The sequence below is a fragment of the Pseudomonas sp. OA65 genome (genome assembly GCF_017498305.1).
In the GTDB taxonomy this organism is placed as follows: domain Bacteria; phylum Pseudomonadota; class Gammaproteobacteria; order Pseudomonadales; family Pseudomonadaceae; genus Aquipseudomonas; species Aquipseudomonas zanjanensis.
The window spans coordinates 1-54,502 of record NZ_JAGDEZ010000039.1 but is presented as its reverse complement, the minus strand read 5'-3'; the positions used below and the strand labels follow the sequence as shown (position 1 = coordinate 54,502).

The 54,502-nt window shown below is 64.9% G+C and carries 19 protein-coding genes; 2 read left to right on the top strand and 17 right to left on the bottom strand.

Annotation, left to right across the window (positions count from 1 at the left end; translation table 11 throughout):
• Positions 1-810 precede the first annotated feature (810 nt).
• From J3361_RS24175 to J3361_RS24140, 8 genes are all read right to left on the bottom strand, one after another.
• Positions 811-2,457, bottom strand: a complete 1,647-nt coding sequence (locus tag J3361_RS24175; protein ID WP_207966648.1) for a cyclic peptide export ABC transporter — start codon at positions 2,455-2,457, stop codon at positions 811-813.
• Position 2,458: 1 nt separating this feature from the next.
• On the bottom strand, positions 2,459-6,292 hold the full coding sequence (locus J3361_RS24170; RefSeq protein WP_207966647.1) for a non-ribosomal peptide synthetase: 3,834 nt from the start codon (positions 6,290-6,292) through the stop codon (positions 2,459-2,461).
• Positions 6,289-16,476 carry a non-ribosomal peptide synthetase gene (locus tag J3361_RS24165; protein WP_207966646.1) on the bottom strand — a complete coding sequence of 3,396 codons (10,188 nt, stop codon included), beginning with the start codon at positions 16,474-16,476 and terminating at the stop codon, positions 6,289-6,291. The genes J3361_RS24170 and J3361_RS24165 overlap by 4 nt, the downstream gene beginning before the upstream one ends.
• Positions 16,477-16,569: 93 nt before the next feature.
• Positions 16,570-30,516 carry a non-ribosomal peptide synthase/polyketide synthase gene (locus tag J3361_RS24160; RefSeq protein WP_207966645.1) on the bottom strand — a complete coding sequence of 4,649 codons (13,947 nt, stop codon included), beginning with the start codon at positions 30,514-30,516 and terminating at the stop codon, positions 16,570-16,572.
• 58 nt (positions 30,517-30,574) lie between these two features.
• Complete coding sequence (locus J3361_RS24155) at positions 30,575-33,637, bottom strand: amino acid adenylation domain-containing protein (protein WP_207966644.1); 3,063 nt, start codon at positions 33,635-33,637, stop codon at positions 30,575-30,577.
• A 111-nt stretch (positions 33,638-33,748) separates the two neighbouring features.
• Positions 33,749-34,795: a TauD/TfdA family dioxygenase gene (locus J3361_RS24150; protein WP_207966643.1), complete on the bottom strand. Its 1,047-nt coding sequence runs from the start codon at positions 34,793-34,795 to the stop codon at positions 33,749-33,751.
• Between the two features lie 17 nt (positions 34,796-34,812).
• The gene (locus J3361_RS24145) at positions 34,813-38,241 is read right to left on the bottom strand and encodes a condensation domain-containing protein (RefSeq protein WP_207966642.1); all 3,429 of its coding nucleotides are present in this window, start codon (positions 38,239-38,241) and stop codon (positions 34,813-34,815) included.
• A gap of 7 nt (positions 38,242-38,248) precedes the next feature.
• Entirely contained in the window at positions 38,249-39,226 is a 978-nt protein-coding gene (locus J3361_RS24140) for a TauD/TfdA family dioxygenase (protein ID WP_207966641.1), read from the bottom strand.
• A 248-nt stretch (positions 39,227-39,474) separates the two neighbouring features.
• Here J3361_RS24140 and J3361_RS24135 point away from each other — a divergent pair, with 248 nt between their 5' ends.
• Complete coding sequence (locus tag J3361_RS24135) at positions 39,475-41,538, top strand: TonB-dependent receptor (RefSeq protein WP_207966640.1); 2,064 nt, start codon at positions 39,475-39,477, stop codon at positions 41,536-41,538.
• A gap of 120 nt (positions 41,539-41,658) precedes the next feature.
• Complete coding sequence (locus J3361_RS24130; protein ID WP_207966639.1) at positions 41,659-43,080, top strand: diaminobutyrate--2-oxoglutarate transaminase; 1,422 nt, start codon at positions 41,659-41,661, stop codon at positions 43,078-43,080.
• Positions 43,081-43,134: 54 nt separating this feature from the next.
• Here J3361_RS24130 and J3361_RS24125 read toward each other — a convergent pair whose 3' ends face one another.
• The 9 genes from J3361_RS24125 to J3361_RS24085 form a co-directional block, all read right to left on the bottom strand.
• Complete coding sequence (locus tag J3361_RS24125) at positions 43,135-44,031, bottom strand: MBL fold metallo-hydrolase (protein ID WP_243459004.1); 897 nt, start codon at positions 44,029-44,031, stop codon at positions 43,135-43,137.
• Positions 44,032-44,618: 587 nt separating this feature from the next.
• The gene (locus J3361_RS24120) at positions 44,619-45,155 is read right to left on the bottom strand and encodes a toxin-antitoxin system YwqK family antitoxin (RefSeq protein ID WP_207966637.1); all 537 of its coding nucleotides are present in this window, start codon (positions 45,153-45,155) and stop codon (positions 44,619-44,621) included.
• Positions 45,156-45,168: 13 nt separating this feature from the next.
• Positions 45,169-47,178, bottom strand: a complete 2,010-nt coding sequence (gene tssI / locus J3361_RS24115) for a type VI secretion system tip protein TssI/VgrG (protein ID WP_207966636.1) — start codon at positions 47,176-47,178, stop codon at positions 45,169-45,171.
• A gap of 43 nt (positions 47,179-47,221) precedes the next feature.
• Positions 47,222-47,890: an endonuclease/exonuclease/phosphatase family protein gene (locus J3361_RS24110; RefSeq protein ID WP_186704834.1), complete on the bottom strand. Its 669-nt coding sequence runs from the start codon at positions 47,888-47,890 to the stop codon at positions 47,222-47,224.
• An 11-nt stretch (positions 47,891-47,901) separates the two neighbouring features.
• On the bottom strand, positions 47,902-50,445 hold the full coding sequence (tssH, locus tag J3361_RS24105; protein WP_207966635.1) for a type VI secretion system ATPase TssH: 2,544 nt from the start codon (positions 50,443-50,445) through the stop codon (positions 47,902-47,904).
• Between the two features lies 1 nt (position 50,446).
• A complete protein-coding gene (tssG, locus tag J3361_RS24100) occupies positions 50,447-51,472 on the bottom strand; it encodes a type VI secretion system baseplate subunit TssG (protein ID WP_207966634.1) in 1,026 nt (341 codons plus the stop codon).
• Entirely contained in the window at positions 51,436-53,226 is a 1,791-nt protein-coding gene (gene tssF / locus J3361_RS24095) for a type VI secretion system baseplate subunit TssF (protein ID WP_207966633.1), read from the bottom strand. The genes tssG and tssF overlap by 37 nt, the downstream gene beginning before the upstream one ends.
• Positions 53,210-53,653 (bottom strand): type VI secretion system baseplate subunit TssE, encoded by a 444-nt coding sequence (gene tssE, locus J3361_RS24090; RefSeq protein WP_207966632.1) that lies wholly within the window; start codon positions 53,651-53,653, stop codon positions 53,210-53,212. Before tssE ends, tssF begins: the two co-directional genes overlap by 17 nt.
• A 13-nt stretch (positions 53,654-53,666) precedes the next feature.
• Complete coding sequence (locus tag J3361_RS24085) at positions 53,667-54,164, bottom strand: Hcp family type VI secretion system effector (RefSeq protein ID WP_046063980.1); 498 nt, start codon at positions 54,162-54,164, stop codon at positions 53,667-53,669.
• Between the last annotated feature and the right edge of the window lie 338 nt (positions 54,165-54,502).

The window sequence follows — 54,502 nt, the reverse complement described above, 5'->3', positions numbered from 1 at the left end:
CTCACTCCGGCATTGCTCCGTGGGCCGCCGCGAAGGGCCATCCATGGCCCAGCGCGGCTATCCCGGCATCCATGCCGGGATGCCCACTGCGCAATGCCTGCGTTCGGCCATCGTGGTTAACGGGGCGTCGAGATCAAGATCTAAAGCAAGAGCAAGAGCAAGAGCAAGAGCAAGAGCAAGAGCGGGGTACAAGCCGACATTTTATGTGGCTGAGCCGCCGCTATCGCGAGCAAGCTCGCTCCCACATGGATTATCGGCAACCACAAAAATGCACATACGCCGCAGAACCCTGTGGGAGCGAGCCTGCTCGCGATGAGGCCGGCACATCCAACATCACCGCAAACTGACACATCGTCTTCGCGAGCAGGCTCGCTCCTACAGGGGAAACGCGGTCTCACCAAGAACCAGGTCGGCTGTTAGGCCGCCTCGTGGTGGACGTTGATCTCGGACGCCCCGTTAACCACGATGGCTGAACGGAGGCGTTGTGCAGTGGGCAACCCGGCATGGATGCCGGGTTAGCCGCGCTGGGCCATGGATGGCCCTTCGCGGCGGCCCACGGAGCAATGCCTTCGTTCAGGCATGCCGAGCCTAGGCGAGGCACCGAGTGGTGGGGCAGAGCGTTTTTGGTTACTTTTGGCTGGTCCGGCTCCCGGCTCTTCCAAAAGTGACCCGCTGTAAAAGCGGAACCATAAGTGGCCCTTACCGCAGCAACGGATATGCACACTACCCCAAAAACAACAGCGCTTTTCATTTCTGAAACAAGCGCCGTTTTTCCTAAGTCAACAGCACTACCCAGTGTTCAGGATTTCCTCAAGACAGCATTTCGACCACACGCATCGCATCAGCCTGTGGGGCGACTTCGCTGAGCTTACCCTGTTCGATGCGGATCAACCGGTCGGCCAGGCCGAAGTAGGCGTCGTCATGGGAGATGACGATCAGCAGTTTGCCGCGCTCGCGCAGGTCCGGCAGGATCCGGGTGTAGAAAAAGTGCTTGAACACCGGGTCCTGGTCAGCGGCCCATTCGTCGAACAAATAGCAGGGGCGATCATCCAGATAGGCACTGAGCAGCGCCAGGCGCTTGCGTTGCCCAGTGGACAGCGCCAGCGTGGTCAGCTTGCCTTCCTCGATTTGCACCTTATGGTCCAGTTGCAGGTGGACCAGGTAGTCCTGTGCCTGTTTCACCAAGTGCGGATCATCGCCATCGAACAGGTTCTCGAACAGGCAGAAGTCGGTGAAGATCGCCGAGAAGTGCTGCCGGTAATGGTGGTTGTCATTGCTCGAGGACACTTGCTCGTCGAGCATGATCTCGCCGCTTTCCGGCCGGTACAGCCCGGTCAGCAACAAGGCCAGGGTGGTCTTGCCGCTGCCGTTGCCGCCGGTGATGAACACCACTTCGCCGGCATTGAGGGTGAGGTCGATGGGCCCCAGGGTGAAATGCCCGTCCTCGCGCTCGCGGTAGTAGGTGTGGGTGACCTGGCGGCACACCAGGCTGCGCACCTGGGTCGGCGAGATGGTGTCGTGGGTCTCGTCGGCGGTCTGCATCTCGCCTTCCAGGGCGCGGATCTTGTTCAGGGCCACGCTGGCCCGGCCGAGGGTCGGCAAGGCATGCATCAGCTCGGACAAGGGCGTGATCATGTAGAGGATCGCCAGGATATAGCCGGTGACCAGACTCGCGCTCAGGTCGATGAAATGCGGCGCGGCGAACAGCACCACGCCGATCAGCAGGTAGAACACGGCATTGCCCCAGTTCAGGACCAGGGCGTAGATGCTCATGCCCCGAACAAAATCGCGGCGGTATTGCTGGCTCACCGGTATCAGCAGGCGGGTGAAGAAGTGCTGCCGGCGCGGATGGTTGAGTTGCAGTTCCTTGCTGCCATCGGTGAGCAGGCGGTATTGATTGAACAACTGGTCCTTGAGCTCGCGAGCACGAGAGATCGAGGTCAGGGCCCGGCGTTGCGGCCAGTGAAAGCTCAGGCTGCCCAGGGCGATCAGCAGCAGTGTCAGGCCGAGCAATGGCATGCTGAGCCAACCCAGGTAAGCGAGGCACGCGGCGATGATCCCGACGTTGACCAACAGGATCGGCACCAACTCCACGGCCTGGCTGATGGTTTGCGTATCGTCGGTGAGCATCGCCAGCAGGCGATGCTTGCCCAGGCGCTGCAATTGCGCGTAGGGCGTGTCGATCAGCTTGGCGCTCAGGTGCAGGCGCATGTCGTTGACCGCGGCCTGGCCCAGGCGCAGCAGGCTGATGTCGGAGATGATCCGCGACACCGCGACCAACACCACCAGGCCGGCGAAGAGCAGGCCATCCACCGGGCGCAGTTTTTCGAACACCTCCAGGCTGTGGTTGATGTTGGCGATCAGGCCGGCTGCTGCGAGGCCGCAGGTCAGACCCGTGAGGGTCGCCACCAGCAGTGCGCGCCAAGAGCGTTTAGCCATGAGTAACAACAGATCCATTTCAAACCGCTCCGTGTGTAGCAATGGCCGTGAGACGCGCCGCCAATTGTTCGTGCAGGGCGCGTTGCTCAAGGATGGTCAGGTGTTGCGCTGCGATGACCTCGCGGGTCAACGGCCCACTGCTGAGGTCTTCCCAATGCGGGTCGGCGAACTCATCAGCCTGGGCCAGGGTATCGCTGGCCCACCAGACATGCACCGGGCAGCTCAACCGTACGGGCTTGAACGTGGCCAGCAGGTGCTGCGTATGCTGCTGGTAGCGCAGCCGTGTTTGCAAATGTTCCCAACTGTCACCATCGAGCTGCAGGCCCTGTTGCCGTGCCCACTGGACCAGTTCCGGCAGGCGTGCCGCCGGGGGCAGGGCGTCCAGTTGCGCCAGCAACGCGTTCATGATCGGCGTTGACAACTGGCGCAACACGGCTTGGCTGTCCAGCGTCAGCGCTTGGGAGGCTGACTCCAGCAGCGCTTCGACACTGTCTTCCGGCGCTTGATGCTGGTATTGCGAGTCGATGATACCGAGAAACGCCACTTCTTCGCCCTGGCTTTCCAGGTGCGCGGCCGCGGCAATCGCGAGCAGCCCGCCGAGGGAGAACCCCAGCAGGTGATAAGGTCCCTGGGGTTGCTGTTGGCGCAGGTGCTCGACGTAGCACGCGGCAAGGCTCTCAATATCGCCGCCCAGCGTGGTGCTGTCGTCGGTCAGGTACGCTGCCTGCAAGCCCCACAGGTGCCAGGACGCAAGCGGCGCCAGCAGCGTGCGGTAATCCTGCACGTGGCCGGTGGAGGGGTGGAAGCAGAACAGATTGGCGGCTTCAACGGCGTTGGGCGCCGACAACCGCACCAGTGGCGAAAGCTTGAGCTCGGCCTGCACCAACGCCGCAAACGCCGAGACGCTCGGGGCATTGAACACCGCATTGACCGTCACCGGTGCCGACAGTGCGGTCTGCAAGCGACTGGCGAGCGTCACCGCCGCCAGGGAGTGGCCGCCCAGCTCGAAGAAGTCGTCGTCAATGCCCACCCGTTCCAGGCCCAGCACCTGTGCCCAGACCTCGGCGAGCAGGGCTTCCAGCGGTGTGCGCGGCAAGGCGCTGCCGACCGTGTCGAGGACTTTGTCGGCCCATTGCTGCAAGGTCTTGCGGTCGAGCTTGCCGTTGCCCATCAGTGGCAACGCCTCGACGATCCGCAGGGTCGGCAGCATGTAGTCCGGCAAGCAATCCTGCGCCTGGCCATGCAGCCGCGAGACCGTGGTCGAATGCCCGGGCGTCAACGTCATAAAGGCGAACAGTTGCTGGCCGAGCTCGCCCCGGGGGATGCACTCCACCGCAGCCTGAGCCACGCCGGGAAGGCCGGTCAGCTGTGCCTGGATCTCGTCGAGCTCCACGCGGAAACCGCGGATTTTCACTTGGCGGTCGGCGCGCCCGGTGATTTCCAGGCTGCCGTCATGGCGATAGCGGGCCATGTCACCGGTGCGATAGAGGCGTTCACCTGGCCGGTGGGCCAGTTCGATGAAACGTCCGGCATTGTGTTGTGCGTCCAAGTAACCGCGAGCCAGTTGCGGGCCGGCGATATACAGCTCGGCGCTCTGCCCGGGAGCGGCCAGCGCTTGCTGCTCGTCGAGCAGGTACAGGCGCATGCCGTCGAGGCGGTCGCCCAGGGGCAGGCGGCGATAGTCCATGGCCGGTTCGGTTTTGTGCATCACCACGCCCACGGTGGTTTCGGTCGGGCCGTAATGGTTGAAGACTGTCAACGCCGGCGCGAGGTTGCGAATGCTTTGCAGCAGGCGCCGCGAGCAGCTTTCGCCACCGAGGATCAATTGCTTGCGCGGCAACACCGCAGCGCTCTGAGCGTGAATCAGCCAGGCGTCGAGCAACGATGGCACGACCTTCAGGTGGTCGATCGGGTACTGCGCCTGCCAGGCTGCCCAGGCTTGGGCGTCCATGGCCGCTTCCTTGTCCAGCAGGTGCAATTCGCCGCCGCTGAGCAGCGCCGGGAACAGCAACGTGTAGCCCAGGTCCGCGGCGAGTGAAGTGACCACCGCACTGCGTTCGCCGGCCGCCAGTTCCAGGCGTCGGGACACGCTGGCGACATAGCTGGCGAGCTGCCGATGCTCGACGATCACGCCTTTGGGCGTGCCGGTGCTGCCGGAAGTGAACAGCACATAGGCCGCGTCCTGGCCTTGGACTTCGGCGTCGATTGCCGTGGCAGGTGCTTGCTGCCAAGTCGCTTCTTCACGCAGGTCGAGGCTGCCGATGCCGGGCAACGCGGGGGCACTGCCGGCCGAACCGCTGAGGACGAAGACCGGCTGGGCCTGTTGCAGGATCGCCAGGGAGCGTTGCGCCGGCTGATGCACATCCAGGGGAACGAATGCCGCGCCGCTCTTGAGCACGGCGAGCATGGCCAGGACCATCTGCGCCGAGCGGTCCAGGTACAACGCCACGCGATCTTCGCGACCCACGCCCTGGGCGCGCAGGTAGTTCGCCAATTGGTCGCTGCGGGCCTGCAATTGGGCGTAGCTCAGTGGCCCGTTGTGGTCGCGCAGGGCCAAGTGGTCCGGGAACTGCGCGGCACAGGCATCGAAATCGGCCGGCACGCTGGTAAACGGCAGCACGGCGACATCGTCTTGCAGGGTGGCCAGCGTCGCGGTGAAGCTCGGCGCCTGCATCGACAGCTCGGCCAGGGGCTTGTCGGGGTGGGCGAGGGCGTCGAGCAGCAGCGATTGCAGCTGCTCCAGCAGGACCTGTGCGGCTTGTTCGCTGTAGCGGCCCGGCAGGTGGCAGAGGTTCAGGCGATAGCCGCCAGCGCTGGTCTCGGCCACCAGCAACAGCTCCATGCCCGCGGGGATGGCTTGTGCGTCCAGCACCGTGAGGGTCGATGCCAGGCTGCCCAAGGTGTCGAGTCGATCGGGCAACTGACCACCCCACTGAAAGCCGTACTGCGAAGCCTCGACCGGCAGTGCAGCGCTGACGCCGCAGTATTCCTGCCATTCCGTGGCTTGTTCGCAAAGCGCTTGCAGGTCTGCCAGCGCCTGGGAAAAAGCGCTGCCCGCCGGGGGTTGCCAGCGTAGCGGCAGGGGCTTGGCGAACAAGCCCCAGCAGTCGGCGAGTTCCTCATAGTCGTCGCGGCAATCGTGGACCCAGTTCAAGATCAGTGCCGGGTTGTCAGCGGTGCTCAGGCGTTGCAACAGTACGCCCCAGGCCGTCATCAGGACCTGCTCGGGCGAGGCGTCGTGACGTTGGCAAAAGCCGTCGAGGGCGACGCTCAACTGTGGATTGGCGCTCAGGCGAGTGGTCACCGGGGCGCCGGGGCGGTCGCTGCGTACCTGGCGGTAGAGCAACTCGCCGGCGGCCGGCTCGTCCAAGGCCTGGCTGGCCCAGAAACGCCGGCCAGGCTCGGCGTCTTCATCGGCCTGCAATTCGTAGAGCCAGGCGCTGTACTGGGTATAGGTCATGGCCTCGTCATCCACCGTCGGCGCATCCGTCGAGGCCAATGCCTGCACCAGGCGCAGCAGGGTCCCGCGATCCGCGCTCAGCGCCGGCAGTTGCAGCGTCACCCGGTGGCGATCGTCGCCGACCGCGTGCGCCTCGACGCTGATGGCGTCCGCGGCCATGACGGTGGATTCCACCACTTGCAACGGCATCAGCAAGCCCGGTTCAGGCCGCACCCGCAGGCGCAGGGCTTCATGGCATGCGTTCAGGGCGACGAGCCGTTGACGCAGGCGCTCCAGGGCCAACGGGCCCGTTATCTCCAGTTCCAGGCGCACCGCGGGCAACCCCGCCAACCATTGGCTGCGTTGTTGCGGCGACAGGGCGAAGGCTTCTTCACGTTTCTCGAAGGCGCTCATGCTTGCACCTCCGCAGCCGGCGCAAGCTGTGCTTCGGTCAGTTGTTCACGGCGCATCATCTGGCCCATGGCGACGCAGATCTTGCGCTCACCCTCGAAGGGATCCCGAGCGTGGGCCACCAGCATATTGTCCAGCATCACCATGTCACCCTTTTGCCAACTGAAACGTACCGCGCAGTCTTCATAGGCCTCGCCGATTACCTGCATCACGGCGTCTTCGATCACGCTGCCGTCGCCGTAGTAGACGTTGCGGGGCAGGTGCCCGGGGCCGAACAGGCTGATCAGGTTGCTGCGCACTTCCGGCTCCAGGCAGGCGGTGTGGTGCAGTTGCACCTGATTGAAGAACGACAATTCCCCTGTGTCGGGATGCGCGACGATGGCCGGGCAGTGCTGGGCGATCCGCAGGTTGTCGGCCCCCAGCCACTCCCAGCGCATGCCCGATGCCAGGCATTGGCGCTCGACCTCCTCGCGCTGTTCGGTCTTGAAGAAGTCTTGCCAGCGCACATCCAGCTTGTCGGTGAAGTGCCGCACGTAAAGCAGGCCCAGGGCCTTGAAGCGAGCGACGATGTCTTCGGGCAGGCGCGCCAGCACCTGCCGGCAATCGACGATGGGCGTGCAGCCGCCACGTGGCGCCGGGGTTTCGCAGTAGAACCATTGCTTGCGTGGCCACTGCGGCAGATGGGAGCTCTCGTTGTGGAAGAGAATCATGTGCTGTTCCGGGTACGGCGTGGAGTGGTAGATGTTCTTGCCGGAAGTGTTTTTTGGCAGGTCGCCGTAGGTCCCGTAGAGGTCCGGCTCGATAGCCTGGGCGAACTGCTCGAAAGCGGCGGCATCCGGCAGATTGAAGCCGCGGAACAGCAGGCCGCCGTGGGTCAGCAGTTGGGCGTTGATCCATTCCCGGGCTTGCAGCGCCCAGTGCACCGGGTCCAGGTCGCCGAGCAACGGCTCGATCACCAACGGCAAGGCTTGCCCGGCGTCGAAGGTGCGGGTACGGACCTGCTCGTGAGCCACCTGGCTCACGGCGGTTGCGCGGGTCTGCTTGAGCTTGCTCAGTTTCGACTGTTTGCGCGCGCTGCGGGCCGAAGCGTCGTCGAGCGGTGAATCAGGCGTGGCGCCAGCGTTGCTGCCTTCAAGGCGCCACGACCACTGCTCCAGCGCTTGCGCCGGGGTCGCGACGAGCTGTTCCAGAAGATGCTCGAAGCCTTGTTCGAGGCGCTGGATGGTCTGCGCTTGCAACACGCTGGTGCGATACACCCAGCGCACGTTCAAGCCTTGTTCTTCGTCTTCTTCGACAAACACGGCGAGGTCGAACTTGCTGCTCTCCTGGGGCGATACCAGATGTTCCACCTCAAGGTCCGGCAGGCTGGCATTGCCACTTGGCGTGTTCTGCATGACGAACAGCACCTGGACCAATGGATTGACCCCTGGCGTACGGGGCGGTTGTAACTCTTCCACCAGTTTGTCGAACGGCACTTGCTGGTGCTGGAACGCCGACAGGCAATCCTCGCGCAAGCGTTGCAGGCGCGCGTCAAAGGTTTCGCCTTCGCTCAGGCGGGCACGGATCGGCAGCACGTTGACGAAGAACCCGATGAGGTGTTCCAGGGCCGGATGTTCGCGGTTGGCCAGGTCGGTGCCGACGATGAAGTCATTGGCCCCGGTGGCCCGCTGCAACAGGCTGTTGAAGGCATTGAGCAGGACCATGAACAGCGTCGCCCGTTGTTCCTGCGCATAGGCCTTGAGCACCTGTGTCTGGGCCCCGGTGAAACGTTGCTCCAGGGCCGCGCCCTGGTAGTCGGGGCGCGCCGGGCGTGGCTGGTCAAGCGGCAGCGGGATCAGGGTAGGCGCGCCGTCGAGCTGGCGACGCCAGTAGTCGATGGCCCGGCCCAGCAGGCGCTGTTGCGCTTCGCTGCGTTGCCAGTAGGCATAGTCGGCGAACTGGATCGGCAACACTGGCAGCACCGGCGTCGAGCCGCTGGTGCGGGCCTGGTAGCCGACGATCAACTCCTGCATCAGGATGCCCATGGACCAGGCGTCCGTGGCGATGTGATGCAGCACCAGTTGCAGCACGTGATCGTCGCTTCCCAGGCGCAGCAGGTTGGCGCGCAGCATCGGCGCCTGTTGCAGATCGAACGGGCGCCCGGCCTGTTCATCGATCAGGCGTTGCAGGGTTTGCGCCTGTTCCGCGCTGGCGAGGTGACTCAGCTCGGTCGGTGTCAAGTCGACCATCGGCGCCGGGCTGATGACTTGGCAAGGTTGGTCGCCGTGGAGGTGGAACGCGGTACGCAAGGACTCATGGCGTTCGAACACCGCTTGCAAGGCCCCTTGCAGGGCCGCGACGTCCAGCGCGCCACGCAGCCTGACGGTGGTGGTCATATTGTAGGCGGCGCTAGGGCCTTCGAAGCGATCCAGGAACCACAACCGTTGCTGGCTGTAGGACAGCGGCAACGGTTGATTGCGCGGCGCCAGGGCGATTTCGCTGTCGCCATCGGCCTCGGTCTGGGCGTCGCGCTGCTGATCCACCGCGTCTGCCAGCTGTTCGAGGGTGCCACGCTCGAACAGCGTGCGCAGCGGCAGGTTCACGTTCAAGCGACGGCGAATCCGCGACAACACCTGGGTGGCCAGCAATGAGTGACCGCCGATGGCGAAGAAGTCGTCGTGCACACCCACGCTGTCGAGGCCGAGAATCTCTTGCCAGAGTTCGGCCAGGACCTGTTCGGTCGGCGTGCGCGGTGCCATGGATTGTGCCTGCGCCGTCTCGTCCTGGGGTATGCCCAGGGCGGCGAGGGCACGACGGTCGACCTTGCCATTGGCGTTCAGTGGCAATTGCTCAAGGGCCAGCCAACGAGCCGGGACCATGTAGCTTGCCAGTTGCTGGCCCAGGTAAGCGCTCAAGGCCTGTTGCGTGGACTCGCCGCCCAGGTCGGCCGCTTCGTCGAGCACATACCAGGCCACCAGTTGCAACGCGCCACGGGCATCGGGCAACGCGAGCACCGCCGCGCTGTCCACGGCCGGGTGCTGCATCAGGCGGTTTTCGATCTCGCCCAGTTCGATGCGGTGGCCACGGATCTTCACTTGCTGGTCGCGACGGCCGAGGTATTCGATCACGCCATCGGCGCGCATCCGGCCGATATCACCGCTGCGATACAGGCGCGCATCGGCCTGGAACGGGTGCGGGACAAAGGCTTCGCGGGTGCGTTGCGGATCGCGCAGGTAGCCGCGACCGACGCCGACACCGCCGATGCACAGCTCACCCGGCACGCCGATGGGAACCATGCGCAGGTCTGAATCGAGGACGAACACCTGGTTATTGGCGGTCGGCTTGCCGATGGGCATGTGCAGGCAGTCGTCGGCCGGCGCTTCGGTGATGGGGTAGAAGGCGACGTCGTCCGAGCACTCGGCGGGACCGTAGGCGTTCATCAACGCAATCGCCGGGAAGCGAGCGAACCAGTCTCGCGCCAGGGCCGGTGGCAATGCCTCTCCGGTGGGCAGGAGCCAGCGCAGGCTCGCCAGGGCGTGGTGCGCCTGGCTTTCCTGGAGCATGCCGCGAATCAGCGCCGGTACGGTTTCCAGCAGGGTCAGTTGATGTTCTTCAACGGCGTCGAGCAGGGCCACGGGGTCGTGGGCCTGGGTATCGGGAAGAATGTGCACGGTGGCGCCGAACAGCGGCGCGGCGAGGAACTGCCACACGCTGATATCGAACGCCGGCGAAGCGGTCTGGGCAATCCGGTCGTGCTCACCCAGGCCCAGGCTCGGGACCTTGCCGAACATGTTGTTGAGCATGCCTCGCTGTTCGACCATCACGCCTTTTGGCGTACCGGTGGAGCCCGAAGTGAAAATCACGTAGGCCAGTTGCTCAGGGGTGTGGGCGTAGGTGACGGGTGGTTGCTCGCTGCCTTGCCAGAGCGCCTGGGCGATCAGACAGGTGGGTTGCTTGTGCATCTGCGGCAGGACGTTGTCCAGTGCCGCGGTTGCGTCTTCGCACACCAGCACCAGCGGTGCTTCGCCCAGGTCCAGCAGTTCCGCCAGGCGAGCGTGGGGCTGTTGGATATCCAGCGCTTGGAACGCCGCGCCGACCTTGAGCGTGGCGATCATCATCGTCAGCAGGGCCAGGCCGCGCTCAGCGAACAGCGCCACCAGGGTTTCCGGGCCCGCACCGGCGGCTTGCAGCGCATGGGCGATGGCATTGGCGCGACGGTCGAGTTCGGCGTAGGTCAGCGATTGCCCCTGGCAGATGGCGGCCAGGTGTTGCGGGCGACTGCGCACTTGCTCGGCGAACAGCGCCGCATAACCGCGCTCCAGGGGGAAGTCGATGTCGCTGCGGTTGCAGTCGATCTGCAACTGCTGGCGTTCGGTCTCGGACAGCATGTGCAAGCTGCCCAGGGGCGCCTGCGGTGTCTCGAGCATGCCCGAGAGCAACTGCACCAAGTGCCCGAGCATGCGTTGCACGGTGTCCGTGGTGAAACGCTGGCTGTCGTAGGACAGGCGGATGCCCAGACGGTCGCCGGGGTACAGCACCACCGTCATCGGGAAGTTGGTATGCACGCGGTCTTCATAGATGTCGATGCTGAAGGCATCCAGTTGCACGCTGCTGATGTCCAGCGGCGCGTTTTCGAACACCACCAGGCTGTCGAACAACTGTTGGCCGCGCGGCACTTGGCTGCAACGCTGGATGTCCACCAACGAAGCGCTTTCGTGTTCGCGCAATTGCGCGTTGTGTGACAGCAGCGCTTGCAGCCAGTCGGCCACTGGCGCCTGCGGGTCGACATCGATGCGCAGTGGCAGGCTGTTGATGAACAGCCCGACCATTTCTTCTACACCGGCAAGGTCGGTCGGGCGACCGGCGACGGTCACGCCGAACAGCACGTCGCGGTTGCCGCTGTAGCGCGACAGCAACAGCGCCCAAGCGCCCTGGATCCAAGTGTTGGGTGTCAGTTGGTATTGCTGGCACAGCTGCTGCAGGCGCTGGGTCTGGGCGATGCTCAGGGTCTGGTCGAAGTCGCCGACCTGTTCCGGTGCCTGCTCCGGACGGGCCACCGGGCCGTCCACATGCAGCGGCGTTGGCTCGCTGAAACCGGCCATTTCGGCTTGCCAGAACGCGTGGGCGGCAGCCATGTCATGGCGTTCCAACCAGCTCATGTAGCCGCGGAACGAGCGCAGGCGTGGGCGGGCCACCGGCTCCTGGCGCACGATGGCCTGGTAGATCGCCAGCAGGTCTTCCATCAGCAGGCCGAAGCACCAGGCGTCGGTCAGGATGTGGTGGAAGCTGCGCACCACGGCGAAGCGTCGCTCATCGAGTTGGAACACCCGCAGGTGGGTCAACGGCGCACAGGCCATGTCGAAACCTTGCAGGCGTTGTGCTTCGAGGGCCTGGTCCATCGCCAGGCGCTGTTGTTCTTCGTCGAGGTGGCGCAAGTCCTGCCAGTCGAACGCCCGGTGGGTTTGGCGATACACACACTGCAGCGGCTCATGGTCGTCCTGCCACCAGAAGGCGGTGCGCATCATCGGGTGGCGCTCGAGGAACAGCTGCCACGCGGCTTCCATCGCCGGGCGCTGCAAGGCCCCGTCCCAGCTGTAGCGTTGCTGCATCAGGTAGATGCCGCTGTGGGGTTGCAGCAGGGTGTGCAGGAGCATGCCTTGTTGCATCGACGACAGCGGGTAGACGTCTTCGATGTTCAGCCAGTCCAGCGGTTCGGCCGCCAGGGTCGCCGCTTGCTTGTGGCACAGCGGGAAGGCCTGGCTGGCCGGGCGCAGGTCGGCTGCGCTGGCCAGTTCGGCGAGTTCGCCCAGGCGTTGTGCAAGGCGTGGTGCCCAGTCGGCGGCGAGGGTGCCTTGGCTGCGTACGTGCAGGCAGTCATCCTGCCACCAGGCGTCCAGGGTCAGCGGGCAAGTCGGCGTCGTCAATGGGCTTGCGGCTTCGACCTGGGCCAGGATGCCGCGTTCTTCGCGGTGGCTGTCGAGGTTGCCCAGCCAGCGGATGGCGACCGATGCCGCGGGCAGGTCGCGCAGCGGTTCTTGCAGGTAGGTGTTGTCCGACAGGTAGCGCAACGCGCCATAGTCGACGCCGTGTTGCGGGTAGGCGCGGATCTGCGTGGCCAGTGCCTGCAAGCGTTGCAGGAGGCTGTCGCCTTCGGTCTGGAGAAAGTACGGCACGGCCAGGGCCAACGGGCCCATGATGCGTGCCGGATCGAGGTCGGCCAGGGCAATCGGCGCATCGACCGGCAGGCGCTCGGCACCCGGCCGCGCATCGTGCACGCTCAGGGCGACCAGGCCATCGCCGCACGACTCGCGGCACTGTTCGGCCACGGCAGCAGCCAACAGGCTGTTCCAGTCCAGTTGCAGCACTTCGCCCAGGCGCTTGAGTTCGCCTGAGGTGACGGCTGGCAGGGTTTGTTCGTTCACGCTGGCCGGCTGCTGGCTGTCCGGCAGTTGCAGCGGTTCCACGCCGGCGTATTGCAACCAGTGTTCCCAGGCCTCGTCCAGGGCATCGCCCTGGGCATGGGCCAGTTGGTGCCGCGTCCACTGGGTGAAGTCGCCACCGGCGTAGGACAGGCGAACTGGCCGCTGATAACGCAGTTGCGCCAAGGCCAGGTTGAGGTCAGCCAGCAGCAGCGACCAGGACGCTTCGTCCAGGCACAGCGGATGTGCGGCCAGCAGCAAGGACTGCTTGCCGTCCACCTCCAGCAGGTTGGCATACAGGCTTTGGCCGGCGTCCAGTGCGAGCGCGTCGACACCGGCCTGGGCCAGGGTTTGCAGGTGTGCCGGGGCGCAGGTCGCCAGTTTCTCGGTGGCGATCACCGGGGCCTTGGCCGCGACCAGGACCCGTTGCTGCCACTCGCCCTCCGGCAGGGCCTTGAGCGCCAGGCGCAGGGCCTGGTGATGTTGCTGCAAGGCGTTGATGGCCTGGCTCAGCAGGTCGCTGTCGATGGCCTGGGTCAGCGCCACGCAACGCCAAGTGGCATGCAATGGCCCTTGTTGCAGGCGCGCCAGTTGCCCGGCGGCCAACGGCAGTTCATAGCCATCGGCACTCTCGTGCGCCACGCCCTGGCTGGCATCGGCGCCCAGTACGCGGGCGATGTCGGCGATGGTGCGGTTCTCGAAGAGCTGGCGGGGCGTGAGTTTCAGCCCTTGCTGGTTGGCACGGGCGATGATCTGCAAGTTGATGATCGAGTCGCCGCCCAGGGCGAAGAAGTTGTCGTGCACGCCGACACGTTCCAGCTTCAGGACGTCTTGCCAGATGGCGGCCAGTTGCGCTTCGACTTCATTGCGCGGGGCAACGTGGGTGGCGCTGTCGTCCGTGGGTTTGTGCGGGAGCGGCAAGCGCTGCACATCGACCTTGCCGTTACGGGTGAGGGGCAGTTCGTCGAGGGTGATGAAGTGCGCCGGCACCATGTAGTCCGGCACCCGCGCACCCAGGTCGTTGCGCAGTTTCGTCGCGGACAGCGACTGGCTGGCGACGAGGTAAGCCACCAGGCGCAGGCTGCCGTCCAGTTCCACGGCGCGGACCAGGGCCTGTTCGATCAGCGGCGACAGGCGCTTGATCTGCGCTTCGACTTCGCCCAGCTCCAGGCGATTGCCACGGATCTTGACCTGGCTGTCGACCCGGCCGAGGAACGCCAGTTGGCCGTCCACTTGCCAGCGCACGCGGTCGCCGGTGCGGTACCAGCGTTGCTGGTCCGCGTCGAGGTGGAAGCGTTCGGCGGTCAGGTCCGGGCGGTGCAGGTAACCCCGCGCCAAGGCGCCGTTGATCAGCAGCTCACCGGACACCCCGGTGGGCACCAGGCGACCGTTGGCGTCCACCACTTGCAGTTGACGATTTGGCAGTGGCCGGCCGAGGGCGATGCTGCGCAGGCCCGCCGGCAGTTCGGTGGCAATCGCCCCGACCGTGGCTTCGCTCGGCCCATAGTGGTTGAACACCCGCAGCCCTGGCGCCAGGCGGTTGACCTGCTCCAGCAGCGCCGGGCTGAGGGCGTCGCCACCGAAGACCAGCAGGGCGCGCGGCAACAGGCGGGCATCGGGCAGCGCCTGCAACAGGCCGGCCAGGTGGCTCGGGGTAATCTTCAGCACATCCACCGGGTGTTGGTCGAAGAGTTCGGCCAGTGCCAGGGGACTGAAACCGCTGTCTTCATCCACCAACAACAGGCTGGCGCCGCTGCACAGGGCGCCGAACAGTTGGGTGTGGCCCAGATCGGCGGCGATGCTCGACAGCAAGCCGTAGCGGGCCGCCGGCGGCGGGTTGAGTACCGCGTGCACCGCCGTCAGGTAATCGACGATGGACTGGTGCTCGACCACCACACCCTTTGGGGTGCCGGTGGAGCCCGAGGTGTAGATCACGTAGGCCGCGTCAGTCGGGCTGTGGGGCACGGCCGGTGGTGTGTCTGGCTGGGCGGCGATGGCGTTGGCCTGTTCCGCCAGCCACAGCGTCGGCGTGTGCTCGGCCAGGCCGTTGAGCAGGGGCGAGGCGGCAGTGCCGATCAGCAGCGCGGCGCGGCTGTCCACCAGCACATCGGCGAGGCGCCCGGCGGGCTGCTTGAGGTCCAACGGCAGATAGGCGGCGCCGGCCTTGAGGGTGGCCAGCAGGGCGATCACGAACTCGGCGCTGCGTTCCAGGGCCAGTGCCACGACGCTGTCCTGGCCGATGCCCTGGGTGCGCAAGTACTGGCTGAGGCGGTTGGCCTGCTGGTCCAGTTCACGGTAGGTCAGGGCGACCTGACGGTCGTGAACCGCCAGGTGTTCCGGGTTGGCGGCCACTTGTTGTTCGAAGCGCTGGTGCAGGCATGCGGAAGGCACCGGCAGTTGCGCGCCGCGCCCCTGCGCGAGCAGTTGCTGGCGTTCTTCAGGGCTCAGCCACTCCAGCTCGCTGACCCGGCGCTGCGCTTGCGCCGTCATCGCCAACAGGATGGCGCGCAACTGTGCCGACAACACCGCGACCTCGGCATCGCTGAAGCGACTGCGGTCGTAGCTGATCAGGTAGTGCAATTGTTTGTCTGGCACCACGATCAGCGACAACGGGAAGTGGTTGCGGCCTTGGGTAAGGGTGATGCCGTCGACCTGCTGGTCGTTGCTCGGGGCACTGAAGCTCAAGCCGCCGGTGTCCTGGTTGAGCGCGTCGGTGACCGGGAAGTTCTCGAACACCAGGATCGAGTCGAACAGCGCCTGTTCGGCGGCGATGCGCGTCATCGACTTGAGCTTGCCCAGCGGCAGGTAGGCGTGGTGGCGCAGATCGCTGTTGGCTTGCTGCAAATGTTGCAGCCAGGTCACCAGCGTCGGCGCGTCGGCCCATTGCACGCGCAGCGGCAGGGTATTGATGAACAGCCCGACGGTGCTGTCCACCGCCGCCAGGTTCTCCGGACGACCGGCGACGGTGACGCCATAGACCACGTCGTCACGCCCGGCGTGTTGGCCAAGCAGCAGAGCCCAGGCGCCTTGGATCAGGGTGTTGATGGTCAGGTCGTGCTGGCGGGCGAAGCTCGCCAGCTGCTCGGTTTCGCTGGCCGTCAGCAGGCTTTCCCGCTCGGCGAACGGTGCTCCCGCGGGCGCAGGGTGGCGTACGGCGAAAGTGGGCAGCGGCGTTGGTTCGCTGACGTCCTGCAACTGCTCGCGCCAGAAGCCTTCGGTGGCGGCCATGTCCTGTTCCGCCAGCCAGGCGATGTAGTCCCGGTAAGGGCGGGTCGGCGCCAGGTCGGCGGGGCGGCCATGGGCTTGTTCGTAGTACAGCGCCAGCCATTCCTGGACGGCGATGCCGACGCTCCAGCCATCCATGAGGATGTGATGGAAGGTCCAGATCAGGTGCCAGCGTTCGGGGGCCAGACGTACCAGGCACACGCGCATCAGTGGCGAGTCATTGAGCTCCAGCGGTTGTGCCCGCTGCTCCTGCGCCAACTGTTCCAGCGCGGCCTGGGGCTCGGCGCGGTCTTGCCAGTCCAGTTCGGTCAGGGGCAATGGCACGTCCTGTTGCACCACCTGATAGGCATCGTCCAGTTCTTCCCAGAGAAATGCACTGCGCAGCACGGCGTGGCGCTGCATCAGCGCCTGCCAGGCGCCGCGAAACGCGCTCAGTTGCAGCGGGCCGTTCATGTCCAGGCTCAATTGCTGGTAATAAACCCGCGAATCCGGTTCATAGACGCTGTGGAACAACAGGCCGTGCTGGGTCGGCGAAAGGGAGTAGATGTCTTCGATGTTGTTCATGCTTGCTTGGTCCATTTCAAAGTCTTGAAAACTCAAGTGAGTCGATCCAGGCGCCGCGCAGGTCTCAGACCTGCGCAGGCGCGGCGGCGCTCGCTAGCTTTGGGAATTGGGTTTGGTCTTGAGCTTGCCCAGCAGTTTGTCCAGGGATTTCTGGTTCAGCGCCTTGGCCAGCGGGAAATCCGCCGGCATCAGCGAACCGGCCTGCGGGTCGAGGCAGTGTTCGACCAGCGCCTGCAAACGTTCCAGCAGGCGAGTGGGTAAATGGCGGTCGGCGTTCGGCGTGACGCTGTGCCATTCGACACGCAACACGCCGTCCTCCAGCCAGGCCACCACTTCCCGGGCATGGGTCACTCGGTTCACCGGGGCCACTTCCGGCGGCGGGGTCAGGGCGCTGGCGCGCAACCAGCCCGCGGGCGTTTGCTCATGCCCCAGGTAGTTGAACAGCACGTCGCCGTGGCTGGCCGGCAACTCACCGCACTGGCGCAGCAAGCCGTAGCCCAGGCCCAGGCCGGGGACGTCACGCAAGGCTTGCTTGGCGTTGCGCACCTGATCGCCCGCGGCACCGCTGGCGCTCACGCGCAGCGGGTAGAGGGTGGTGAACCAGCCGACGGTGCGGCCGACGTCCAACCCGGCAAACGGTGCGTCACGCCCGTGGCGCTCCAGATCCACGACGATGTCACTGCGCTGTTCGACCTCGGCCAGGGTCGCGGCGAGGGCGGCGATCAACAGTTCTTCCGGTTGCGTGCGGTAAGCCGCGTGGGATTCGGTCAGCCATTGGTGCGTGTGGCTGGCGTCCCAGCGGGCCGACAGGGTCTGGCGCTCGGCGACCGTGGCCATGGGTGGCCGGTTCGCAGAGGCCTGGGCACTCCAGTAGCGATGCTCGCCGGCAGCCTTCGCGGCATGGGCTTGCAGGTGCTCGGCCCATTGACGATACGAGGTGGTTTTCGCCGGCAACGTCGGCTGTTCGCCGCGCTCCAGGGCCGGGTACAACTGTTGGAAGTCTTCCAGCAGCGGCGTCCAGGACACCGCATCGACCACCAGGTGATGGGCCACCAGGTACAGGCGCTGCGGCGTGCCTTCCACCAGGGCTGCGGCAAACAGTGGGCCGTGTTGCAGGTCCAGGCTTTGCGCAATGTGCAGCAGTTGGTCCGGGTGTTCGCAGCAGGTCAGTTGGGCCGGCGCCACTGGCGCGATGTGCGCTTGCCATTGACCGTCGACCTCGGTGAAGCGCAGGCGCAGGGCGTCGTGGTGGGCCACCAGCCGGTCCAGCGTGGCTTGGACGATGGCCGGATTCAGGCGACGGTCGCTGTCGGCCAGCACCGATTGGTTCCAGTGCGCGGCCTGGACCTGTTGCTGGTCGAAGAACCACTGGTGCAACGGCATCAGCGGCATCGGTCCGGTCACGTCGCCTTGTTCGGCCTGGGTCAGCAGGGCCGTGGTCACGTGGGCCAGGGCCGCCGGGGTCGGCGAACGGAACAGGTCCCGTGGCGTGAGCGAATAGCCCTGTTCACGCAAGCGTGAGATCAGTTTCAGGCCGAGGATCGAGTCACCGCCCAGGGCGAAGAAACTGTCCGAGGTGCCGACTTCACGGCCGCCGGTCAAGGTTTCCCCGAGCAGTTCGCCGAACAACTGGCAGAGCAGGCGCTCCAGGTCGTTGCGCGGTGCTGCGTAGTCTTTCTGGGTGTTCGGCAAGGGCAGGGCTGCCAGGGCCTTGCGGTCGATCTTGCCGTTGGTGCTCAGGGGCAGCGCCGGGATCTGCACCCACACCGCCGGCACCATGTAGGCCGGCAGCTCGGCCGCCAGCTGGGTGTCGAGGTCCGACTGTGCGGTGCTACCGCTGTAGAACGCCACCAGGCGGTTGTCGATGACCAGGGTGCAGGCGCCAGTGATGGCCGGCAGGTTCAGCAGGGCTGAGTCGATTTCCCCCAGCTCGATGCGCTGGCCACGCAGTTTCACCTGATGGTCGAGACGTCCCAAGTACTCGATGTTGCCATCGGCCAGGAAGCGGCAACGGTCGCCAGTGCGGTACAGCCGATCACCGGCCACGAACGGACTGGCGAGGAAGCGCTCTTCGGTCAGGTCCGGGCGTTTCAAGTAGCCACGGGCCACGCCGACGCCGCCGATGTACAGCTCGCCGATGCTGCCAATCGGCAACGGTTGCAGGGCTTCGTCGAGAATGTACAAGCGCAGGTTGGCGATGGGTTTGCCGATCGGCACGATCGCATCGTGCGCCGAGCAGCGCCAGACCGAGACGTCGATGGCCGCTTCGGTCGGGCCGTACAGGTTGATCAGCGCCGCCGGGTGTTGGCCCATGAAGCGCCGCACCAGGTCCACCGGCAAGGCTTCGCCGCTGGCGAAGACCTGGCGTAGGCTGTGGCAATCGACCAGGCTCGGCTCCTCGACAAACGCACGCAGCATCGACGGTACGAAGTGCAGTGTCGTGATCTGTTCCTGCTGGATCAAATGGCTGAGGTAGGCCGGGTCGCGATGACCGTCCGGGCGGGCAACCACCAGGGTCGCGCCGGTGATCAGCGGCCAGAAGAACTCCCACACCGAGACGTCGAAGCTGTACGGGGTCTTTTGCAGCACACGGTCGTTCGGGCCAATCGGGAAGGCGTCCTGCATCCAGTGCAGGCGGTTCATCAAGGCGCCGTGTTCGTTCATCACGCCTTTGGGTTGGCCGGTGGAACCGGAGGTGTAGAGCACGTAGGCCAGGTCGTTAGCTTCGACGCTGATCGGTTCGAAGGCTTCAGCATTTGGCAACGCATCCAGCGTCCAGGCCTGATGCCCGGCTGGCAGGCGCTGCATCCACTGGGCTTGGGTCAAGGTGACCTTGGCGTCGGCGTCCTCAATCAGGAACGCCAGGCGCGTGGCCGGCAACTCCGGATCCAGCGGCAACCATGCGGCGCCGGCATGGACGATGCCGAGCAAGGCCACGACCATCTCCACCGAGCGCTCCATGCACACCGGCACGATGCTGTCGCTGCCCACACCAGCGGCGCGCAGGGCCCGGGCGACGGTTTGCGCCCGCTGGTCCAGCTCGGCATACGTCAGGCGCTGGCCTTCGAACACCAATGCCGGGGCGTTGGGGCTCAGGGTTGCTTGTTGGCTCAGGGCGGTGTGCAGGTTGGTCGGGCCGCTGTAGTGACGTTCGGTGGCGTTCCAGCGGTCGAGTTGCTGCTGGTCCTGCTGTTGCGGGAACAGCTCGACCAGGTTGCGCCCAGGGGCGGCCACCAAGGCGTCGAGCAGCGCGCACCATTGCGCGCTCCAGCGTTGCATGGTCGCTTCGTTGTACAAGGCCGATTGGTATTCCAGCGCCAGCGTCATGTCGCTGCCGTCGTCCTGGATTTCCCAGCTCTGTTCGAATTTGGCGTCGATCACCGGCAGCATCTGCTCTTCGACGTTCAGCCCTGGCCACTGGCTGCTGTCGACCCGACCGTAGTTGAGGGAGAACAGCACCTGGAACAGCGGCGTACGGTTCAAGTCGCGATTCTGCGCAATGGCGCCGACCAGGGTGGCGAAGGGCAGGTCGGCGTGGGCCTGGGCGGCGCGCAGGTCGGCCTCGAGGCTGGCGAGCAGTTGCTCGGCCGGGGCCCGTTGGTCGACGTCGCTGCGGATCACCAGGGTGTTGACCAGGCACGCCAGCAAGGTCTGGGTCTGGGCGTGGTCACGTTGGTCCGCCGGGGTGCCGAGGCGAATCTCCCGCTGGCCGCTGTAGCGGGCCAGCAGTGCGCTCAGGGCCGTGGCCAACACCACATAGGTGGTTGTGCCACGCTGGCGGGCGAACTGTCGGATGGCTTCGGCGCGCTGCCTGCCGAGGCGGACAGTCAGTTGCCGGGCGCGACGATCGGCTTCGGCGCCACGTGGATGGTCGATGGGCAGGTCGAGCTGATAGTTGTCCTGGCCCAGGTGGTTTTTCCAGTAGTCCAGGCTGGCACTGCGCCGGGCCTGGGTGTCTGGGTGCTGCTGCCACAGGGCGAAATCGACATAGTCGATCTCCAGCGGGGTCCAGGCCGGCGACTGCCCGTTCAGGCCGGCGGTGTAGGCCTGAGTCAGTTCGTCGATGAGCAACTGCATGGCCCAGCCGTCGGTGGCGCTGTGGTGCAGGCACACCAGCAACAGGTGTTCGTCGCTGCCCTGGCGTTGCAGCAGCTGCGCTCGCCAAGGCGCGGCGGCGGCCAGGTCGAACGGTGTCATCAGTTCGTCTTGGGCGTTGGCGCAGGTCGCGGCCCAGTCCTGGCTTGCAACGCCAGTGACCGTAAGCGCCGGCCCGTGGTCGTCGATCAGCAATTGCGGCTCGCCGTCGATTTCGACGATCCGGCTGCGCAGCACCAGGTGGCGTTGGCTGACCTGCTCGAAAGCTTCACGCAAGACCTGGACCTGCAGCTCGCCGCGCAAGCTCAGGGCGAAGGGCATGTGGTACTCGCGGGACTCCGGCACCAGGCGGCTGAGCATCCAGAAGCGGCGCTGGGCCAGGCCCAGGGGCAAGTGCGCCGGGCGCGGTTGCGCGGTGATCGACTCACCGGGCATGGCCGTGCGCAGATGCTCGGCCAGGGCCGCGACCGTCGGTTGGGCGAACACCAGCGGCAAGGGCAGGGAAACCCCGAGGCGCTCACGGACCCGGCTGACCAGGCGGGTGGCCAGCAAGGAGTGGCCGCCGAGTTGGAAAAAGTTGTCCTCGATGCCGACGGGTGAACCACCCAGCACTTCGCTGAACAGTTCGCAGAGCACGGTTTCAGTCGTGTCCCGTGGGGCGGTGCGTGGCTGGTCGCTTTGGCTGTGTGGCAGCGGCATGGCGGCCAGGGCCTTGCGGTCGAGCTTGCCGTTGCTGTTGAGCGGCAACTGATCGAGCTGCACGAACAGGCTTGGCTGCATGTGCGCGGGCAGGCTGTCGCTCAGGTCGGTGCGCAGGGTCGCCTCATCGGCGTCACCGCACCAGAAACTCACCAGGCGCTGGTCGAGTAACAAGGTGGCGGCGTCGCGAACGCCGGCCTGGGCCAGCAGTGCCGCGTCGATTTCACCCAATTCGATGCGCTGGCCACGCAGCTTCACCTGGTGGTCGAGACGCCCCAGGTATTCGATGTTGCCATCGGCCAGGAAGCGGCAACGGTCGCCGGTGCGGTACAGCCGATCACCGGCCACGAACGGGCTGGTGAGGAAACGTTCTTCGGTCAGGTCCGGGCGTTTCAAGTAGCCACGGGCCACGCCGACGCCACCGATGTACAGCTCGCCGATGCTGCCAATCGGCAACGGTTGCAGGGCTTCGTCGAGGATGTACAAGCGCAGGTTGGCGATGGGTTTGCCGATCGGCACGATCGTATCGTCCGCCGAGCAGCGCCAGACCGAGACGTCGATGGCCGCTTCGGTCGGGCCGTACAGGTTGACCAGCGCCGCCGGGTGTTGGCCCATGAAGCGCCGCACCAGGTCCACCGGCAAGGCTTCGCCGCTGGCGAAGACCTGGCGCAGGCTGTGGCAGTCGGCCAGGCTCGGTTCCTCGACAAACGCACGGAGCATGGAAGGGACGAAGTGCAGCGTCGTGACCCGTTCCTGTTGGATCAACTGGCTGAGGTAGGCCGGGTCGCGATGACCGTCCGGACGGGCGACCACCAGGGTCGCGCCGGTGATCAGCGGCCAGAAGAACTCCCACACCGAGACGTCGAAGCTGTACGGCGTCTTTTGCAGCACACGGTCGTTCGGGCCGATCGGGAAGGCGTCCTGCATCCAGTGCAGGCGGTTCATCAAGGCGCCGTGTTCGTTCATCACGCCTTTGGGCTGGCCGGTGGAACCGGAGGTGTAGAGCACGTAGGCCAGGTGGTTGGCTTCGACGCTGATCGGTTCGAAGGCTTCAGCGTTTGGCAACGCATCCAGCGTCCAGGCTTCATGCCCGGCGGGCAGGCGCGACAGCCACTGGGCTTGGGTCAAGGTGACCTTGGCGTCGGCGTCTTCGATCAGGAAGGCCAGGCGCGTCGCAGGCAACTCCGGATCCAGCGGCAGCCACGCGGCACCGGCATGGACGATGCCGAGCAAGGCCACGACCATCTCCACCGAGCGCTCCATGCACAGCGGCACGATGCTGTCGGTGCCTATGCCGGCGGCGCGCAGGGCCCGGGCGACGGTTTGCGCCCGTTGGTCCAGTTCGGCATAGCTCAGGCGCTGGCCTTCGAACACCAGCGCCGGGGCGTTGGGGCTCAGGGCCGCTTGTTGGCTCAGGGCGGTGTGGAGGTTGGTCGGGCCGCTGTAGTGACGTTCGGTGGCGTTCCACTCGATCAGTTGGCGTTGACGCTCGGCCGCTGGCAACGGAGTCCAATCACTGAGGCGGGTATGTGGCGCGTCGACGATGGTTTCCAGCAGTTGTTGCCACTGTTCCAGCCAACGCCGGGCCGTGGTGTCGCTGAACAGCGCGGCGCGGTATTCCAGCAACACCGACAGCACCTCGCCGTCGTGGACTTCCCAGTTCAGGTCGTACTTGGTGGCCTTAGCGGTCACGGCGCGTTCGCTGACCTGCAACCGGGGCCATGGCTGGCTCGACGCGTCGGCGTTCTGCATGGCGAACAGCACTTGGAACAACGGTGTCTGGCCGAGGCTGCGCGACGGCTTCAAGTGCTCCACGACTTGGTCGAGCGGCACGTCCTGGTGCTGTTGGGCATCCAGCACACGGCTGCGCACCTGGTCGAGCAAACCTGCGAAGTCCAACGCCGGATCCAGGTCGGCACGCATGACCACGGTGTTGACGAAGCAGCCGATCAGCGGCTGCAGCTCGGCGAACGGACGCTGGGCCACCGGGCTGCCGACCCGCACGTCGCGTTGGTTGGCGTAGCGCCCCAGGAGCAATTGCGCGGCGCCGAGCATGAGCATGTACAGCGTGGCACCGCGCTGCTGGGCGAACTGGCGCAGGCGCTCCACCAGGGCCGGCGGCAATTGCAGTTGCACCGCGCCGGCCGTCGGGGCGAGCTGGTTTGGCCGGCCCTGTTCGGTTGGCAGGTCCAGCAGGTAGTCGCCGTCCTCCAGTTGGTCGCGCCAGTAATCCAGTTGGCTGCTGAACGCGGTCTGTTGAGCGGGCTCGCGCTGCCAGAGGGCGTAATCGGGGTATTGCAGCGCAAGCGCCGGCAGTGCCGCCGGGGTGCCCTGGCACTGGGCGATGTAGCATTGGCGCAGTTCATCCAGCAGGTTCTGGCTGGAGGCGTCATCGGTGGCGCAGTGGTGCACGTTGAGCAACAGTAGCGACTGGGCAGCACCGCTGCGTTGCAGCAGCGTGGCACGCACGGGCACTTCGGCGGCGAGGTCGAAGCGGCGGCCGGTTTCTGCGTGGATCGCCGCGTCGGTCAGCTGTTGCCATTGCGCTTCGCTGGTCGCTTGCAGTGCCGTCACCTGCACACTGATATCGACCTGGGGTTCGATCACCAGCGCCAACTCGCCATCGCTATCGCGCACGATACGGCTGCGCAGGATCTCGTGGCGTTGAACCACGCTGTTCAGGGCCGTGCGCAGGGCCTGGACGTTGAGTTCGCCGTCCAGTTGCACGGCGCTGACCACGTTGTACTCGCCACCACCGGCGCTCAGTTGTTCCAGGAACCACAAGCGTTGCTGTTCGAACGACAGCGGCAGGCGCGCCGGACGAACCGCCGGAATGAAGGTCGCCGCCGGGGCTTGCAGGGGATCGCCCAGCAGCGCGGCCAAGGCCTCGAGGGTCGGGTGTTCGAACACGGCCCGCAACGGCGGCACGCTGGCGAATTGTTGGCGCAGGCGGGCAAACAACGTCGCCGCCAGCAGCGAGTGGCCGCCGAGGTAGAAGAAATGGCTGTCACGGCCGATCTGCGTCGTCGGCACGTTCAGCAACTCGGCCCATAGGGCCGCCAGTTGTTGTTCGGCGGCGCTGCGCGGCGGGTCCAGGGCGTCTGGCGCGGCTTGGATATCCGGGGCCGGCAAGGCCTTGCGGTTGAGTTTGCCGTTGTCCGTCAACGGCAGCTCATCGAGCACCACGAACGCCGAGGGCACCATGTAGTCGGGCAGGGCGGCGCCAATGGTTTTGCGCCAGGCGTGGATGTCGGCCTGCTGGTCGCACGTCACATAGGCCACCAGGCGCTTGTCGCCGGGCACGTCTTCACGGGCCAGCACCACGGCCTGGCGCACGCCCGGTTGGGCGCCGATCAGGGTTTCGATTTCCCCCAGTTCGACGCGGAAGCCACGGATCTTCACTTGATGATCCATGCGTCCCAGGTATTCGAGCTGGCCGTCGGGCAACCAGCGCACCAGGTCGCCGGACTTGTACATCCGCGCGCCTGGCTGCGACGCGAACGGGTCTTCGATGAACACCTTCGCCGTCTGCTCGGCGCGGTTGAGGTAGCCCAGGGTCACGCCGGCACCGCCGATGTGCAGTTCCCCCGGGACGCCCACCGGCATCGGATTGAGGAAGGCATCGAGCACATAGGTGCGCACGTTGGCGATGGGCCGGCCGATGATCGGCCGCGGCGGGAAGTCATCCACCGCGCAGCCGGTGGCATCCACCGTGCATTCGGTCGGGCCATAGGTGTTGAAGAAGCGGCTGCCGGCAATCGACGGCAGGCGTTGCCATAGCTGCGCATCCACCGCGTCGCCGCCGAACAGCACGAAGCGCGGCAGGTACACCTCGCCCTGGCGAACGCCGTCGCTTTCCAGCAGCGCCTTGAGCTGCGCCGGGGTGCACTCGAAGGCCTCCAGGCGGGTGTCGCGGAAGAAACCGGCGAGGGCCTCGGGGTCGTAGCGCACGTCTTCCGGCGTCAGGTACAGGCTGTGGCCGTCGAGCAACAGGATCAGTTCCGCCACCGAACTGTCGAAGGCGAACGAGTAGTTGAAGCTGGTGCGCATCGGTTGGTCGGTGTAGCGGCGATACAAGCCATGGATACGCGCCCAGGCCAGGTTGACCACCGAGCCGTTGGTCACCAGGGTGCCCTTGGGCTTACCGGTCGAACCGGAGGTGTACATGATGTAGGCCAGGTCTTGCGGGCCGGCGAGCGGGACGGGATTGCTGTCGGGTTGGTTGGCGAACAGCGCCGCGTCGCTGTCCAGGCGCAAGCGTGGCAGTTCGGCACCCAACTGTTCCAACAGGCCCTGCTGGCCGAGGAATAGTGCCGGTCGGGCGTCTTCGAGCATGTACGCCAGGCGATCCACCGGGTAGGTCGGGTCCAGCGGCACATAGGCACCACCGGACTTGAGGATGCCCAGCAGGCCGACCAGCAGCTCCAGCGAACGCTCGACACACAGCGCCACCGGGCTGTTCGCCCCGACGCCGCGGCTGCGCAGGTAGTGCGCCACTTGGTTGGCGCGACGGTTCAATTCGCCGTAGCTCAGGCTGCGACCTTCGAAACACAGCGCGTCACGCTCCGGGGTGCGTTCGGCCTGTTGTTCGAACAACTGAACGAAGGTCAGGTGCGTCGGCACCGCCATCTCGGTACGGTTCCACTCGACCACGGTGCGTTGCCACTCCGCGTCCATCAACAGCGGCAAGGCGGCGACCGGGCGCTGGGGCTCGGCGAGCATGTGTTCGAGCAGGTGTTCCAGGCGGGCGAGGGTCTGGCGGGCACTGTCGGCGACGAACAGATCGAGGGCGAACATCAGTTCCAGTTGGATCGGCGCATTCGCCGGGCACAGCACGTGCAGGTCCAAGTCGCATTCGGAGTGTCGCAGCGGCGTGTCCAGCGCTTCGAATTCCAGCCCGGGGAAGCGCAACCGCGACTCCATGGCCAGTTGCTGGGCGACCATCACCTGGTACAGCGGCGCATGGCTGAGGCTGCGTGGCAGTTGCAGGCTGTCCACCAATTGCTCGAACGGCAGGTCCTGATGCTGAAGGCCACTGCGCAGGCGTTCGGCGACTTGTTTGACCAAGGCGCTGAAGTCGGCTTGCGGCTCAAAGTCCGCGCGGATCGCCAGGTTGTTCAACAGGATGCCCAGCAGGCCTTCGGTGCCCGGCTGTTCACGGTGGGTGACCGGGGTGCCGACCAGCACCGTGGCGTCGCCGCTCAAGCGGTGCATCAGCACGGCGAAACCGGCGAAGAGGACGGTGAACGGCGTGGTGCCGAGGCGACTGGCAAAGGCTTGCACCCGGGCGCTGAGGTCGGCGCTGAGTTCACGCTGCACGATGCCGGCGCGGTAGCTTTGCACCGAGGGCCGTGGATGATCGGTGGGCAAGGCCAGCAATGGACTGGCATCGCTGTCGCGTCGGTCGAGGGCGGTGGTCCAGTAATCGAGCTGGCGCTTGAGTTCGGCGCCTTGCAGGTGCTCGCGCTGCCACAGGGCGAAGTCGGCGTATTGCAGTGGCAGGGCCGGCAGTTCGGCGGGGGCGCCGTTGCAACGGGCTTCATAACCCAAGGCCAGTTCGCGCAGGGCGATGGTGGCCGACCACGCGTCCGAGACCAGGTGATGCAGGGCGATGCCGAGTACGTGCTCGCCCGGCCCCAGGCGCAGCAAGCGCGCCCGCAGCAACGGTGGGCAGGTCAGGTCGAACGGTTGCTCGAAGGTGTCTTGCAGCGCATTGAACTGCGCGCCTTCGCGCGCGGTGGCGGTCAGGCCCGACAAGTCTTCGAAGGGCAGCGCGATGTCCAGCGCCGGGCTGATGTGTTGGCAGGGTACGCCGTCGTTGCTGTGGATGCCGGTGCGCAGGATTTCGTGGCGCGCCAGCAGATCGTTGAGGCTGGCGTGCAGCGCCTCGACATTGAGTTCACCCTTGAGGTGCAGGGCGAACGGGATGTTGAACAGGGTGGTGCCGGGTGTCAGTTGCTCGATGAACCACAGGCGCTGTTGCGAGAACGACAGCGGCAGCAACGGCGGGCGTGGCTGGGCCTTGGGTACGCTGAGCGCGTTGGCGTGCGGTGCGGCGGCCTCGGCCTGGCGGGCGCCGATGGCCTCGGCCAGCAAGGCCACGGTCGGTTGTTCGAACAACACCCGCAACGGCAGGTCGAGCTTGAACTGAGTGCGCAGGCGGGCAACGATCTGGGTCGCCAGTAGTGAGTGTCCGCCGAGGGTGAAGAAGTTGTCTTCCACACCAACGGTGTCACGCCCCAGGACCTCGGCCCAGATGGAGGCCACGGTGGTTTCCAGCGCATTGCGCGGGGCGATGCTTTCCTGGGTGTCGGCCTGCCAGTCCAGCTCGCGGGCGGCCAGGGCCTTGCGATCGACCTTGCCGTTATTGTTCAGGGGCAGTTTGTCCAGGCAGACGAAGGCCGCCGGCACCATGTACGGCGGCAGTTGCGCTCGCAAGTGTTCGCTCAGGCCTTCACCGCCCACGTTCTGGTCATGGGCCGACCAGTACGCCACCAGCCAGGCTTCGTCGACGGTGTTTTCCCGCAGCAGGACGGCGGCTTCGCGTACGTTCGGGTGCTGGGCGAGACGGTGTTCGATTTCCGTCAGTTCGATCCGGTGCCCGCGCAGTTTGACTTGCTGGTCGCGGCGGCCGAGGTACTCGATCACGCCGTCTGCTCGCCAGCGTCCCAGGTCGCCGGTGCGGTACAGGCGACCTTCGAGTTGAGGATGGTTGATGAAGGCCTCAGCGGTGCGCTGCGGGTCGTGCAGGTAGCCGCGGCCAACGCCGACGCCACCGACACAGATTTCCCCGGCCACGCCCACCGGCACCGGGCGCTGGGCTTCGTCCAGCACATACAGGCGGTTGTTGGCGGTCGGCTGGCCGATGGGCATGTGGCTGACTTCGGCCCCCGGTGCTGCGAAGATCGGTTGGAAGGCCACGTCGTCGGCGCATTCGGCCGGCCCGTAGGCGTTCATCAGGGCGATGTCGGGGAAGCGCGCGAACCAGTCCCGGGCCACGGTGGGCGGCAGGGCTTCACCGGTGGGCAGGACCCAGCGCAGGTCCGGCAATTGCAGGTCGCACGGGCACAAGGCGAGCAGGGTGCGCATCAGGCTCGGGACGATTTCCAGCACGTTCAAGCGCTCGCTGGCGAGCACCTGCAACAGGCGTTGTGGGTCGTGGGCGACTTCATCCGGGAGAATGTGCACGGTGGCGCCGAGCACTGGCGCGGCGAGGAACTGCCACACCGAAATGTCGAACGCCACCGACGCGGTCTGGGGAATCCGGTCGGCGGCGCTGAGCCCCAGGGCCGGTACTTTGCCGAAGATGTTGTTGAGCATGCCGCGCTGTTCGATCATCACGCCCTTCGGTGTGCCGGTCGAACCCGAGGTAAACAGCACGTAGGCCAGGCTGGCGGGGCGGGCAAGCGCCGGCAGTGGCGTGTCGTGGCCAGACGCCCAGCAGGCCTCGGCGAACAGCGCGTTGGGCGCCTGCTCGAGGCCGCTGAGCAGTTGATCGAGCAGGCCGCGGCACCCTTCGCTGGCAACCAGCAACGGCGCGCGGGACAGCCCGAGGATTTCCCGCAGGCGCTCGGGCGGGTGATTGACTTCAAGGGGCAGCATCGCCGCGCCGGCCTTGAACACCGCCAGCATCATGGTCAACAGCGCCAGGCCACGGGGGGCGACCAGCGCGACCAGTTGGTCTTCGCCGGCGCCGGCCTCGCGCAGGGCATGGGCCAGGCGCGTGGAACGCAGGTCCAGCTCGGCGTAGGTCAGCGACTCACCGGCACAGATCGCGGCGACCTGATCACCGCGCTGGGCGACCTGGGCGGCAAACAGCTCGGCGTAGCTTTGCTCCAGCGGAAAATCGTGGGGGTTGAGCGCCCACTCGCCGAGCAACTGTTGACGTTCCTCGGCGGCCAGCAGTTCGAAACTGGCCAACGGTGCGTCGGGGGCGGCGAGCATGCTGCGCACGAGGCTGGCGATGTGGCCCAGCAGGCGCTGCACGGTGGCGGCGTCGAAACGTTCGCGGTCATAGGACACGCGGATGCCCAGTTGTTCGCCCGGCAGGATCACCACGGTCAAGCCGTAGTGGGTGTGCACGCTGTGGTCCATGCCTTCGAGGCTGAACTGGAAGCCGCCTTCGAGGATCTGTTCGTCGATGGGCGCGTTTTCGAACACCAGGATGCTGTCGAACAGGGTCTCGCCGCGGGGAAAATCGCTCCAACCCTGGATGTCGGTCAACGGCGTGTGCTCGAAGTCGCGCATGTCGACGTTGAGCTTTTGCAGGTCGCCCAGCCAGTTGCCGAGCGCGGCGTTCGGGTCCACCGAAACCCGCAGCGGCAAGGTGTTGATGAACAGGCCGATCATTTCCGCGACGCCAGTCAGGTCGGCCGGACGCCCGGCCACGGTGACGCCGAAGACCACGTCCTGTTGCCCGCTGTAGCGCGACAGCAGCAACGACCACGCACCCTGGAAAAACGTGTTCGGGGTGATCCGGCGACTGCGGCAGAACGCTGCCAGCGCCTGGGTTTCCTGTTCGTCGAGGTGAATCAATTGGTCGTCCACCAGCACCGCATCGGTGTAGCGGTCGCGGGTCACGCCGTTGTCCACGGTCAGTGGCGTGGGCGCATTGAGGCCGTGCAACTGGCCGCGCCAGAATTGCTCGGCCTTGCCCGCGTCCTGGCGCTGCAGCCATTGGATGTAGTCGCGAAATGGCCGAGGGCTCTTCAGCTCGGGCGTGCGGTCGTTGCACAGCGCTTCGTAGACTTTGAGAAAGTCCACGGTCACCAGGGAAATGCACCAGGCGTCCATCAGGATGTGGTGGAAGCTGCGAATGAATTCGTAGGACTCGTCGGCCAGGCGCACCAGCCGGAAGCGAATCAGCGGTGGCTTGGACAGGTTGAAGCCGACTTTCTGCTCGTCTTCCAGCAGCGTGCGAATCCGCGCTTCCTGCTCATGGGGAGCGAGCCCGCGCAGGTCGAGGGTGTCCAGCGGCACCTTGACCTGGCGATGGATGACCTGCACCGGTTGCTTCTGGCTTTTCCACTGGAAACTGGCGCGCAGGGAAGGGTGCAGCGCCACCACCTGGCGCCACGATTCGAGGAACGCCCCTTCATCGATGGCCCCGCCGATGCGGTAGCGATCTTGCATCAGGTACACCCCGGAGTCTTCGTGCAACAGGGAGTGGAACAGCATCCCTTGTTGCAGCGGCGACAACGGGTAAATGTCTTCGATCGGGTTGCCGGTGGTTTTTTCGGTGGTCATTGAAAGCGTCCTGCGTAAAAAGGGGCAACGGTGATGGCGTGGCGAGGGGAGGTACCGTTCACAGGTCGGCCTCGTCCAGTTCGGCCATCAACGCTTGCATTTCGTCATCGGACAGGCCCGAGGCGCTGAATTCGGTGCTGTCGGCGTCCGGCTCGGCGGCGCTCGGGTCCAGTGCTTGCGCGACCTCGGCCATGGCGGCGATGGTCTGGCGTTCGAAGACTTGCTTGGCCGAGAGCGCGATGCCTTGCTCGTGAGCTTGGGCCACCACTTGCAGGCTCAGGATCGAGTCGCCGCCGATGGCGAAGAAGTTGTCGGTGACGCTCACCGTCGAGAGCTTCAAGACCTTGGCGACGATGGCTTGCAAAGTGCTTTCCATGGCGTTGCGCGGCGCCACGTGGGCGCTTTCGTCGAACTGCTCCGGGTCGGGCAACTGGCGTGTGTCGAGCTTGCCGTTGGGCGTGCGCGGAAAGCTCGGCAGGGTCAGCACCAGGGCCGGCACCATGTACGACGGCAGGCGTTCGCCGAGGAAGCGCTTGATCGCTTCCGAATCCGGCGCGTAGCCGTGGGCGGCGAGGATGTAGGCGAGCAGGCGCTTGCCGGCGGGCTGTTCCTGGACGATCACCGCGGCTTCGCGCACGTCGCTGTGGCTGCACAACTGGCGTTCGATTTCCCCCAGCTCGATGCGGTAGCCGCGCACCTTGACCTGATGGTCCTTGCGCCCGAGGAAGGCCAGGCGCCCGTCGGCCAACCAGCACGCCAAGTCACCCGTGCGATAGGCTCGGGTGCCGTCGGCCAGGGTGACGAAGGCCTTGGCGGTTTCTTCGGGCTTGTTGCGATAGCCGCGGGCCAGGGTTGGGCCGGCGAGGACAATTTCACCCGGCTCGCCAATGCCGCAGGCACTGTCGAATTCGTTCAGCAGGCGCAGATCCATGCCGGCGATGGGGCGGCCGATGCTGACGTTCCGGCCTGGCTCCAATACCTCGTAGGTGGCCCAGACGGTGGCTTCGGTGGGGCCGTATTCGTTCACCAGCCGTGCATGGGGCAGGGTCTTGCTGTGTTGCGCGATCAGCGACGGCGGGCAGGCCTCACCGGCGACGATCCAGCAGGCGAGACTGTCGGTTGCGCCGCTGCGTTGCAATTGATCGAGCAGGGCTTGATACAGCGACGGCAACGACAGGCCGTGGCTGACCTGATGCTGGGCAATCAATTGCGCCAGGCGGGCCATCTCCAGCTCTTCACCCGGGGCGGGCAATACCAGGCGCCCGCCTTGGGCCAGGGTCCAGAAAATCCCGGCGACCGAACTGTCGAAGGCAAACGACGACAGCAGCAGGTAGGCGCGTACCGGCGTCTCATAGGCCGCCATGCGCACCTGGGTCGAAAAGCTCAGTGCGCCGTGACTGATTTCCACGGCTTTCGGCGCACCGGTGGAGCCGGAGGTGTAGATCAAGTAGGCGAGGTCGTTCGCGTCCGGCAACGGCAGCGCCGGCAAATCGACGAGGTCGGGTGTTGCCAGGTCATCCAGCACGAAGCGTTGCAGGTCGGTCGGCACGCTGTCGGCCAGTTCGGCGCTGACCACGATGTGGGCGATGGCGCTGTCGGCGAGCATGTAGGCGCGGCGGTCGGCCGGGTAGGTCGGGTCGACGGGGACGTAGGCGCCACCGGCTTTCAGGACGGCGAGCATGGCGACAATGGCGGGGTTGCCGCGGGCGAAAAGGATGCCGACCGGCACCCCAGGGCCGATGCCGGCGGCGACCAGTCGATGGGCCAATTGCGTGGCGCAGGCGTCGAGGCGGCTGTAGCTGAGGTCACCGTGCTGGTCGCTCAGGGCGATAGCGTTCGGTTGCTGGCGCACCTGGCGGGCAATCAACTCCACCAGCGTCACCGGTTCGATGGACGGCACCTCCGCGCCGGTGCCGATCAACCGCGATTGCAGCGCACCACCGAGGGGCAACTGCGCCCAGGCCCGTTGCGGTTCGGCCAGTGCGCCTTGCAACAGTTGCAGCCATTGTTCGGCGAGGCAGCCGGCGGCTTCGGCGCTGAGGGCATGGCGGTCGTAGACCAGTTGCGCGTGCAGGCTATCGGGCAATTGGCGCACGTTCAGGCACGCTTTCAGCGGGTTCATCACCGCGCTGGCATGACGCTCCTGGGCATCGCCCGAGCGCCAGGCAAAGGCGTATCCGCCGTTGAGGGTGCCGGTGTAGTAGTCCTGCCAGCCAACCGCCCGTTCCAGGGTGACAGCCACTTGCGTGCTTTGCTCCAGCAGGGTCGCCTGGGCGTCCAGTTCGATGCGCACGGGCAGGCACTGCTCGAACAGGCCCAGGGTGTTTTCCAGTTCCGCGCCGCGACTTTCATGGATCAGGGTGAGCGGCACCTGTTGCTGGCCGGCCAAGCGTCCCAGTACCGCGGCCCATGCCGCCAGCAGCAAATCCGGGGTCAGGGCTGGGTGGCGGGCGAGGTCGGTCGCCAGTGTCAGGTCCAATCGGGTCGGCGCGAACCCGCCTTCGAGGGTCGTTTCGAGGGGCAGTTGCAAGGTGGCCTGTTCGGTTTCGCCCGAGGGTTGCCAGAAGCTCACGCCCGGATGGTCCGGCGCGTCTTCAACCAGGCTCCAGCGCCACTCGGCGTAGTCGGCGTACTGCAAGGTCTCGGACAGGTCGGTGGCGGTGTCTTGCAACAGTGCGCCGGCCAGCCATTTCAGGCTGGCAAGGTCGAAATGGCTGCTGGCCGCGGCCAGGTCCAGGACCGATTGTTCATCGTCCAGACGCACCAAGGTCACGCACAAAGGGCTTGTCCAGTCGCGAGGCTGGCTGGCGAATTGAGCCAGGGCGGCGTCCTGGTCGGCGCGGCTGTGTTGACGCAGGTCCTGGAGGCTCACCGCCAGCGCAGCGGTTTCGTCGATCACCTGCACCGGATGGCGCAGGCCAGGCACGGGCATCAGGCGCGTGCGCAGGATTTCGCTGCCGTCCACCAGCGCCTGTAGGCGATTGTTCAGCGTATCGACGTCCAGCGCTTGCGACAGCGACCATTGCAAATGGCAACTGAACGGGTGCTGCGTCGCGCCGTTGATGTGAGGGTAGACCGAAGCCTGTTGCGGGGAAATACGAAAACCTTGAAGTCCGCTCATGTTCATCTCGACTGGAAAAGGGCTTGAGCCTGGATCACCGCACAGACGCCGGGGCTTGCTGGACATAGGTCGGGCAAGCCTCCTGCGAACGGCGGGTGGACCCGTTGAATGTCAGACGGCAACGTCGCTCGACAGCAAGGCTTCAGCCATGCCGGTCATGATGGCGCGCTTGCCAGTGAAGGGTTCGCGACCGTGCACGGCGAGCATGTTGTCGATGAACAACACGTCCCCCTGTTGCCAACTGAACCGCACCAGCGAGTCGAGGTAGGCCGCGCGTAGCGACTCCAGGACCTGTGGCTCGATCGGTTCTCCATCGCCATAAAAAGTGTTGGTGGGCAGGTCGAGGTCGTTGAAGTTGCTTTGCAGCGAATCGCGGATCCGCCCGGGCAAGGTGCTGATGTGGAAGAACGTGGCGTGGTTGAACCAGACTTCTTCGCCGGTGCGCGGATGGCGCACCACGGCCGGTCCGCGTTGGCGGGTGCGCAGGCGATTGTTGTCTTTCCATTCCACGTCGATGCCGACGCTGGCGCAGTAGGCTTCCACTTCGCCGCGGTCTTCAGACTGGAACACGGTCTGCCATGGCAGGCCGAAACCGTCGCCGTAGTTGCGCACGTACAGCACGCCTTTTTCCCGGAACCGCGCTTCGATCTGCGGGCTGATCCTGGCCTTCACGGCACGGGTCGAACCAATGGGGGTTTCGCCACCGGTCTCGGACGGCACTTGGCAGTAGAAGAACAGCCGCAACGGGAAGCGTGGTGAGTAGGAGTGCTCGTTGTGGGGGAAAATCATCTGGTCGGCCGGGTAGTCGGTCGAGGTGTAGATGTTGCCGCCGACCCGTGTCCGGGGCGAGGCGCGGAACATGTATTCCAGCGCGCCGGGGGAGAGCGCGGCGATCACCTGGTCGAACTGCTCGACGGACGCGACGTTGAAACCACGGAACAGCAGGGCGCCGTACTGCAGCAGCTTCTTTTCCAGCGACTCGCGTTCCCGGGCGGCCCAGGCCACCAGGTCGACGCCACTGACCGCCGGCTCGATCACCAGGGGCAGGGCGTGATCCGGGCTGAGCAGGCGCTCGGTGACCAGTTGTTGTTCCGAGACGTTCATGGCTTTGCGACGCACGGCGCCAAGGGCGCGGGGCGATGGGGGCACGATAGACATAACAGCATCCGACTCGGTTAAAGGGACAAGGAGCGACGTTTGGCTTGCATCATCTGGCTGCGACCGGCCAGCGCCTGGGACTGTTGCCGCTCACGGGCAAAGGCCTGGTCCCAGCTGTCGATGCGCTCGGCCAGCGCCGGCAACGGCTCGTCCAGCAGGCTGGGGAGTTGCTCCAGCAGGCACGTCCACAGGTGTTGCAGGCGCAGGGCACGGCCTTGGTCGAAGTATTCGCCGCGATACTTGAGCGTCGCGGCGAGACCTTCGTGGCCGTGCACCAGGTCGAGCACCAGGTGGAAATCCCCCGGTGCCTGGGCCACGTCCAGTGCGGACAACTGCGCGCCGGCGATGGCGGTCGGGGTCACCCGTGACGGTTGATAGTTGAGCTTGACCTGGAACAGCGGCGAGTGACCGGGCCGGCGTTGCGGCGCGAGGGCCGAGACCACCAGGTCGAACGGCAGGCCTTGATGGGCATAGGCCAGGCGCGCTTCATCGCGAACCTGCCCGAGGAAACTGCCCAGGGTCGCTTCGCCACGCACGTCACAACGCAGGGTCAACTGGTTGACGAAGAAACCGATGACGTCGTTGTGTTCGGCCAGTGGCCGGCCGCTGACGTCGGTGCCCAGCAAAAATTGCGCTTGGCCACCCAGTTGCTTGAGCACCAGTTGGTAACTGGCGAGCAACAGCATGAACAGGGTCATGCCTTGTTCCCGGGCCAGCGTTGCCAAATGCTCGCAGCGGGCCTGGGGCACGTTGAAGTCCAGGCTGTGTTCGCCCGGGGCCTGGCCGTTGCCGCCCAGTTCCAAGGTCTGGGGCATGCCGGCCAGGTGTTCGCGCCAGAAGTCCTGCTCGCTGGCGATCCGCTGTTCACTCCAGTGCCGGGCTTCCCACTGAGCGAAATCGAGGTATTGCCCCGGGAGCGCGGCGTCTGTCGAGCCTGCCAGTTCCGCCAGCAGCACTTGCGCCGAACGTCCGTCGAAGGCGATGTGGTGCAGGGTCAGCAGCAGGTCATGCTGTTGCTCATGTCGGCTGAGCAACTGTGCCCGCAGCAGCGGGCCGGCTTGCAGATCGACAGGGGTGACGTGTTCGTGGGCCAGGCGCTCGCTCAGCGTCTGTTGTTGCTGCGCTTCGCTCTGTTCACGCAGATCATGATGGACCAACGCGACCGCCGTGGCTGGCAACACCTGTTGTTGTGGGCCCTCGACACCGTCGCGGTACACCGTGCGCAACACGCCATGCCGCTGCACCAGCGTGTTCAGGCGCAGGGCCAGCGCCTCGATGTCCAGCGGACCTTGCAGGCGCAGATGCAGTACCAGGTTGTGGCGGGTGTCGTCCGGGTTCAGTTGGCGCAGGAACCACAGCCGGCGCTGGGCGAACGATTGATGCCCCTGGCTGAGGTTGGCCTGCTGGATCGAAGTCTCAGCCGTCGGCGCCGGTTCATTCAGGAACGCTTGCAGGGCCAGCGCCCATTGCCCCAGGGTGGTTTCCCCAAACAAATTCTGGGTATCGAGGTTCCAGCCCAGGTCCTTGTGCAGGCGCGCGGCGAAGTCGGCCACGCCGATGGAGTCCAGGCCTTGGCCGATCAGGCTGAGGTCGAAGTCGGCGCAGAAATATGGATTGACCGCGTGCAGCGTCTGTTCCAGCCATCGGCGGCAGGCGGCCTGGGCCTGTTGCGGTGTTTCGCTCGCCAGGTGCTTGAGCTGGACAAGGTCCAGGACCTCGCCGTTCGAAGCCAGCGTTGCACCGCTCTGGGCGATGATGCTCAACGTGCCCGCGGCCAGTTGCTTGCGCGCGCCTTGACGGGCGATCTTGCCGCTGGTGGTCATCGGGATGGTGCCGGCTTGCACCAGCACAATCTGGTCGATGCCACAGTCGGCGGCTTCACGCACGGCGTTTTGCATCGACGCGAACAGCGCCGGGTGATGCGCCGGGTCGACGAACTTGCGTTGCGGCTCGGCGACGATCACCAACTTCTCGCGGCCCAACGCCGGGTCCATTTCCGAGAAGGCGGCAATGCGTCCGGTGCGGATGCCCGGCTCGGCATCGGTAATGGCGAATTCGATGTCGTGGGGGTAGAGGTTGCGCCCATTGAGAATCAGCAGGTCCTTGAGCCGTCCGCAGATTACGACTTGGCCTTCGTGCATGAAACCCAGGTCGCCGGAGCGCAGGTAATGCTCCGACGAACCGACGATCCGGGCTTCGAAGGCTTCGCGAGTGGCTTCGGGATTCTTCCAGTAGGATTCGGCGTTGCTCGGGCCCTTGAGCCAGACTTCGCCGATGCGATCGGCGGCGCATTGCTCGAAGCTGTGCGGGTCGACGATGGCGATGCTGTGCAAGGCTTGCGGGTAACCACAGGCGACGAACTCCACGGCGGCGGCATCGTCAGCCGCCAGCGCTACGCGGCCGGCTTCCAGCACGCCCTTGTCCAGGCGCAGCACCACCGGCAGCGCGTCGGCCGGCGTGGCGCTGACGCACAGGGTCGCTTCGGCCTGGCCATAACCGGGGCTGATGGCCAACGGGTTGAGACCACAGGCGGCAAAGCGTTGGGCGAAGGCTTCGAGGGTGCCGGGGTGGATCGGTTCGGCGCCGTTGATCGCGTGTTTCCAGGCGCTCAGGTCGAGCTGCGCGATCAGGTTGTCGCTGACCACGCGGTTGCACAGGGCATAGGCGAAGTTAGGGGCAAAACTGGCGGTGGCGCGGTAGCGACTCAACGCCTGCAGCCAGGTCGACGGTGCATTGACGAAGGTCTGGGACGCCATCAGGTAGCAGGGCATGCCGCTGTAGAGCGGGGCCAGCATGCCGCCGATCAGGCCCATGTCGTGGTACAGCGGCAGCCAGTTGACCATGGCGCCGTGTTCGTCGAAATCGTAGGCCTGGCGCATCAGTTCGACGTTGGCGATCAGGTTGCGCTGACGCACCTCGACGCCTTTCGGCGAGCCGGTGGAACCCGAGGTGTATTGCAGGAAGGCCACGGTCGAACCGTCGATGGTCGGGCGTTGCCATTGGCTGGCCGGTGGCGTGTCCAGGTTTTGGACGGTCAGGACATCGACGCGGCCCTCCACCAGTTCCAGCAAGCCTTCGCAATACTCCGCCGGGGCGAGAATCAGCGCCGGCTCGGCATCCACCACCACGTTACGGACGCGGTCGAGGTGACGCGGTTTGCGCGACGGCGGTGGAAACAACGGCACGGCAATCAGCCCCGCAAAGAGGCAGGCACAGAAGACGCGGGCGTAGTCGAGGCTGCTGGGCAGCATCAACAGCACGCGATCACCCGGGGCATAACGCGCTTGCAGCGCGGCCGCCAGGGATCGGGATTGTTCGTGCAGTTGGGCAAAGGTCAGGGTTTCGCCGATCGCTACGCCGTCCGGCAGAAAATGCAGGGCGGCACGCTGAGGGAAGTGCTGGGCGTTGGTTTCCAGCACGTCGATCCAGTGTTCGAAAGAAAACATGTGCAATTCACGCCATGGCCACGATGACTTTGCGGTCACCGGTGAAAGGATTGCGACCGTGTGCCACCAGTCGGTTGTCGAGCATCAGGATATCGCCGGGCTGCCAGGGAAAACTGACGGCAGTCTCGCGGTAGACCTCGCGCACGGTGTCGAGCAGGTCGTCGGCAATCGGCGAGCCGTCGCCGAAATAGACATGGCGCGGCAGGTTCTCTTCACCCACCGCCGCCAGCAGGCTGGCGCGTACGCTCGGTTCGATCGCCGAGACATGGAACAGGTGCGCCTGGTTGAACCAGACCCATTCGCCGGTCTCGGGATGCTGCTGTACGGCGGCGCAACGTTGGCGAGTGCGCAGGTCGCCATCGGCTTTCCATTCCCACTCGATGTCGTTGTCCTGGCAGTAGCGTTCGACCTGGGCGCGGTCCTGGGTGTTGAAGACTTTTTCCCAGGGCAGGTCGAGGGCGCCGCTGTAGTTGCGTACATAAAGCAGCTCGCGGCTGGCGAACAGCTCGCGGATCTCGGCAGGCATGCGCTGGTAGATCAGGCGGCTGTCGGCGATCGGGGTCTCGCCACCGGTTTCACTGGCCTTGATGCAGTGGAACCAGATGCGTGAAGGCCAGGGGCGGGTGTAGGCCTGCTCGTTGTGCAAGGGAATGAATTGATGGGCCGGATACTCGGTGGAGCTGTAGATCCCGGCGAAGACTTTGCTACGCGGCGTGGAACCGAACTCGTAACTGGCCAGCGGCGCGCCGAAGCTGGCGGCGAAGCGCTTGAAGTCGATGGGGGTGGCGACGGTGAAACCGCGAAACAACACGCCGCCAACGGTGGTCAGGGCATGGGCCACGCTGTCGCGGATAGAGGCGTCCAGATCGTGGATCGACTGTCCCGATGTCCCCTGCACCAGCACGGGTAGCGATTGGGCGCTTGCATCCGTGGGCGCCATTGAAAAAAGCTCGGAACGCCCGTTCAGGTGTTCGATTGAGGTCATCCTTGTGCATCCTCTTATAGCGTCTTCGACCAGTCACAAGACCTTGAAAGCAGGGCAGCGGTCAGTGTTGTAGGACTCGTCTGTAATGTATGTAAGGCGATACAAGACGACATACTAGGTACAAATGAGAGGGATTATCAATACTATTTATTTAATTTTTTTTTTGGATTAGACTCCGCTCCGCTGGCGCCATACAGCCTTCGGCCAGCTCAAGAAAACCAAAAATATCTGTCGCAGGGGAGTGGGGCGTGAATTTCAAAAAGAACACAATTGCGTTGGCTGTGGGGTCGGCCATCGGCCTGAGCAACGTCGCTTGGGCCGCTGAAGAAGCCGCCAAGATGGAGATCGCTCCTATCACCGTAACCGGTGAAAAGATCGACCGTACCCTCGAGAAAACCCAGTCCAGCGTCGTGGTCGTCACCGACAAGAACCTGCGTGAGCACGGCGACAAGGACCTGGTGGATGTGTTTGCCCGTACGCCCGGCGTCTATAGCCAGGCCGGCAACGAGAACTGGGGTATCCGTGGCGTGCCCGTGTCCGGTTTTGACGACCAGGGCCCGGCGGCCCTCAACGGCGCGGTGTCGGTGTATGTCGACGGCGCCGTGCAGCCGAACCGCGCGCTGACCCTCAGCCCGGTCCCGCTCTGGGATGCCGAGCAGGTCGAGGTTTTCCTTGGCCCGCAATCCACCACCCAAGGCCGTAACTCCCTGGCCGGCGCGGTGGTGATCCGCACCAAGAACCCAACCTTCGAACCGAGCTTCTCGGCCCAGACCAACGTGGGCAACTACGGTGAGCACGGCGCGGCCGTGGCCGGTGGCGGAGCCATCGTCGATGAAAAGATCGCCGGCCGTATCGCCGTGGATTATTCCGACGGTGACGGCTACATCGACAACACCACGCTCGATAAAGACGCCAACCCGCGTCGCACCAGCAACGCCCGCGGCAAATTGCTGATCCTGCCCAATGACGACACCGATGTCCTGTTGACCTACGCCCACAGCGAACATCGCCAGGGTGACCGCTCGACGATGCGCGGCGCCGATGGCAAGCCGAGCTATTACGACATCGCGTCCAATACCGAGGCCTACGACAACCTCAAGCAGGACACTCTCAGCGCCAAGGTGGACTACCGCCTGAACGATACCTGGTCGTTGACGAGCATGACCGCCAATACCAGTACGGACTACAGCAACCGTCTGGACTTTGACCAGAATGCGGTGGACAACGAGGTCGTTCTGCGTAAGCAAGACGGCAACCTGTTCAGTCAGGAGCTGCGTCTGAATTACGACTCGGATACGGTGAAGAGTTTCGTCGGTGCCTACTATGGCCACAACACCAACAACTTCCACGACCGGTTGTTGTTCGATGACGTTTTGGTTCGTACCGTCAAGGGTGACACCAAGATTGAAAACAAGGCAGTGTTCGGTGAAGTCAACTGGACGTTCGCCCCGCGCTGGACGTTGATCACCGGCCTGCGTTACGACCATGAGACGAACGATACCGACATCGAGGAAGACGGCCGCTTCGTTCCCGAGAAAATCAAGAAATCGTTTGATGCGGTGCTGCCGAAACTCGGCATCGACTACGAATTGGCAACCGACCAGTACCTCGGTTTCATGGTGCAGAAAGGCTATCGCGGTGGCGGTGTCAACCTGCGCTCCGGTAGTGGTCACCAGGCCTACGATCCGGAATACACCACCAACTACGAGCTGTCCTATCGTGGTTCGTTCTTCGACAAGACCCTGCGTACCCGCGCCAACCTGTATTACACGGATTGGAAAGATCAGCAGGTCAGCGTGCGCCAAGCCGGTAGCAACGTTATTGATATTTATAACGCTGGTCGCAGTGACATCAAGGGCTTGGAAGTCTTCGTCGAAAAAGACATCACCGAACAGCTGACCCTGAATGTCGGTGGCGCTATTACCGATAGCAAATACAAGGATTTCGTTTCTGACAGTGGTCAGAACAGGAGTGGCGAGGCGTTCCTCTACGCGCCTAAATACAAGGCCTCGGTGGGTGGTGTCTATCGCTTCGACGATCGCCTGATCTTCGGCACGGACATTGTCTATCAGAGCACCGCGCCTTCGGAGTACGAGTTCGACGCAAACGGCAAAGTCACGGGTGAACGTAAGAGCGACGCCTATGTGCTGGTGAATTTCAACACCGAGTACAAAGTCACCAAGAACGTCGCGGTCTCCGCCTACGTGAAGAACGCGTTCGACAAGGAATACGTCACCAACAACCGCAACGACGACATCATCGACGTCGGCGCACCGCGCACGGTGGGGATGATCCTGCGCTACGACATGTAAGCTACAACATGTAACCCCAGGCGCGGGGAGGCAATCTCCCCGCGCCTGTCCTGCAACGTTTCGGATGTTTGTTTCCAGGCTGTTCGTTCCCTTCCAAACCCAGCCTCCATGGAGGAAATCATGAGTGCTTTTTCGAATGCCACAGCAGGTGGCGCGCTACAGCTACGCCTGTTGCACACCGGTCTGTCGAGCCCTTACTGCCTCGATTCGACGCCGCTGTTGGAGCGTCAACAACAGCAGGAGTCCAACGCCCGCAGTTACCCGCGACGCATTCCCCTGGTGCTTGAGAAAGCCCATGGCATTTATGTGCAGGACAGCCGGGGGCAAGTGTTCGTTGATTGCCTGGCTGGTGCCGGAACCCTGGCGCTTGGGCACAACCACCCGGTGATCGTCGAAGCCATCACCCAGGTCATGGCGGCCGGTGTGCCGATGCACACCCTCGACCTCATGACGCCTGTGAAGGACGCATTCGTCCAAGAAATTTTCGCTTGCCTGCCCAGCGAGTTCGCTCGCCACGCACGCATTCAGTTCTGCGGCCCGAGTGGTGCCGATGCGGTCGAGGCCGCGCTCAAGTTGACCCGTACCGCCACGGGGCGGCATTCCATCCTGGCGTTCGAAGGGGCTTATCACGGGATGACCCTGGGCACGCTGGCCATCAGCGGCAACCTGTCGCCCAAGAATGCCCTCGGTGCGTTGATGCCCGGGGTGCAGCGCCTGCCGTTCCCTCATGATTACCGTTGCCCGTTCGGAGTGGCCGGCGACCAAGCAGTCACGTTGAACGTTCGCTACCTCGAGCACTTGCTCAACGACCCGGAGAGTGGGGTGACCGCACCCGCGGCGATGATCCTGGAACCGATCCAGGGCGAGGGCGGGGTGATCGCCGCGCCGGACCGTTGGCTGCAGGAACTGCGCCGGTTGACCCAGGCCCACGGCATTCCGTTGATCGTCGACGAGATCCAGTGCGGCATTGCCCGCAGCGGGCGGATGTTCGGCTTCGAGCAATCGGGGATCACGCCGGACGTCATCACCTTGTCCAAAGCCATTGGCGGCGGGCTGCCGCTGTCGGTGATGGTTTACCACGAGTCGCTGGACGTCTGGCAGCCGGGTGCCCACGCGGGCACGTTCCGTGGCAATCAGTTGGCGATGGCGGCGGGTACCGCGACCTTGCGTTTCATCCGCGATCAAGGCTTGGTCCAGCACGCTGAAACGGTGGGCGCTCACCTGCAAAAGCAGTTGCAGGCACTGCAAAGCGAGTTCGCCTGGATCGGCGATGTGCGTGGGCGCGGCTTGATGCTCGGCATGGAAATCGTCGACCCGCAGGGTACTCCAGACGTACAGGGCCATCCGCCGGTGGACACGATTCGGGCCAAGGCTTTCCAACAGGCCTGCCTGAAGCACGGGTTGATCGTCGAGCTGGGCGGCCGCCACGGCGCGACCGTGCGCTTCCTGCCGCCGCTGATCATCACCGAGCAGGAAATCGATTTTGTGGCGCAAATCCTGTTCCAGGCTGCGAGCACGATCAACGAGCGTCCCGCCGGCTGATCCTCCGGTTCGGGCCAGCGTCCTGCTTGGGCGCCGGCCCGCCCCGACGTGTACTCAGTAGTCCCAGAAGGCCGCTATCCAGCGAAAGGCGTCACCGTTGACCGCCACCCGGCCAACGGAGGGGAACGGCAGGTGAGTAGCGACCAGCAGCTCGCCGGATGCCGCCGCTTCTTGCATGAGGCGGATCCGAACACGGACCGATTCTTCAGGGTCATGTTCAAAACCGTTCTGCCAATCGGGATGGTCGAAGGCGACCGGGAACAAGGCATCGCCGGCGAACGTCAAGCGCTCCTCGCCGGACGTTACGTGGACCACACTGTGCCCTGGGGTATGGCCGCCGGTGCGCTTGACCACCACGCCCGGGGCGACCTCATAGGTTTCCTCGAAGGTGCGCAGTTTGTCGTGGTAGTCGTTCATGAATTGCGTGGCGGTGGCACGCAGTACGTCCGGTACCGGCGAGGGCATGGAGGTGAGGGAGAAGTCCGGCGCGGCCCAGAACGCCACTTCGGTCGCAGCCACGTGGATCCGCAGGTCTGGACGCAGCCGGCTCTTCACGTCATCCACCAGCAGCCCGCCAATGTGGTCCATGTGCATGTGGGTAATCACCACGTCGGTCACTGAAGCCAGGTCGATGCCGGCGGCAGCCAGGCGCTTGGGGAACTGCCCGGCCCGCGGGAAGCCAGGGAACTGCCCGCCGAGCCCGGCATCGACCAGTATGGTTTGCGCGCCGCTGCGTACTACCAGCACGTTCAGTGCCCAATCGAAAGCGTCCGGGCCCAGGAACATTTCTTTGAACCAGGCCGCGCGGGCGGCTGGATCGACATTGGTGGACATCGTCGAGGTCGGCAGCGGCAGTACTCCATCGCTGACCACCAGCACGTCGATCTCGCCAATCTTCAGGGCGTAGCGCGAAGGGACCAACTCCTCGTATGAGGTCGCGCGCAAGCTCATGGTTGAATCTGGATGCATTCCATTCTTTGCAGCAGGGGCGTTCAATTGCGTGGTCATGGTCGTTCTCCGATGGCTTGGGTCGTGGCTTGTGCGAGCGCCGCCTCTCTCGGCATGAGAAAGGGCTGTCGCTGGAGAATGAGTCTGCATCCCGTTGGACCGCGCCCGATACCATACGTGGGTATGTTGCGCAGGCGCTTTAGCGTGATGGACCCCAGCAAAAGGTATGGGCATTCAGTGCGCCGGGTGAGGGCGGCACATGTGCTATGGATGCAAACCGACCCACCGCCATCGCGAGCAGGCTCGCTCCCACATTCATTCTCCAGTGGACACAAAGTTTATGTCCAACACAGATCCCCTGTGGGAGCGAGCCTGCTCGCGAAGACGGCGGTACAGTCAATATCGATGCAAGCTGACCCACCGCTTTCGCGAGCAGGCTCGCTCCCACATTCACTCTTCAGTGCATACAAATTTGATGTCCACCACAGATCCCCTGTGGGAGCGAGCTTGCTCGCGAAGACGGCGGTACAGTCAATATTGATGCAAGCTGACCCACCGCCATCGCGAGCAAGCTCGCTCCCACAGCAGGCTTATGCAGGGTCGTTCCAGCGCTTGAACCACCAGCGCAGCCGGGAGATGGGTTTGCCCTCGGCGTCCAATGGGCGGCCGTCGTCGGCGTAGGCCTGGGCCGGTTCCAGCAATTGGCCGTTGAGGTAGCGGGCTTCGACCGCCTGATTGCCGTTGGGGTGCAGGCGGCGATAGCGGCCGTCGCGCACGCCGTCGCGATAGACCTCCGCTTCAGCCAGTTGCCCGTCGGGGAAGTAGTTGTTCGCCTCACCGTGCAACAACCCACGGCGATACGTGGCCTGACGTTGCAAGCCGCCTTCGGCTGCGTAAAAGCTCGCCACGCCCTGCAACTTTCCCTTTACGAACGGCAAGACCGCCGAGACCTTGCCGTTAGGGTGATACAACGTGCTGGTGCCTTGCAGTTCACCTTGGCTGTAGTTGAGCTTCGCTTGCGGACGTTGGGCTTCTTCGATCTGCAGCGGGCCGTCGAGCCGGCCATCGACCAGATGCCCGTCCAGCCGGCTGTCGTCGCGTTCCAGGTCCAGTCTTTTTGTGGTCATCGTTGCGCTCCCATCAGTTGACCTTCACCAGGCCACCCTTGATGGTCAGCATGCCGCCGCCGTCCACGGTCTGTTCGGCGGCCGCCTTGTTCACCAGGCTGATGCCGGCGTCGTTGGTGAGGGTGGTGCCGGCCTTGTTTTCCAATGACGTCCCGGCCTGGTTGCTCAGGGCCGTGCCGGCTTTCTGGCTGATGGAGGTGCTGGCCTGGGTCGCCAGGTCCGCGCCACTCTTGATGGCGAAGCTGCCGCCGCTTTGCAAGGTCAGGGTGCCGCTGACCTTGATGGTCAGGTTGCCGTCCACGGTCAGGCTGTAGTTGCCGGTGACCTTGTGGTCGTAGTTGCCCCCGGTGCTGTGGGTCTGGTCCGAGCCCACGGTGACGGTGCGGGTGTCCTTCACGTCGAGGCTGTCGCTGCCGGTCTGGATGGTCACGCTGCGCTTGCCCTTCTCCAGGGTGACGGTTTCGTCGCCGTCCTTCACCGTGCGGGTGCGGGCGTTCTGCACCGTGAGGGTCTCGTCGTGGCCGACGGTGGCAGTGGTGTCGTTGAGCACGTTGATGTTGAAGTCTTTCTGAGCCTGGAGAAACACCTCCTCGGCGTCCTTCTTGTCTTCGAAGCGCAACTCGTTGAAACCGCCGCCGCCCTTGGACGAGTTGGTCTTGATCCCGGACTGGGTCTGGTTTGCCGGCAGCGCGTAGGGCAGGGCATTGTCGCCGTTGTAGACGCAGCCGGTGACCAGAGGGCGATCCGGGTCGCCGTCGATGAAGGTGACGATGACTTCCTGGCCGATGCGCGGCACGAACTGCATGCCGAAGCCCTTGCCGCTCCAGGGCAAGACCACACGCACCCAGCAGGAGGAGGTCTCGTCGTTCTTGCCGGTGCGGTCCCAGGGAAACTGCAACTTGATCCGGCCGTATTCATCGGTCCAGATTTCTTCGCCGGCCTTGCCCACCACCACGGCCGTCTGGGTGTGCATGCGCGGTTTTGGCGTGATGCGGGCCGGTCGATACGCCGTGGCCTTGGGGATAGCCTCGAAGCGATTGCGATAGCTGTCGTGGCTGGCTTCATGGCTGACCGACGTCACTACCCAATCGATATTCAACGTCGTGTCTTCATGGCCGGCGAGGGTGAACCAATACCCCGGCACCAGCCAGCGGCAATCGCTTTCGCCAACGAAACGTTTTTCCTGGCTGCGCAGGCCGTCCACCCGCTGTTTGGTCAGCGCATCGCCCTGGGCCTTGGCGGTATAGCTGCCCGGATGTTCATACATCGAACTCGGCCCGGCCACGGATTCGGCCTGACTGAAGAGCGAGGTGGTCGGCGTGGTGAACTCATAATCGGTGGCCTGGTAAATCCCGGCCACCGCTTGCAAGCACACTTGCCCTGCGCGGATGCCGTGCAGTTCCCGCTCGCCCAGTTTTTGCCCGAGATAATTCACCGTCGGCCCGTTGGGAATGGGCGTGAAGGCATCGTTGCTGTCGGCCAGCACCAGTGTGTGCTTGCCGTCTTCGTGGCTGAAGAACCAAAAGATCCCATCCTCTTCCAGCAGGCGCGAGACAAAGGCCAGGTCGGTTTCGCCGTACTGCACGCAGTACTCGCGGGGTGTGTAGCTACCGGTGAGCTTGAGTTGGAAATCGGTGAAGCCGTGGGCCTTGAAAATCGTCGTGACGATGCCCGACGTGGCGAGGTTCTGGAACACTCGGTTGTTGCTGGCCAGGCTCAGCCACCAAAGCCATGGCCGGAGCAAAAGTTGATAGCGCTCGGCGGTAGCATCGGCCGGAAGTTGGCGGATCTCGGCCACCAGCCAATCCAGCGGGCGTAGCAAGGCCTCCTTGTGCAGCGTCGTGGTCACGTGACTGGCGACGGCCGTGGTGAGGTCCAGCGAGGCGCCGTCATTGATGCCGTTGAGAACGTGCGAGCCCAAGGCATTGAGGCGTTCTTCGCCGGACAGCGATTCAGGGTACAGCGCCGACAGCGAGGTGGCGGTGAGGGAGAGGGTGGTGTTGCTGTCGGTGGCGCGGGGCATCAAGCGTCCTCGGCAGGGTGTGAAAAACGGCGAGCGTTGTCGTTCAACTCGTCACATCGAAAAGGATGGGGCGATGATCGGGGCCGGACATATCGAACACATGGGCAAGTCCGGAGATGTCGACCGGCACGACCTTCACGTCCACCGATGCCAGCACCCAGTCGAGAATGCCGCCCTTGCTCTGGGTCTGCTGGCCGTTCCAGCACTCATAGGCAAGCCCCGCCGTATCGAGCTGCCCTACGTTTTGATAATCCAGGTTCAGGTCACCTGTCGCGACCCATTTCCCGCCCAGGGCTGTGCAGGATTTCAGTTGGCTCTTGGTCACGCCGTTCTGGCCGGACTTGAAGTGCGCAAGGAACACGTAGCCGGTATAGCCCTTCACACCGTTGGCCTCTACCGCAATCAGGTCCCGGTTCAGGGTAAACAGACTGCCTTGGCTGATCACTTGCAGTTGCTCAAAGCTTTTGACCATGACGATGTAGGCGTTCGAGTAGCCGCCCGTAAACGCATAGACACTGTAATTCTTGTAGATGGCCGCCAGGTTCGAGCGGTAGTTGTCGATTTGTGCCGAATGTATTTCACACAAGAAAACGATGTCCGCATCCCAGTAATTACTGGAGCAGCAGTTGTAGAGAAAGATGTCCACTTGGGTTTGCTTTTCCAGGGTGGAAGACTTGCCGTTTTTTTCAACGTTGAAGCTACCGATTCGCATGAGCCTGCTCCTTACTCAAGTACCCACTCCGCCAACTTCCCCGTCACCTGTGTCATCAACACATTCTCGACATCCCGTGCCCCCGCCGCGCTGCACTTGGCCAACACAGCCTTGACGATTCCCGCATCGAATTCGAACTGCTTGCCCGTCGCCGCCTTATAGCGCCCGCGCAATTTCTCCAACTTCGCCAACACAATCCCTTCCAGCGTCGCTTCATCCAGCGGCCGGTACGCCACCACCGTCATCCGTGCCAGAAACGCCGGGCGAAACGCTTGCAGCAGCACCTTGTGCAAGGCTTCGTTGAAGGCGTCGCTGCCCAGTTGCGCCACTGGCGTGTCCAACAGCAGTTCGGCGCCGACGTTGCTGGTGGCGAGCATCACGGTGTTCTTGAAATCCACCACCAGGCCGGTGCCGTCTTCCATCACGCCTTTGTCGAAAACGTTGTAGAAAGCTTCGAGCACGTCCGGGTGGGCCTTCTCGATTTCATCCAGCAACACCACGGAATAGGGTTTGCGCCGCACCGCTTCGGTGAGCACGCCGCCGCTGCCGTAGCCGACGTAGCCGGGCGGGGCGCCTTTGAGTTGGCTGACGGTGTGGGCTTCCTGGTACTCCGAGAGGTTGATGCTGATCAGGTTGCGTTCACCGCCGTACAAGGCATCGGCCAGGGCATAGGCGGTTTCGGTCTTGCCCACGCCGGTGGGGCCTACCAGCAGGAACACACCGACCGGTTTCTGCGGGTCGGTGAGACCGGCGCGGTAGGCTTGCAGGCGTTGGGCGATGGTGTTCAGCGCGGTGCCTTGGCCCATGACTCGCTGGCCCATGCGCTGTCCGAGGGTGCGCACGGCATGGGCTTCATCGGCGAGCATCTTGCCCACCGGGATACCGGTCCATCCGGCGATCACGGCGGCGACGGTCTTGCTGTCCACCTGTTCGGGCACCAGCGGATCGTCCTGGCGAATGGCATCCAGGCCCGCCTCCAGGCGCAGCAGTTCGGCGGCCAGGTGGTCGATGCGGTTATCGATCTCGGTGTCGGCTTTTTCACTGTCGGCGCGTTCGCTCAGGGCGAGCAGTTCGCGCCGGGTGTCGAGCAGTTCGCGCACGGCTTCGCGCTCTTCGCCCCAGCGGGTTTCCAGCTCGCGGATGGCCTGCACGTTGCTGGTCGATTCGCTTTCCAACAAGGTGATGCGCTCGCGATGATCCAGACCGGTGGCCTGTTCCCGGCGCAGTCGTTCGACTTCATCCTTGAGGCTGTTCTGCCGGTGGCGCAGGCTTTCCAGCGGCGGTGGCACGTCGTGCTGGCCGAGGGCAACCCGGGCGCAGGCGGTGTCGAGCACGCTGATGGCCTTGTCCGGCAACTGGCGTCCGGAGATGTAGCGGTGGGACAGCTTCACCGCCTCGTGGATGGCCGCGTCGAGCACTTGCACGCCGTGGTGCTGTTCCAGTTTGCTCGCCACGCCCCGGAGCATTTCCACGGCAGTGAGTTCGTCCGGCTCCTCGACTTGAACCAGTTGGAAGCGGCGGGCCAGGGCCGGGTCTTTCTCGAAGTATTTCTTGTATTCCAGCCAGGTGGTGGCGGCCAGGGTGCGCAGTTCACCCCGGGCCAGCGCTGGCTTGAGCAGATTGGCCGCGTCGCTGCCGCCCTCCGCACCGCCGGCGCCGATCAGCGTGTGGGCCTCGTCGATGAACAGGATGATCGGCTTTTCGGCGCTGCGTACCGCGTCGATCACGCCCTTGAGGCGCTGCTCGAACTCGCCCTTGACCCCGGCACCGGCCTGCAACAGGCCCAGGTCGAGTACGCGCAGGGTGACTTCCTGCAACGACGGCGGCACATCCCCGGCAGCGATGCGCAGGGCCAGGCCTTCCACCACGGCGGTCTTGCCGACGCCCGGCGCGCCCACCAGGATCGGGTTGTTCTGCCGGCGCCTGAGGAGGATGTCGATGCACTGGCGGATCTCGCCGTCGCGCCCGACGATGGGGTCGATGCGGCCGTTGCGGGCGTCGGCGGTCAGGTCCTGGGTGTACTGGTCCAGCACCGGGTCCTGTTTCTGGGGGGCCTCGCCGGGTTTGGCCGGGCGCACGCCACCGACATGTTCACGAGAGCTTTCGGTCCATTCCAATAGATGGGCGCGCAGGGCATCGCGGGGAATGCGCAGCAACGACGAGGCGCTGTTGAGCAACAGGCTGCGGCGTTCGTCACGGTCCAGCAGGGCCAGCAGCAATAGCCCGGAGCGGATGTTGTCCAGGCCCAGCACACTGGCCTGGACCACGGCATCTTCCAACAGGCCGATGGTCTGCGCCGACAGAGCGGGCGTGCGGGTGCTGCCAGATTTGAACAGGTCCAGGGCCTTGTTGGTTTCCGCGGCCACCGCGTCACGTTCCAGGCCGAAGCGCGGTAGCAGGCAGGCGAAGTCACCGCCCTCGATGTCGAGCAGTTCCAACAGCAGGTGTTCGATTTCCACGTAATGGTGGCTGCGCTGCAGGCAGCGTTGTGCAGCCCGTTCCAGGGCCCGGCGGTTGTCGGGGTTGAGGCGTCCGATCAGGCTGGCCAGTTCCATTTCAGGCGATCTCCGGCTGACGAAGGCGGGTTTCGATCCGTTGCACGGCCAGGCTCGGCTGGCGTTGCAGGCCACCGTTCCAGTTCAGTCGTGGCGCGGCCTGACGGCTCAATTGCAGCGGGCCGGTGCCGCGGACCAGCAGCACCAGGGTGCAATCCAGGTCAGGGCCGAAATACAAGGCAAAAAGGCTGGCGAGCAACGGATGGGTTTCCCCGGTGGGCAGCAATCCACTGGCCTGGGCTGTGCTCAGCGGGCCGAGGGTCAGGCGCACGCCAGCGTGTTCGTCCCAGACCCGGGTGCCGGCCACGGCGTTGCGGCCCAGGCGCAGGTTGCGCCCACCCGGTTGCAAGCGGCTGCGGCTGGCCGGCGGGATTTCACGCCAGCCACCTGCGTAGGCACTCAGTTCCACGGGCAAGCCGAACTGTTCACGGACAATCGCCGCGAACCCCTCCAGGGAGCGCCGGCCATCGGCATACAGCGCGGTGCAGGCCAGGACCGCGGAGTCGGGTGCGGCCTGGCGTTCCTGCAAGGCCTTGGGCAGCAGGCCGGTCAACGCGCGCAGTTGTGCGTGTACGGCGGACGCACCTGGCGCCGTGAAACCGAGGGCGATGCGATGTTTGCGCATCACCTTGTACAGCAGGCTGAGCAGGCGATGCTGGAACAGGTCGAGGAATTCCGCCGGGGCATGGTCCTTCGCCCGCGCCCGTTGTTGCAGCCATTCCTGGTAGGCGTAGGGCAGCGGACCGTCCGGGCCACCGAGGCCGAAGATCGGTGTGGTCAACGTGGGCGGCAGGCCGGGTTCCTGGCCCAGGCTCTCCACTTCACTGGCGGCGAACAGCGGGGTCAACGGCCCGCGCAGACGCAAGGCTTCGGCGTGCGGCGCGGTGCCGCTGCCCAGGGGTTCGGCCTGGGGATGTTCGCGTTCGAGCAACAGCAAGGCCTGGAGCCATTCGAAGCGTTGCGGGTCGCGCCGCAACCGTTCGCTCAGGGTCAGAGCACCAGGGGTTTGCCGGCTTGGGGTTGCCATGTCTTCACCTCCTTGTCGGACTGGACCAGCACGGTGCGCACGAAGCGATTGGCGGTGGCGTAAAGGGAAAAGAACTGCGCCAGCACCCCGGAGAACAGCACCGCGCTGCTGCCGACGAAGTGTTGCGGATCCAGTTGCAGGCGCACCTCCAGGCCGTTTCGCCAACCGCGCCAGGCGTCTTCGCCAACATGGGCGATGACCCGATCGCAGCCCAGTCCCGCGACCCCTTCGATCTGGCGGTGAGCACTGGCCTCATCCCGCAGGTTGTGTAACTCGAGAATCTCGCGCAGCGCGTCCAGTGCCTGGGGGCCTTCGACCAGTGACAGATGGTTGAGGGTCAGTTGCGACACCAGTCGCCAGCGCGATTCACCGTCCAGGCGCGGCAGGCTTTGCGGGCTGGGTGGGTTGCGCAGGCGCGCCCAGGCCACCGGTCCCGGGCGCTCGAAACCCAGGGGCGTGCCGGCCGGCAGGCTTTGGGCCAAGTGGCGGTTGGTGCACAGCAGTTCGGCGGTGAGGCTGTAGTCGCGAGTGTCGGCCAACGGGTCGAACTGCGTGTCCACCAGGCTGATCATCAAGTCGGTGCCCAGGCGGTTCGGGCTCATGCCACTGACCCGGCGCGCATGCCAGTAGCAAGTTTGCTCGTTGCCATGCTGGCTGCCGTAATACGCCGGCACTTTGCGCACGCCCTGGCTGGAGATGGCGCGCATGCCCCGGATGCTGTGGATCTCGACGCTGTTTTCCCGATGACTGTCGGCCACCAGCCGGTACTCGCTACGGGTGCCGTCCGGGCGCAGCGGTTCGGACGTGCGGGGAAACAGGTTGATCACCGGCGTGCAGCCCAGGGCGATGTCGCTGGCCTGGAGCGGCAGGCGACTGCTGGGTGCGCGGTCGAACACGATGTACAGGTACAACGATTGGCTGTCGCTGGTGGCGCCGGCCAAGGGCAGGTCGAAGAAGCTGAATTTGTCCGGGAAGGCAAAGTATTCGGCCAGCAGGCGCATGCCAGGGTGCACGCCGTCTTCGTCTGGCAGCAAGACCTGGTCGCTGGCGAAGCCGACGATCTGCGGCAGGCCTGCCAACGGTTCCGGCACGCTTCCCGGCGCGCCGGCCAAGACCTTGATGGCGTGGGCGCCCAGCAGATCGTACAGCCCGGCGTTGATCATCGGTGACGCCGCCAGGTGCACCCGCAGCGAGTCGATCCCCAGCGTTGACCACTGGCTTTCCCCCAGGCAGCGCAATTCCAGGCGCAAGGCCGAGCGGGCCTGGACCACGCCGGTCAATGCCTGGGCTTCATCGCTGCCCAGCAGCAATGCTTCGCTGACCTGTAGCGGCCACAAATGCACAGCGGCGGTGGTGCGGAAATGAATGCTCTGGCCTTTGTCGGTGGTGACGAACAGCGGCGTGTCGCGGGGCAGTGGGTAACCCTCGTTCAAGTTGCCTTTGCTCGGGTCGGGTTCGAACTGCACGATGGCGCACGACGGCAAGGGCCGCATGGCCAACGGGTAAAGCTGCTCAAGCAGGGCATCGCTGAACTCGGCGTAGTCGTCGTCCAGCCGCCGTTGCAAGCGTGCGGCCAGCAGGGCGAACCCTTCCAGCAGGCGCTCGACGTGGGGGTCGGGGCACTCGCCGGGGGACAACTCCAGGCGTCGGGCGACCTTGGGATAACGCTCGGCGAACAGGCTTCCGGCATGCCGCAGCCAGGTCAGTTCACGTTGGTAATAATCCAAGAGTTGCGGATCAATCGAGTCGCTCATGGCGCACCTCAAGGCCGTCGCCGGCGTGCTCGATGACAAAGGCCACGGGCCAGGCATGCAGGTCGCCGCGCAACTCGCCCGACAACCGTATGCACAGTTGTTGTGGGTGACCCGGCACCGGGCAGACTTCGATCTCGCCCAGGCGCAGGCGCGGTTCGAAGTGGGTGATGGCCTGGCGAATTTCCCGGGTCAACTGGCGCCGGTCATCGCTGCGCTGCTGTTGCAGCGCGGTCCAGTCGGCGATGCCGTAGTCGAGGATGCTCGGTGGTTCGGTCAGCGCCCGTGGGCCGCGGCGGGTATTGAACAGGCGCGCCAGTTCGGCATGCACCGAGTCTTGCAGCGCCTGTCGGTTGAACGCCCGCCCGCTGTCGTCCGCCGGGCTGGCCAGGCGTTCGAACAGGGGCGGGCGCAGCCCGAAGCCAGCCATGGGCACGGCTTCCTTACTTGGTCATTTTGTTGGCGGCCAGGTCCCAGGTCGTGCCGGCCGTGCCTTCCTTGGTGCCGTCGTCTTTCTGCGCGGTGAGCTCCCATTTGATCTTGGTGAAGTTCAGCGACAGGGTTTCCACCGGTTTGCCGCCGGTGCCGCCGCTGACACTGACGTTGGACAGCACGACGTTGGTCAGGGTGTAGATGATGAAGGGCATGAGTTTGCCGCTGCCCTCGGCGGCGTTGCGGCCGATGGTGATGACGGCTTGCGGGATTGGCTTGCCGGCGCAGCAATACTCATTGAGGGTGGGGGTGGAGCTGTCGACGAATTTGGTCAGGGTGAATTCGCCGATGTGGGGCCGGCCGGAGGTGCGCTCCGAGTTGCTGACGTCGTTGGTGACTTGCATGGCCACGTTATGGCTGTAGGACATGACTTCGATCTTGTCCGTGAAACCCTCCAGCAGGCTGTCGCCCTTGATGTCGCCGCCGAGGTCGAGAATGATTGCATCCATTGTGTGGAACTCCTGAAGAAGACGAATGAGGCAGTGCCCGATGCCGATGAATCAAGCTGTGTGGCCAGGGAGCTTGTTGTGCCTAGAGAGCCTTTGTGGCAACGGAGCTTTTGTGGCGAGGGAGCTTGCTCCCGCTGGTCTGCGCAGCAGCCCCCAATAATCAGCCTGACACACCCCCCGGCCGGGTCAGTCCCCCCAGTGCTGCCTTGCTGCCCCCCCTGGGCCAACTCCCTCTCCACCGGGGGGGGGGGCGCACACCGGTGGTGGGGGGGTGCTCTTTCACCTCCCACCCCGTCGCCTCCCCGTCTATGCGTTGCCTGTTCGTGTGGCCACCCCCG

Bases quoted from the DNA above. Each gene is read 5' to 3' on its own strand.
- J3361_RS24130 (WP_207966639.1), top strand. From the start codon at position 41,659: ATGAGTGCTTTTTCGAATGCCACAGCAGGTGGCGCGCTACAGCTACGC.
- J3361_RS24140 (WP_207966641.1), bottom strand. From the start codon at position 39,226: ATGACCTCAATCGAACACCTGAACGGGCGTTCCGAGCTTTTTTCAATG.
- J3361_RS24145 (WP_207966642.1), bottom strand. From the start codon at position 38,241: ATGTTTTCTTTCGAACACTGGATCGACGTGCTGGAAACCAACGCCCAG.
- J3361_RS24125 (WP_243459004.1), bottom strand. From the start codon at position 44,031: ATGAGCTTGCGCGCGACCTCATACGAGGAGTTGGTCCCTTCGCGCTAC.
- J3361_RS24150 (WP_207966643.1), bottom strand. From the start codon at position 34,795: ATGTCTATCGTGCCCCCATCGCCCCGCGCCCTTGGCGCCGTGCGTCGC.
- tssG (WP_207966634.1), bottom strand. From the start codon at position 51,472: ATGGCAACCCCAAGCCGGCAAACCCCTGGTGCTCTGACCCTGAGCGAA.
- tssE (WP_207966632.1), bottom strand. From the start codon at position 53,653: ATGGCTGGCTTCGGGCTGCGCCCGCCCCTGTTCGAACGCCTGGCCAGC.
- J3361_RS24160 (WP_207966645.1), bottom strand. From the start codon at position 30,516: ATGACCACCGAAAAAACCACCGGCAACCCGATCGAAGACATTTACCCG.
- J3361_RS24155 (WP_207966644.1), bottom strand. From the start codon at position 33,637: ATGAGCGGACTTCAAGGTTTTCGTATTTCCCCGCAACAGGCTTCGGTC.
- J3361_RS24175 (WP_207966648.1), bottom strand. From the start codon at position 2,457: ATGGATCTGTTGTTACTCATGGCTAAACGCTCTTGGCGCGCACTGCTG.
- J3361_RS24110 (WP_186704834.1), bottom strand. From the start codon at position 47,890: ATGCGAATCGGTAGCTTCAACGTTGAAAAAAACGGCAAGTCTTCCACC.
- J3361_RS24170 (WP_207966647.1), bottom strand. From the start codon at position 6,292: ATGAGCGCCTTCGAGAAACGTGAAGAAGCCTTCGCCCTGTCGCCGCAA.
- tssF (WP_207966633.1), bottom strand. From the start codon at position 53,226: ATGAGCGACTCGATTGATCCGCAACTCTTGGATTATTACCAACGTGAA.
- tssH (WP_207966635.1), bottom strand. From the start codon at position 50,445: ATGGAACTGGCCAGCCTGATCGGACGCCTCAACCCCGACAACCGCCGG.
- J3361_RS24165 (WP_207966646.1), bottom strand. From the start codon at position 16,476: ATGAACAACATCGAAGACATCTACTCCCTTTCGCCGACCCAGCACGGC.
- J3361_RS24085 (WP_046063980.1), bottom strand. From the start codon at position 54,164: ATGGATGCAATCATTCTCGACCTCGGCGGCGACATCAAGGGCGACAGC.
- tssI (WP_207966636.1), bottom strand. From the start codon at position 47,178: ATGCCCCGCGCCACCGACAGCAACACCACCCTCTCCCTCACCGCCACC.
- J3361_RS24120 (WP_207966637.1), bottom strand. From the start codon at position 45,155: ATGACCACAAAAAGACTGGACCTGGAACGCGACGACAGCCGGCTGGAC.